This is a genomic window from Stenotrophomonas maltophilia group sp. RNC7, from assembly GCF_030910085.1.
In the GTDB taxonomy this organism is placed as follows: domain Bacteria; phylum Pseudomonadota; class Gammaproteobacteria; order Xanthomonadales; family Xanthomonadaceae; genus Stenotrophomonas; species Stenotrophomonas sepilia.
Window position 1 is genome coordinate 1 of the sequence record NZ_JAVFVN010000296.1, and the last position, 56,088, is coordinate 56,088.

At 66.2% G+C, this 56,088-nt stretch carries 54 protein-coding genes (1 of these 54 only partly in view); 12 read left to right on the top strand and 42 right to left on the bottom strand.

Features of this window, described 5'->3' with window-relative positions:
• Nucleotides 1–353 precede the first annotated feature (353 nt).
• From RCF13_RS04575 to RCF13_RS04695, 25 genes are all read right to left on the bottom strand, one after another.
• Nucleotides 354–2,144 (bottom strand): acyl-CoA dehydrogenase C-terminal domain-containing protein, encoded by a 1,791-nt coding sequence (locus tag RCF13_RS04575; RefSeq protein WP_231352219.1) that lies wholly within the window; start codon nt 2,142–2,144, stop codon nt 354–356.
• Nucleotides 2,145–2,208: 64 nt separating this feature from the next.
• Complete coding sequence (locus RCF13_RS04580) at nt 2,209–2,685, bottom strand: LEA type 2 family protein (RefSeq protein WP_072169136.1); 477 nt, start codon at nt 2,683–2,685, stop codon at nt 2,209–2,211.
• A gap of 142 nt (nt 2,686–2,827) precedes the next feature.
• Nucleotides 2,828–3,379, bottom strand: a complete 552-nt coding sequence (locus tag RCF13_RS04585; protein ID WP_005417806.1) for a lipocalin family protein — start codon at nt 3,377–3,379, stop codon at nt 2,828–2,830.
• Nucleotides 3,380–3,797: 418 nt separating this feature from the next.
• Complete coding sequence (locus RCF13_RS04590; protein WP_026069911.1) at nt 3,798–4,043, bottom strand: DUF2274 domain-containing protein; 246 nt, start codon at nt 4,041–4,043, stop codon at nt 3,798–3,800.
• Nucleotides 4,040–5,329, bottom strand: coding sequence for a TrbI/VirB10 family protein (locus RCF13_RS04595; protein ID WP_075077240.1), 1,290 nt, complete (start codon nt 5,327–5,329; stop codon nt 4,040–4,042). The genes RCF13_RS04590 and RCF13_RS04595 overlap by 4 nt, the downstream gene beginning before the upstream one ends.
• Before the next feature lie 2 nt (nt 5,330–5,331).
• Nucleotides 5,332–6,294: a P-type conjugative transfer protein TrbG gene (trbG, locus tag RCF13_RS04600; protein ID WP_180834226.1), complete on the bottom strand. Its 963-nt coding sequence runs from the start codon at nt 6,292–6,294 to the stop codon at nt 5,332–5,334.
• Between the two features lie 176 nt (nt 6,295–6,470).
• Nucleotides 6,471–7,172, bottom strand: a complete 702-nt coding sequence (gene trbF / locus RCF13_RS04605) for a conjugal transfer protein TrbF (protein ID WP_180834224.1) — start codon at nt 7,170–7,172, stop codon at nt 6,471–6,473.
• An 18-nt stretch (nt 7,173–7,190) separates the two neighbouring features.
• On the bottom strand, nt 7,191–8,564 hold the full coding sequence (gene trbL / locus RCF13_RS04610) for a P-type conjugative transfer protein TrbL (protein WP_014646149.1): 1,374 nt from the start codon (nt 8,562–8,564) through the stop codon (nt 7,191–7,193).
• Nucleotides 8,561–8,851 carry a hypothetical protein gene (locus tag RCF13_RS04615; RefSeq protein WP_180834222.1) on the bottom strand — a complete coding sequence of 97 codons (291 nt, stop codon included), beginning with the start codon at nt 8,849–8,851 and terminating at the stop codon, nt 8,561–8,563. Before RCF13_RS04615 ends, trbL begins: the two co-directional genes overlap by 4 nt.
• Nucleotides 8,852–8,863: 12 nt before the next feature.
• Nucleotides 8,864–9,592, bottom strand: coding sequence for a P-type conjugative transfer protein TrbJ (gene trbJ, locus RCF13_RS04620; RefSeq protein WP_180834221.1), 729 nt, complete (start codon nt 9,590–9,592; stop codon nt 8,864–8,866).
• Nucleotides 9,589–12,051: a conjugal transfer protein TrbE gene (trbE, locus tag RCF13_RS04625; RefSeq protein ID WP_180834220.1), complete on the bottom strand. Its 2,463-nt coding sequence runs from the start codon at nt 12,049–12,051 to the stop codon at nt 9,589–9,591. The genes trbJ and trbE overlap by 4 nt, the downstream gene beginning before the upstream one ends.
• Before the next feature lie 12 nt (nt 12,052–12,063).
• Complete coding sequence (locus RCF13_RS04630) at nt 12,064–12,348, bottom strand: VirB3 family type IV secretion system protein (protein WP_014646145.1); 285 nt, start codon at nt 12,346–12,348, stop codon at nt 12,064–12,066.
• Nucleotides 12,345–12,728: a TrbC/VirB2 family protein gene (locus RCF13_RS04635; RefSeq protein ID WP_014646144.1), complete on the bottom strand. Its 384-nt coding sequence runs from the start codon at nt 12,726–12,728 to the stop codon at nt 12,345–12,347. Before RCF13_RS04635 ends, RCF13_RS04630 begins: the two co-directional genes overlap by 4 nt.
• Complete coding sequence (trbB, locus tag RCF13_RS04640) at nt 12,725–13,777, bottom strand: P-type conjugative transfer ATPase TrbB (protein WP_180834219.1); 1,053 nt, start codon at nt 13,775–13,777, stop codon at nt 12,725–12,727. The genes RCF13_RS04635 and trbB overlap by 4 nt, the downstream gene beginning before the upstream one ends.
• Nucleotides 13,774–14,238, bottom strand: coding sequence for a ribbon-helix-helix protein, CopG family (locus RCF13_RS04645; RefSeq protein ID WP_014646142.1), 465 nt, complete (start codon nt 14,236–14,238; stop codon nt 13,774–13,776). The genes trbB and RCF13_RS04645 overlap by 4 nt, the downstream gene beginning before the upstream one ends.
• Complete coding sequence (locus RCF13_RS04650) at nt 14,235–16,235, bottom strand: conjugal transfer protein TraG (protein WP_180834218.1); 2,001 nt, start codon at nt 16,233–16,235, stop codon at nt 14,235–14,237. Before RCF13_RS04650 ends, RCF13_RS04645 begins: the two co-directional genes overlap by 4 nt.
• Before the next feature lie 235 nt (nt 16,236–16,470).
• On the bottom strand, nt 16,471–16,737 hold the full coding sequence (locus RCF13_RS04655; protein WP_014646140.1) for an EexN family lipoprotein: 267 nt from the start codon (nt 16,735–16,737) through the stop codon (nt 16,471–16,473).
• A complete protein-coding gene (locus RCF13_RS04660) occupies nt 16,734–17,678 on the bottom strand; it encodes a LysR family transcriptional regulator (protein WP_014646139.1) in 945 nt (314 codons plus the stop codon). The genes RCF13_RS04655 and RCF13_RS04660 overlap by 4 nt, the downstream gene beginning before the upstream one ends.
• Before the next feature lie 9 nt (nt 17,679–17,687).
• The gene (locus tag RCF13_RS04665; protein WP_034010246.1) at nt 17,688–18,023 is read right to left on the bottom strand and encodes a putative quinol monooxygenase; all 336 of its coding nucleotides are present in this window, start codon (nt 18,021–18,023) and stop codon (nt 17,688–17,690) included.
• Between the two features lie 67 nt (nt 18,024–18,090).
• Entirely contained in the window at nt 18,091–18,594 is a 504-nt protein-coding gene (locus RCF13_RS04670; RefSeq protein WP_019184026.1) for a Slp family lipoprotein, read from the bottom strand.
• 165 nt (nt 18,595–18,759) lie between these two features.
• A complete protein-coding gene (locus tag RCF13_RS04675; protein WP_099589019.1) occupies nt 18,760–19,455 on the bottom strand; it encodes a hypothetical protein in 696 nt (231 codons plus the stop codon).
• A gap of 180 nt (nt 19,456–19,635) precedes the next feature.
• Nucleotides 19,636–20,442: a MipA/OmpV family protein gene (locus tag RCF13_RS04680; protein WP_019184024.1), complete on the bottom strand. Its 807-nt coding sequence runs from the start codon at nt 20,440–20,442 to the stop codon at nt 19,636–19,638.
• Between the two features lie 101 nt (nt 20,443–20,543).
• On the bottom strand, nt 20,544–20,831 hold the full coding sequence (locus RCF13_RS04685) for an EF-hand domain-containing protein (protein ID WP_034010244.1): 288 nt from the start codon (nt 20,829–20,831) through the stop codon (nt 20,544–20,546).
• Nucleotides 20,832–20,980: 149 nt separating this feature from the next.
• Nucleotides 20,981–22,288, bottom strand: coding sequence for an ATP-binding protein (locus RCF13_RS04690; protein ID WP_071228739.1), 1,308 nt, complete (start codon nt 22,286–22,288; stop codon nt 20,981–20,983).
• A complete protein-coding gene (locus tag RCF13_RS04695) occupies nt 22,285–23,004 on the bottom strand; it encodes a response regulator (protein ID WP_014646135.1) in 720 nt (239 codons plus the stop codon). The genes RCF13_RS04690 and RCF13_RS04695 overlap by 4 nt, the downstream gene beginning before the upstream one ends.
• A gap of 437 nt (nt 23,005–23,441) precedes the next feature.
• Between RCF13_RS04695 and RCF13_RS04700 the strand changes: the two genes are divergently transcribed.
• Genes RCF13_RS04700 through RCF13_RS04715 form a run of 4 tightly spaced genes read left to right on the top strand, consistent with a single transcriptional unit; the run spans nt 23,442 to nt 31,996 of the window.
• Nucleotides 23,442–24,452: an efflux RND transporter periplasmic adaptor subunit gene (locus RCF13_RS04700; protein WP_180834217.1), complete on the top strand. Its 1,011-nt coding sequence runs from the start codon at nt 23,442–23,444 to the stop codon at nt 24,450–24,452.
• Nucleotides 24,453–24,461: 9 nt separating this feature from the next.
• Nucleotides 24,462–27,503, top strand: a complete 3,042-nt coding sequence (locus RCF13_RS04705; protein ID WP_180834216.1) for an efflux RND transporter permease subunit — start codon at nt 24,462–24,464, stop codon at nt 27,501–27,503.
• 3 nt (nt 27,504–27,506) lie between these two features.
• On the top strand, nt 27,507–30,575 hold the full coding sequence (locus tag RCF13_RS04710) for an efflux RND transporter permease subunit (RefSeq protein WP_019184021.1): 3,069 nt from the start codon (nt 27,507–27,509) through the stop codon (nt 30,573–30,575).
• Nucleotides 30,572–31,996, top strand: coding sequence for an efflux transporter outer membrane subunit (locus RCF13_RS04715; protein WP_071228744.1), 1,425 nt, complete (start codon nt 30,572–30,574; stop codon nt 31,994–31,996). The genes RCF13_RS04710 and RCF13_RS04715 overlap by 4 nt, the downstream gene beginning before the upstream one ends.
• 75 nt (nt 31,997–32,071) lie before the next feature.
• On the opposite strand, the gene RCF13_RS04720 is transcribed toward RCF13_RS04715, so the two are convergent.
• The 4 genes from RCF13_RS04720 to RCF13_RS04735 all read right to left on the bottom strand — a co-directional run bounded on the left by RCF13_RS04720 (nt 32,072) and on the right by RCF13_RS04735 (nt 35,822).
• Nucleotides 32,072–33,208, bottom strand: a complete 1,137-nt coding sequence (locus RCF13_RS04720) for a DUF1501 domain-containing protein (RefSeq protein WP_180834215.1) — start codon at nt 33,206–33,208, stop codon at nt 32,072–32,074.
• A 2-nt stretch (nt 33,209–33,210) separates the two neighbouring features.
• The gene (locus tag RCF13_RS04725; protein ID WP_180834214.1) at nt 33,211–34,599 is read right to left on the bottom strand and encodes a DUF1800 domain-containing protein; all 1,389 of its coding nucleotides are present in this window, start codon (nt 34,597–34,599) and stop codon (nt 33,211–33,213) included.
• A 76-nt stretch (nt 34,600–34,675) separates the two neighbouring features.
• Nucleotides 34,676–35,101 carry a hypothetical protein gene (locus RCF13_RS04730; protein WP_071228745.1) on the bottom strand — a complete coding sequence of 142 codons (426 nt, stop codon included), beginning with the start codon at nt 35,099–35,101 and terminating at the stop codon, nt 34,676–34,678.
• A 148-nt stretch (nt 35,102–35,249) separates the two neighbouring features.
• Nucleotides 35,250–35,822: a PE-PGRS family protein gene (locus tag RCF13_RS04735; protein ID WP_014646127.1), complete on the bottom strand. Its 573-nt coding sequence runs from the start codon at nt 35,820–35,822 to the stop codon at nt 35,250–35,252.
• 132 nt (nt 35,823–35,954) lie between these two features.
• On the opposite strand from RCF13_RS04735, the gene RCF13_RS04740 reads away from it, so the two are divergent.
• Complete coding sequence (locus RCF13_RS04740) at nt 35,955–36,644, top strand: response regulator transcription factor (RefSeq protein ID WP_014646126.1); 690 nt, start codon at nt 35,955–35,957, stop codon at nt 36,642–36,644.
• On the top strand, nt 36,641–37,528 hold the full coding sequence (locus RCF13_RS04745; RefSeq protein WP_014646125.1) for a HAMP domain-containing sensor histidine kinase: 888 nt from the start codon (nt 36,641–36,643) through the stop codon (nt 37,526–37,528). The genes RCF13_RS04740 and RCF13_RS04745 overlap by 4 nt, the downstream gene beginning before the upstream one ends.
• 335 nt (nt 37,529–37,863) lie before the next feature.
• Here the strand turns inward: RCF13_RS04745 and RCF13_RS04750 are convergent, their stop codons facing one another.
• From RCF13_RS04750 to RCF13_RS04790, 9 genes are all read right to left on the bottom strand, one after another.
• Nucleotides 37,864–39,846: a relaxase/mobilization nuclease and DUF3363 domain-containing protein gene (locus tag RCF13_RS04750; protein ID WP_014646124.1), complete on the bottom strand. Its 1,983-nt coding sequence runs from the start codon at nt 39,844–39,846 to the stop codon at nt 37,864–37,866.
• Nucleotides 39,847–40,294: 448 nt separating this feature from the next.
• On the bottom strand, nt 40,295–40,894 hold the full coding sequence (locus RCF13_RS04755) for a S26 family signal peptidase (RefSeq protein WP_033946771.1): 600 nt from the start codon (nt 40,892–40,894) through the stop codon (nt 40,295–40,297).
• On the bottom strand, nt 40,891–41,403 hold the full coding sequence (locus RCF13_RS04760) for a DUF2840 domain-containing protein (RefSeq protein WP_033946769.1): 513 nt from the start codon (nt 41,401–41,403) through the stop codon (nt 40,891–40,893). Before RCF13_RS04760 ends, RCF13_RS04755 begins: the two co-directional genes overlap by 4 nt.
• Entirely contained in the window at nt 41,400–41,663 is a 264-nt protein-coding gene (locus RCF13_RS04765) for a hypothetical protein (RefSeq protein ID WP_033946790.1), read from the bottom strand. The genes RCF13_RS04760 and RCF13_RS04765 overlap by 4 nt, the downstream gene beginning before the upstream one ends.
• Nucleotides 41,660–42,298: a ParA family partition ATPase gene (gene parA / locus RCF13_RS04770; protein WP_033946767.1), complete on the bottom strand. Its 639-nt coding sequence runs from the start codon at nt 42,296–42,298 to the stop codon at nt 41,660–41,662. The genes RCF13_RS04765 and parA overlap by 4 nt, the downstream gene beginning before the upstream one ends.
• 241 nt (nt 42,299–42,539) lie before the next feature.
• Entirely contained in the window at nt 42,540–43,397 is an 858-nt protein-coding gene (locus RCF13_RS04775; RefSeq protein ID WP_170959908.1) for a replication initiator protein A, read from the bottom strand.
• A gap of 26 nt (nt 43,398–43,423) precedes the next feature.
• Entirely contained in the window at nt 43,424–43,708 is a 285-nt protein-coding gene (locus RCF13_RS04780; protein ID WP_026069907.1) for a helix-turn-helix domain-containing protein, read from the bottom strand.
• Between the two features lie 75 nt (nt 43,709–43,783).
• Nucleotides 43,784–44,581 (bottom strand): DUF2285 domain-containing protein, encoded by a 798-nt coding sequence (locus RCF13_RS04785; protein ID WP_033946763.1) that lies wholly within the window; start codon nt 44,579–44,581, stop codon nt 43,784–43,786.
• 337 nt (nt 44,582–44,918) lie between these two features.
• Entirely contained in the window at nt 44,919–45,269 is a 351-nt protein-coding gene (locus RCF13_RS04790) for a DUF2958 domain-containing protein (protein WP_033946761.1), read from the bottom strand.
• 317 nt (nt 45,270–45,586) lie between these two features.
• Between RCF13_RS04790 and RCF13_RS04795 the strand changes: the two genes are divergently transcribed.
• Nucleotides 45,587–45,880, top strand: a complete 294-nt coding sequence (locus RCF13_RS04795) for a helix-turn-helix transcriptional regulator (protein WP_071540644.1) — start codon at nt 45,587–45,589, stop codon at nt 45,878–45,880.
• A 70-nt stretch (nt 45,881–45,950) separates the two neighbouring features.
• On the opposite strand, the gene RCF13_RS04800 is transcribed toward RCF13_RS04795, so the two are convergent.
• From RCF13_RS04800 to RCF13_RS04815, 4 genes are all read right to left on the bottom strand, one after another.
• A complete protein-coding gene (locus tag RCF13_RS04800) occupies nt 45,951–46,265 on the bottom strand; it encodes a DUF736 domain-containing protein (protein ID WP_033946760.1) in 315 nt (104 codons plus the stop codon).
• A gap of 757 nt (nt 46,266–47,022) precedes the next feature.
• The gene (locus RCF13_RS04805; RefSeq protein WP_033948218.1) at nt 47,023–47,232 is read right to left on the bottom strand and encodes a hypothetical protein; all 210 of its coding nucleotides are present in this window, start codon (nt 47,230–47,232) and stop codon (nt 47,023–47,025) included.
• Between the two features lie 63 nt (nt 47,233–47,295).
• Complete coding sequence (locus RCF13_RS04810; protein WP_033948217.1) at nt 47,296–49,344, bottom strand: ParB/RepB/Spo0J family partition protein; 2,049 nt, start codon at nt 49,342–49,344, stop codon at nt 47,296–47,298.
• Nucleotides 49,345–49,423: 79 nt separating this feature from the next.
• Nucleotides 49,424–50,251 (bottom strand): DUF932 domain-containing protein, encoded by an 828-nt coding sequence (locus tag RCF13_RS04815; RefSeq protein ID WP_033948216.1) that lies wholly within the window; start codon nt 50,249–50,251, stop codon nt 49,424–49,426.
• 673 nt (nt 50,252–50,924) lie between these two features.
• On the opposite strand from RCF13_RS04815, the gene RCF13_RS04820 reads away from it, so the two are divergent.
• From RCF13_RS04820 to RCF13_RS04840, 5 genes are all read left to right on the top strand, one after another.
• A complete protein-coding gene (locus RCF13_RS04820) occupies nt 50,925–51,065 on the top strand; it encodes a hypothetical protein (protein ID WP_021156356.1) in 141 nt (46 codons plus the stop codon).
• A 266-nt stretch (nt 51,066–51,331) separates the two neighbouring features.
• Complete coding sequence (locus RCF13_RS04825) at nt 51,332–52,456, top strand: ATP-binding protein (RefSeq protein ID WP_023980278.1); 1,125 nt, start codon at nt 51,332–51,334, stop codon at nt 52,454–52,456.
• A complete protein-coding gene (locus RCF13_RS04830; protein WP_033948212.1) occupies nt 52,453–54,678 on the top strand; it encodes a S8 family peptidase in 2,226 nt (741 codons plus the stop codon). The genes RCF13_RS04825 and RCF13_RS04830 overlap by 4 nt, the downstream gene beginning before the upstream one ends.
• Before the next feature lie 54 nt (nt 54,679–54,732).
• Nucleotides 54,733–55,512: an RNA polymerase subunit sigma-24 gene (locus RCF13_RS04835; RefSeq protein WP_033948211.1), complete on the top strand. Its 780-nt coding sequence runs from the start codon at nt 54,733–54,735 to the stop codon at nt 55,510–55,512.
• A protein-coding gene (locus tag RCF13_RS04840) for a hypothetical protein (RefSeq protein WP_023082436.1) crosses the window boundary here: on the top strand, nt 55,509–56,088 show its 5' portion. It continues 14 nt past the right edge of the window; the window shows 580 of its 594 coding nt (coding positions 1–580); its start codon is at nt 55,509–55,511; its stop codon lies beyond the right edge, outside the window. The genes RCF13_RS04835 and RCF13_RS04840 overlap by 4 nt, the downstream gene beginning before the upstream one ends.

Genomic DNA, 56,088 nt, shown 5'->3' on the forward strand with positions numbered 1-56,088 from the left:
GGTCCGAGCGACTCGGCCAACTCCACGGCTTGGTGCTTGAACTCATCGGTGTAGCTACGACGGGTGATACGGGACATAAGGGACCTCCAAGTGCGATCAAAGTATCGCTTCTTGGCGTCCGCTGACGGGGGGCCAGATCAGATCTACGCAGTTCGCGGGGAACTGTCAGAGGCGGGGCGGTGTGGGGTGGCAGGACCGTTGGCGCCATGGATGGCGCCATCGAGCCCCATGGATGGGTTTACGGTGTGTCCTGCCAGGCCACACCGCCCCGCCATCCACCGGGATGCAGCTGTTGCTGTTGCGGTTGCCGGCCAGCGGCCGGCACTACCGCGGGTGCCGGGCGGCAGCCCGGCTCAGACGCCGAATCGCTCGTCGTCCATCGCCATCAGCGGGGCGGCGCCGGACTGGATCGCGGCGGCGTGGCTGAGGGTGCGCGGCAGCACGCGGGCGAAGTAGAACCGCGCGGTCTCGCGCTTGCCCTGGGCGAAGGCGGCGCCGTGCGCGCTGGCATCGGCGGCGGCCACGCTGCGGGCCCACCAGTAGGCCAGCACCACGTAACCCGAATAGAACAGGTAGTCGTAGCTGGCCGCGCCCAGTTCGTCCGGACTGGCGGCCGCGCGCTGGAGCACGTCCATCGTCAGCTTGCCCCATTCGGCGGCCTTGGCGCGCAGCGGGCCAATGAACTCGGCCAGCGCTTCGTTGCCCTCGTGTTCCTTGGCGAAGGCTTCGATCTCGGCCAGCATCAGCTTCAGGCCGGCGCCCTGGCTGGACGCGGTCTTGCGGCCGATCAGGTCCAGCGCCTGGATGCCGGTGGTGCCTTCATACAGCGTGGTGATTCGGGCATCGCGGGCCAGCTGTTCCATGCCGTGTTCGCGGATGTAGCCGTGGCCACCGAAGCACTGCAGGGCGTTGTAGGTGTTCTCGATGCCCCATTCGGTCTGGCAGGCCTTCGAGATCGGGGTCAGGAAGCTCACCAGGGTGTCGGCGCGCTCGCGCTCAGCGGCATCCTCGGCATGGTGGGCAACGTCGATGAGGGTGGCGGCGTGCAGCGCCAGCAGGCGGCTGCCTTCGACCAGCGACTTCACCGTCAGCAGCATGCGGCGCACATCCGGGTGGACCAGGATCGGGTCGGCCGGCTTGTCCGGGAACCTGGCACCACTCAGGGCGCGCGACTGCAGGCGCTCACGGCTGTACTTCAGCGCGTTCTGGTAGGCGCGCTCGGACAGGCCGATGCCCTGCAGGCCGACCCCCAGGCGCGCGGTGTTCATCATGGTGAACATCGCCTGCAGGCCTTTGTGCGGCTGGCCGACCAGGTAGCCCTGCGCGCCATCGAAGTTCATCACGCAGGTGACCGACCCCTTGATGCCCATCTTGTGCTCGATCGAGCCGCAGCGCAGTGCGTTGCGCTCGCCGACGTTGCCGTCGCGGTCGACCTTGAACTTCGGGGTGACGAACAGCGAGATGCCCTTGGCACCCGGAGGAGCGTCGGGCAGCTTGGCCAGCACCAGGTGCACGATGTTCCCGGTCAGGTCATGCTCGCCGGCGGTGATGAAGATCTTGGTGCCGGTGATCGAATAGCTCCCATCGGCGTTCGGCTCGGCCTTGGTCTTGAGCAGGCCGAGGTCGGTACCGCAGTGCGGTTCGGTCAGGCACATGGTGCCGGTCCAGCGGCCCTCGATCAGCGGCTTGAGGAAAGCCTCGTGCTGCCAGGCCTCGCCGTGCTGCTTCAACGCTTCGATCGCGCCGTGCGAGAGCAGCGGGAAGTTGCCCCACGCCAGGTTGGCGGCGTTGATCATTTCGTTCAGCGGCACGCCCAGGGTGTGCGGCAGGCCCTGGCCGCCCAGCTCCGGCGAGGCGGTCAGGCCGGTCCAGCCGCCATCGACGAACTGGTCGTAGGCCTGCTTGAAGCCGGGCGGGGTGGTCACTTCACCGGTGGCCTGGTCGAGCACGCAGCCGATCTCGTCGCCGACGCTGTTGAGCGGGGCCAGCACGGTGGCGCTGAAGCGGCCGGCTTCCTCCAGCACGGCATCGACCACGTCGGCGGTGGCGTCGGTGAAGCCCAGGCGGGCGAACAGGGGTTCGACCTTGAGCACGTCGTGCAGGGCGAAACGGAGGTCGGAAAGCGGGGCGGTGTAGCTGCTCATCGGTACGTCTCGATTTGATCAGGGCAGGGGAGAGCGGCGCCGGGCGCCGCCACGAAAGGCGGGTTCAGCGCAGCACGCCGGGCAGGCCGGGGGCCTGGTTGAGGGTGCTGCGGCTGCTGATGTCAAAGCTGCGCTGCTTCTTCTCCTGCGGCGTGGCCGCCACCGTTCCCTTCAGGCCATAGGCCAGGGTGCGGTTGCTGGCCAGCGCATCGGCCACCACCAGGCGCGCGGCCGAGCTGGGCACGAGGTCGACATTGATGACGTCGGCGGAGGTGCCGCCGATGGAGATGCCGGGCTTGGCCTGCAGGGTGCCGGCTTCGTTGTCGCCGACGGTCAGCGCCAGCGAGACGTCATCGAAGGTCATCGGCATCGAGCTGAAGTTCTGCAGGCGCAGGGCCACGGTCCAGTTGCCGTCGGCACGCACGGTGAGCTGCTGCAGGCTGGCCGCCGGTTCCGAAACACGCTTGACGATGCCGTTGTTGCAGGCAACAAGGGCGAGGGTGCACAGGACAATCAAGGCGATACGGAAACGGTGGAGCATGGGCGCAAGTCCTCTGGAGGGGTGCGTTTGAATAAGCATACTATGGCGTATGGTCGTTTGGATCGCCTGTGGCGACCCGTCGCAGAGGGTAGCGCGTGAAGATGGTGGCCGGGCGTGCGCGGCGCCGCGGTTGCAACGCGGTTCAATCGGCGGGCGTATCGCGAAGCGGGGCCATCAGGCGCAGCGGGCGCAGGTCGTAGCCCATGGCCTCGGCCTTTTCTTTCAGCGCTTCGAAGCGTGCGCGATCCATTTCCGGCAGGCGCGAGAGGATCCACAGGTACTTCCGGTCCGGTTCACCGACCAGCGCCCACTGATAGTCCGGATCCAGCGCCAGCACCCAGTAGTCGGCCCAGACCAGCGGGACCCAGCTCAGCCAGTCCGGCGCGAAGCGCACCTGCAACTGGCCGGGATGGCCGGCCACCGCGCGAGCCACGCCTTCGGCGACCACGCGCTCACCGTCGCCGTTGCGGCAGGCGTTGGTGACACTGATGCGGCCATCGCTGCGCAGTCCGTAGTTGGCGGTGATCTCGCCCACGCACTGCTTCTGGAACGAGACCGGAAGATGCGCAATCTCGTGCCACTGGCCGGCGTAGCGATCGATGTCCAGGCGCTCGACCGCGCGCACAGGTTCAGTGGCGATCACCGGGAAAGCGGCCAGCAGCAGGCAGGCGAACAGGGCGGGGCGCAGAGGCATCGTCAGGCTCCAGGCAGGAGTCTGGAGCGTAGGTGCCGCCGCGCATGCCGGTGTAAATGTTTCGTCAATCGGGCGTGTGCGCAGGCGCCGCATCCGCCACTCGTGCAGTGCGCGAAGCACGGACAAAAAAGGGCCTGTGTCAAGCCCTCGGCGAAAATCGCCAAGAGTCCGAAAGCTTAAACAAGACAGGGAGTTAGCTCTACTTCGGGCCGCTTTGCGGGGCGGCGGCCATATGGACTAGGAGCCACATGGGAGCGTCGCGGTAGAGGGCCAAGTCGTGCTGCATCGGGGACGATCACCGGCAGACGGCGGGCTTGCCGCACGATCATAGCCCACTCTGTCGCCATCCTCCAGAACGAAGAACGCGCAGCGTTGGGCTGCGCATTCGAGGGATGGCCGCCGGCGAGACCGTGCATCGTCAGCCCGGCTTCGCTGGCACCGTCCTGCTCACGCTTCCCTTCCTGAATCCCCGGTCCCCCGCGATGAAGGCTTCGAGCATGTGCGGGATCAGCGTCACGGCATCGACTGCTTCGCCATAGGTCTGCGCATGCAGCGCGGCGTAGCGGTCGAGGTCGGCTTTCAGGCTGGCCGGGCAAGGAAAGGTCAGCTTGATGTTCTCGGTCTTCGGCAGCGGTCCCAACCGCAGCTTCCTGGTCGTGCTCATCGTGAAGTCCCTCGGTTGAAGAACAGGGGCTGGTAGGGGCGCAGCGCCAAGTCCCGACTCACGACCAGACGCACCGGCAGACCGGGGCGCGCGCTCAACGTCGGTTGGATGTTCATGTTGCGCCGGGTCATCTCCTGGCCGACCTGGTTGATGCTGTCCTGCGCGCTGTCGCGGCCGGCGATGACGATGCGGTTGCCGTCCTGGCGGTTCTCCGGCGCGGCCAGCTCGGCGCCGACGCCCAGCAGCGTCGTCAGCGCCGCCCCGGCGAAGATCCGATCCCAATGCCAATCGACTTCATCCTCCAGCCCGGCATAGCCGGCCGGATCGGTGCCGACCAGGTTGTCGAGCGTCACCGACGACGTATCGGGCAGAATGATCCGGTTCCAGACGACTTGAACCCGGCTCTGTCCGTAGCTCACCTGGCTGTTGTAGCGACCGAGGATGCGCGAGCCCTGCGGGATCAGCAGGAACTTGCCGGTGGCCGTGTCATAGACCGGCTCCGTCACCGTGGCGATGACATCGCCCGGCAAGTCCGACTTGATGCCCGTCACCAGCGCGCCGGCGATGACCGTCCCGGCCATGACCTGATACGGGGAGGCTGGCAATTGCAGGTTGCCGGAATTACGGGTTTGCGTGGAACCGCCTTGCAGGAACGCCTCCTTCTGTTCCTGCCGGTTCTGTACTGCGGTCGGGTCGGCAGGCTGGGCTGCCGTCGAGGCCGGCCCAGCGGCCATCGGATCGAACGCCGCTTTGGCGGCGAAGCCCGGCGCCGCGGTGGCCTGTGACTGCGCCACCGGCGCGGCGCGCTGCGTACCCGAGCGGAAGAACACCGATGACGCCGCCGCTTCCTCGGCTTCCTTCAACCTGGCCAGGCGCTCGGCCTCTGCCGGATCGTGGCCGGGCGGCGCGTAGCCTGGTGTCGGTTGCTGCGCATTGACGATGGCCGGCCCGAGGTCGCCCGGCAGCGGCGGCCCCAGCTCCGGCACCGGGGGCGGCGCGGCCGGCGGCAGCTTGGAGTAGTCGGTCGGAAGCCGCTCCAGCCCTTCGGAGCGCGAAACGCGATCGACGTTGTAAAGCTCGGTCTGTTCGCTGGCGCCGCGTCGCTGCGGTTGCAGCGACCACATCAGCGCGCCCAGCACGGCGACCGACAGCCCGCCGGCCAGGATCGCCAGCATGCGACGATTCAAGCGCGTGACCGGACGCGGCTGGGCGCGCAGCGCTACCGCCTCGGGCGCTGCCTTGGCCGCCTGCGGTGCGACCGGCTCGGGGGTGTCGTCCTGGCGCATCATCAGTTCCTCCGCGCCACGCCGTCGGTGCGCTCGATGCGCACCACGTCGCCCTTGTCGCCGCCCAGGCGCAGTTCGGCCGCGCCGAACAGCCGGTCCACGATGTAGTACGGCGAGCGGAAGCGGTAGTTCACCAACTGCCCATCGCCCTGCACGCCGATGACGAACAGCGGCGGCAGTTCGCCCTGGGCGATGCCGGCAGGGAACTGGATGTAGACCTTCTCGCCGTCATCGAAGGCACGCAGCGGCTTCCATGACGGATTGCTGCCGCTGATCGCGTAGCGGAAGCGGATGCGCTCCAGCGATAGGCCCGTATCAACCGGCGCCGCCACCTGCGCGGCCTGCGCCTGGCGCTGCAAAGCCAGCATCCGGTCCTTCGGGTAGTCCCACGACACCGACGCCATCCAAGCGCGCTCTGTCGAGGTCAGCTCCAGCAGGTAGGTGCGCCGATTGGTGGTGATGACCAGATTGGTCTTGAGGCCCGAGCGGACAGGCTTGACCAGCACGTTGACGCGCAGCTCGTCGCCGGCACCGCTGGACGTGTCGCCGACGATCCAGCGCACGGTGTCGCCGGCGGCGACCGTCACCAGTTCTTCGCCGGGCTGGAGCGAAACCACGGTCACGCGCCCCGGCGCGGCATAGACCTGATACAGCGCGCCATCGGTGAAGGGCCAGACCTGGATGGCATTGACGTAGCCCTCGCGCGTGGGCGCGACCCGCGCCTCGGTATTGGCCTTGGACACGCGCACGGTTTCGTCGGCCGGCTCCGGCGCGGGCTGGGCTTCGTCACCTTCCGGCAGCGGCTTCAACTGCTCCGGCAGCGCCAGCGGTTCGAGGACGGCGACCACCTCCACCGGCGAGGGTGGATCGGGCACGAGCTGCGCCTGCACTGGCTCATCGAGTGGGATCACGGGCGGCGGCTTGCGCTGTGTGGCGCAGCCCGCCAAGGCCGCCACCAGCGTCAACAGGCAAACGTGGCGAAGTGTTCGATCGTCTATCCGCAGATTCGGGGCGAACAAGGGCCATACCGATACGACGCCATCCCGCAGACGCTGCTGATACGCCTCCTGAGACATCCGCCACCGCTCATCGGGGGGAAGATCATCCTGACGCGAAACGGGATCATGCGATTGGAGAGTGTTCATGGTTTCGTTCCTTCCGAGGGATCGAGTTCGCGGCTCCACGACAGGCCGTTGACGTAGATGCCCAGCGGGTTCTTGCGCAGGCGTTCCTCGGTGCGTGGGGTTTGCAGGACGATGGAGATGACGGCGTTCCAGCGCTCGGTCCCGGCCGGCGCGCCGTTGGCGAAGCGTTGCTCGGTCCAGCGCACGTTGAACGACGTGTCGCTGGCGCGCACGACGCTGGTGATCTGCACCGTGACCGACTCCTTGCCGACGCGCGCGAAGGGATCGTTCTTGCTGGCGTAGTCGTTGAGCATGGCGGCGCCCCGGTCGGTCGCGTAGTCGTAGGCGTCCAGCCAGTTCTGCCGGACCACGATCGGGTCGATGGACAGCGAGCGCACCAACGTCACGAAGCGCGCCAGGTGATGCGCGATCTGCGCATCCGTGGGCTTGTACGGCGTGGCCGCCTCGCCTACGGCGCGCACGTGCTCCTTGTCCACCTCCACCACGTAGGGCGTGACGATGGACTGCGCCGAGCGCCAGACCAGGCCGCCGGCCATCAGCAGCGTCAGCACCAGCAGGCCGAAGGCCATGAGGCGCCAGTTCTTGGCCTGCACGCGGGGCGCGCCGATACGCTCGTCCCACACCTGCGCGGCAGATTGATACGGCGTGGCAGGCTGCGGCGTGTCGGCATAGCGCACCTGCGGTCGTTTGAATCGCATGGGTGTTCTCCTTGAAGGTCAGGAATCGGAATCGCGCAGGCTCGGGCCTTGCCCGGAGCCGCCGCCGTCGCCGCCGCGCAGCGCATGGGCGGCGGTGGTCGCGGCGTGGGTGAGCTGCTGGCGGCGGTGCAGCCGCTTGGCCCAGGCCGGTTGCTGCCCGGTGTTGGACGTGGCTTCGCCGCCGGACTGGCCGCCGCCGGACGCGGCGCCTGCGCCTTCATCGGCCGGCGGCCCGTTCCAGCCGGCGCGGAAAGGCGCAGCCATGCGTTGCCCGATGGCGGAAGCGCGGGATGCGGCACCGCGCCCGGCCGCCTGCGCGCCCGTCTTGGCGACGTTGCCCAGGCCGGCCGCAGCGCCCTTGGCCCCGCCGCCGGCAGCGGCGGACCCGGCCCGGAACGCTGACCGGGCACCACCGGCCGTCGATGTCGCGGCGCGCGCACCGCTGCCGGCCAGCTTGGCGGCAGCAGGCGCCATGCGCGCCCCGGCGGCCACCGCCCCGCCCACGCCGGTTGCGGCAGCACCGATGGCGACGGCCGTGCCGGCAGCGCCGACAGCGGCACCGGCCATCGCCCCCGCACCGAGCTGCGGTGCACCGGACACCAGGCCGGTGGCGATGCCGGGGCCGAAGATGCCCAGCGCCAGCAGCGTCAGCGAGGCCAGCATGATGACCAGCGCGTGGTCGATGGATGGCTCGTCGGGATGCACCTGGAACTCGGCGAACAGGCCCGAGCCGATGCCGACGATCACGGCTAGCACCAGCACCTTGATGCCGGCCGACACCACGTTGCCCAGCACCTTCTCGGCGAGAAAGCTGGTCTTGTTCCACAAGGCGAACGGCACCAGCACGAAGCCGGCGAGCGTGGTCAGCTTGAACTCGATCAGCGTGATGAAAAGCTGGATCGCCAGCACGAAGAAGCACAGGACCACCACCAGCCAGGCCAGGAACATCACCGTGATGGCGTCAAGGTTCACGAACACCTCGGGGAAACCAGCCATCTCGCCGACCTGCTCCAGGATCGGCGTGCCTGCGTCGATGCCGGTCTTCGCCAGCCGGCCCGGTTGCAGGAAGTTCTCCATGCTCAAGGTCGAGCCGGTGGCCGTCAGGCCCAGGCCGGCGAAGGACCGGAAGACGATGCCTGCCAGCCAGTTGAAGTTGCCGATGATGTAGGCGAAGGCACCGACGTAGAGCACCTTGCGCAGCAGCTTGGCGATCACGTCCTCGCCTTGGCCGGTGGCGTGGCTCATGGCCCAGTAGAGGCCGGCGATGGTCATGTCGATGACGATCAGCGTGGCCGTCAGGAACGCCACCTCGCCCTGCAACAGCCCGAACCCGGAGTCGATGTAGCGCGAGAACGTATCCAGAAAGCGGTCGATGATCGTCACGTCGTTCATGGCGTTTCATCTCCAATCGGCTCATCGAAGGTTGGGGGAATGGGCGGCAGCTCCTCCAGCGTTCGGTACTCGTCCGGCCCGGTTTGGCCGGCGAAGAAGCGCCGGCGGAAGGCTTCTGCGGCGGCCAGGCAAGCGTCCTCGCCGATGGCCTGCCGGTCGGCCGCGCATTGCGCGCGCAGTGCCTTGAGCCGCACGGGATCGGCGGCCAGGGCATCGGCGCGGTTGTCGGCCGAGTGCTGGCCGCAGGCTGTCAGCAGCACGGCCAGCAGGAGGCAAGCGCATCGCATGGCCGTCTCCCGTCAGTTGCGGTAGAAATCCACGCGCTGCGGCGTGTACGGCGTGCCGGTGCCGAGGAAGCGCCGGCGCACTTCGCGGGCGCGCTCGGTGGCCGCCGCCTGCCGCGCCAGTTCGAGCGAGGTCGCGCGGTCCTGGGTGATCTGGAGCTGTTGCGCCTGGATCGACTGCTTGGCCTGCAAGGCCAGGAGCTGATTGGTCGCCTGCGCGGCCTGCAAGGCGCCGGTGGCGGACTGGCTCTGGCTCACGAGGTCGGCCAGCGTGGATTCGTCCTCGCGCAGGTTCTGCGATACCTGCGCCTGCATGCGCATCGCAGTATGCAGACCGTCGAGCGTGTGCTTCCAACGCTCCTGCGCATCCCGATACATCTGGTCGCCGCTGACGGTGGCGGCGTATTGCTCCGGGTACAGACGTGCGAACTCGCGGTCGAGGTTCTGCACGTCGTAGGCCAGTCCCTGCGCCTCGGCGATCAGCCGCTCGGTCGTCGCCAGCGTCGAGCGCAGCCGGTTGACGATGTTGAAGTCCAGGCTCGCCAGGTTGCGTGCCTGGTTGATGAGCATCTGTGCTTCGTTCTGGAGCTGCTGGACCTGGTTGTTGATCTGCTCCAGCGTGCGGATCGCGGTCAGCGTGTTCTGCACCAAGTTCGTGGGATCAACCACGACCCATTGCGCCTGCGCGGTGGACACGGTGCAAAGCATGGCCGCGATGGCGGTGGCGATAAGACGCTTCTTCATGGCAGGTTCTCCTGTGGTGGTGGGGAAAGGACGGAAGGGGCCAATGGCGCGGCGCCGGGGAACTCGGCCAGCAGGTCGGCGGCCCAATCGAGGCCGCGATGGCGCAGCCACGCGCCGGCAAAACCGGGCACGCCGGCTTGCGCCAGCACGCGGTCGATGTCGCGCTGGTCCTGCGGGGTCGAAGCGCCCGCGAACGCGAGCGCGGCCGGCCCCAGGTCGAGGTCGAACAGGCGATTGCCCAGGCGCGACTGGTAGTAGTAGTCGCGCTTGGGCTCGGCGGTGGCAACGATCTCGATCTGCCGGCTGTTGAGGCCAAAGCCCTCGTAGATCGTCCGTATCTGCGGCTCGGTGGCCTGCGGGTTCGGCAGGAAGATTCGGCTGGCGCAGCTTTCGATGATCGCCGGCGCGATAGTCGAGTCCTTGATGTCGGCCAGCGACTGGGTGGCGAAGATGACGCTGACGTTCTTCTTGCGCAGCGTCTTGAGCCACTGGCGGATGCGCGCCGCGAAGGCCGGTTCATCGAGGAACAGCCAGGCTTCATCGAGGATCAGCAGCGTGGGTGCGCCGTCGAACCGTTCATCGAAGCGGGCGAACAGATAGCGCAGCACCGCTTGCACGGCGGCCGGGCTGTGCATCAGCTCCTCCATCTCGAAGCCCTGCACGTCGGCGCTGCCCAGCCGGTCGAGGTCGGCGTCCAGCAGCTTGCCGTGGGCGCCGCCGAGCACGTAGGGCGAGAGTGCCTGACGCAGCGCGTTGGATTGCAGCAGCACGGAGAGCCCCGTCATCGTGCGCTGCTCCGGCGGCGCACCGGCGAGGCTCCCCAGCGCCGACCAGATGGCGGCCTTCTCGTCCGGGCCGACGGTGACGCCTTCGTGCAGCAGGCGGCCTTCCACCCACTCGGCCGCCCAGGTGCGATAGCCCTCGCTGTCGATACGGGCCAAGGGCTGGAACGCGATGCCGCCATCGGCACCGAGGTCGTAGTGCTCGCCGCCCAGGCCCAACACCGTCGCCCGCATGGACCGCCCCATGTCGAAGGCAAAGATGCGCGAGCTGAAGTAGCGCCGGAACTGCATCGCCAGGACGGCAAGCAGGACCGACTTGCCCATGCCGGTCGGGCCAGCGACCAGCGTATGCCCCACGTCGCCGATGTGCGTCACCAGCCGGAACGGCGTCGCGCCATCGGTGCGCGTCACGATCAGCGGCGGGCCGTCGAGATGGTCGTTCTTCTCCGGCCCGGCCCATACCGCCGACAGCGGCATCATGTGTGCAAGATTCAGCGTCGAGACGATGGGCTGGCGCACGTTGGCGTAGGCGTGGCCGGGGATGGACGACAGCCAGGCGTCCACGGCATTGAGGGTTTCGGGGATGGTGACGAAGCCTCGGCCCTGGATGGCGCGCTCCACCATCCGCTGCTTCTCGTCGGCCACGGCCGGATCGGCGTCGAGCACCGTCACCGTGGCGGTGAGATAGCCGAAGGCGACCTGATCGCTGCCCAGTTCCTGTAAGGCGGCATCGGCATCGGCCGCCTTGTTGCTGGCGTCGGTATCCACCAGCGGCGATTCCTGCTGGAAGATGGTTTCGCGCAGCAGCGCGATGACGTTCTTGCGCTTGGCGAACCACTGGCGGCGCAGCCGGCCGAGTTCCTTTTCCGCTTCGGCCTTGTCCATGCACAGGAAGCGCGTGCTCCAGCGGTAGGCGAACCCCAGGTGATTGAGGTCGTCCAGCAGTCCCGGCCAGGTCGAGGTCGGAAAGCCCCGCACCGTCACCACGCGCAGGTGCTGGTCGCCCAGCGTGGGCGCCAGGCCGCCGGCCAGCATGGAGTCGGCCAGCAGCGCGTCGAGATAGAACGGCACCTCGGGCACCGCGACCCGATAGCGCCGGGTGGATACCGTGCCATGCAGGTAGGTCAGCGTCTGACTGTCATCGAGCCAGGCGACTTCCGGCATCACGCCATCGAGCAGATCGAACACGCGATCGGTTTCCGCTACGAAGGCGTCGAGCCGGCCGCGCCAGTCCACGCCATCGCCGGGCGTGTTCTCATAGAGCAGCCTGGCGGCACGGGCGCGCGATTCCTCCGGTGGCAGGAACGCGAGCGTCAGGTGATAGGCGCTCTCGAAATGGTGGGTCGATTCCTCGAACGCCGCGCGGCGTTCCTCATCGACCAGCCAGGACAGCGGCTCGGGAAAGTCGGAGTGCGGGTAATCCGCCGCCGGCTGGCGCTCGGCCTCGATGAACAAGGCCCAGCCCGAACCCAGCCGGCGCAGCGCGTTGTTCAGCCGCGCCGACGTGGCGATCAGCTCGCCTTGCGTGGCGCTGTCCAGGTCCGGTCCACGAAAGCGCGCCGTGCGCTGGAACGAGCCATCTTTGTTCAAGACGACGCCAGGCGCGACCAGCCCAGCCCACGGAAGCCAGTCGGCCAGCAGCGCGGGGCGCTGGCGGTATTCGGCAAGGTTCAGCATGGCGGCGTCCCCTCACACGTCCAGCAGCGGGCGGTGCTTGATGTGCCGGGCGAAGACCTGCATGAACTGCGGATCGACGCGCGCGCCCCACACGGCCAGCGAGTGGCCGACGATCCAGAGCACGACGCCGGGAATCCACAGTTGCAGGCCCAGCCCGACGGCAGCGGCCAGCGTGCCGTTGGCGATCGCCACGGTGCGCGGTGCGCCGCCCAGCAGGATCGGCTCGGTCAGCGAGCGATGCAGCGGCACCTCGAAGCCGAGCGCGAAGCCCGGCGTGCCTTCATCGGCGGCACTCATACGACGGCCCCGCCGGAGAACGAAAAGAAGGACAGGAAGAACGAGGATGCGGCGAACGCGATGGACAGGCCGAACACGATCTGGATCAGCTTGCGGAAGCCGCCCGACGTGTCGCCGAAGGCCAGCGCGAGGCCGGTCGCGATGATGATGATGACGGCCACGATGCGCGCGACCGGCCCCTGGATCGACTCCAGGATGGATTGCAGCGGCCCTTCCCAGGGCATCGAGGAACCGGCAGCCTGCGCGGTGCCGGCCGTCATCAGCATGATGGCGGCCAGCAGCAGGCCGCGATGGGCCGGCCGGGCCAGGCGCCGGAGGCGTGCAAGGATGGGAACCGGATTTACGGAAAGGCGGAAAGCAGGAACGTGCATCTGCGTCATGGCAGTTCTCCAAGTGGGTCGAGGGACGGGGAAGGCGCAGCGGCGGCGGCTGCGAGGGAAACCGGCGGCAGCTCGGGAAACGGCGTTTCCAGCGCGTCCGCCAGTTGGTAGCCGGCGGCGTCGAAGCCGACGACGCAGGCGATGCTTTCGACGTGGCGCTTGCGGCCACGCCCGGCGATGTGGATCACGACGTTGACCGCCTCGGCGATCAACGCACGCGGCGGGTTCACCGCCACTTCGAGAATCAGTTGTTCCAGGCGCAGCAGCGCGCCCAGCGCGGAACCGGCGTGGATGGTGGCGATACCACCGGGGTGGCCGGTGCCCCACACCTTCACCAAGTCCAGGGCTTCGCCGCCGCGCACCTCGCCGACGATTACGCGGTCGGGGCGCAGGCGCATCGTGGCGCGCACCAATTCCTGCATCGACACGACGCCGGCGCGGGTGCGCAGCGGCACGTGGTCGCGGGCCGCGCATTGCAGTTCGATGGTGTCTTCGAGCACCAGCACGCGGTCGCCGGTGGCGGCGATCTCGGCCAACAAGGCATTGGCGAGCGTGGTCTTGCCCGTACTGGTGCCGCCCGCGATCAGCACGTTCTGCCGTTCGCGTACCGCCCGCCGTAGGAATTCGGCCTGTGGCGCGGACAGAATGCCGTCGACCACGTAGCGATCCAGGCCGATGATGCTCACGGCCCGCTTGCGCAGCGCGAAGGCCGGGCCGGGCGCGGCCGGCGGCAGAATGCCCTCGAAGCGTTCGCCGGTTTCCGGCAACTCGGCGGTCAGCAGCGGCTGGCCGCGATGCACTTCCGCACCGACATGCGCGGCCACCAGGCGGATGATGCGTTCGCCATCGGCCTCGGACAGTTCGACGCCCAGCGGGGCGCGGCCCGACGACAGCCGATCCACCCATAGGGTGCGGTCGGGGTTGAGCATGATTTCCACCACGTCGGGGTCTTCCAGCGCGGTGGCGATCAGCGGCCCCATTGCCGTGCGCAGCATCTGGATGCGGCGATCCAGAGCAGCGGCGGTGGATGACTTCGGTGCGGCGCTCATGACGCACGCTCCCGCGCCTCGGCCAGCGCCGCCGCATCCTCCATCCGCACCGGGTCAGGGTGCAGTTCTTCCACCACGTCGCGCACCAAGCTGCGGCCGCGCAGCAGGTGGCGGCCAAGCTGTTCCACGAACTGCTCGAAGCGCGCCTTGCCCTGCGCGCGGGCCGCGTCCTGATGGGCTTCGGGAATCGGCGTGCTGACGGTCAGGAAGTAGCGGATGAACAGCGCCAGCGTTTCGATTTCGATGTTCTGGTCGCGCTCCAGGCGTTCGGCCTGGCGCGACAGGCGATCCAGCCGCCTGGCGATGGCCGCCTCGCGCTGGTCGCCGGCATCCGGCGATAGCCAGGACGCCAGGGCGGCGGCAACGATGCTGGATTTCGAGACGCCTTTCTTGGCGGCCAGTTCTTCGAGGCGCTTGGCATGTTCGGGCTGGATGAACAGGTTGAGGCGGTACTGGCTCATAGTTCGATTCCGTCGTTGGGATTCAGCGATGCCAGCCGGGCCGTGCGCTGCATGGCCGGGTCGAGCTGGCCGGGAAGCGGCAGCGGCAGGTCGTCGTCGTCATCGAGCAGCGCCAGGTCGTTGCCTGCGTGCTGCGGCTCGGGGCTGTATTCGGCGACTTCGGATAGCTCGGGCTGGCGACGTGGGCCGCCGTCGTCGGCGGTGCCCAGGCCATCGGCGGATGTCGTTGCAGGGGCGTCGGGCACGGCAGGAATCGCCAGGCCGCTCCAGTCATCCGGCCGCGAGGGCGGCGCATCGGCGTACTGCCCGGCTGCGAGCGCCGGCGGCGGCAGCACGCGCCGCTTGAAATTGGCGTCGGCGTAGTAGCGCAGCTTGTTCGCCTTGATGGGCGCCACGCTGGACACCATCACCACGGCCTCGTCGGGCGGAAGCTGCATCACTTCGCCCGGCGTCAGCAGCGGGCGAGCCGTCTCCTGGCGCGACACCATCAGGTGGCCCAGCCACGGCGCGAGCCGGTGGCCGGCGTAGTTGCGCTGCGCACGCAGTTCGGTGGCGGTGCCCAGCGTCTCGGAGATCCGCTTGGCGGTGCGCTCGTCGTTGGTCGCAAACGTCACGCGCACATGGCAGTTGTCGAGGATGGAATGGTTCTGGCCGTAGGCTTTGTCGATCTGGTTGAGCGACTGCGCGATGAGGAAGCTGCGGATGCCGTAGCCCGCCATGAAGGCCAGCGCCGTCTCGAAGAAATCGAGCCTGCCCAGCGCCGGGAACTCGTCGAGCATCAGCAGCAGCTTGTGGCGGCGCTCGATGCCGTCGCTGCCGTCGAGCGATTCCGTTAGGCGCCGGCCGATCTGGTTGAGGATCAGGCGAATGAGCGGCTTGGTGCGGCTGATGTCCGAAGGCGGCACTACGAGATACAGCGAGACGGGGTGCTCGGATGCGATCAGGTCGGCGATGCGCCAGTCGCAGCGTGACGTGACTTCGGCCACCGTGGGATCGCGGTACAGGCCGAGGAACGACATGGCCGTGGATAGCACGCCCGAGCGTTCGTTGTCCGACTTGTTGAGCACTTCGCGGGCGGCGGACGCGACGACGGGGTGCGGTCCATCGCCGAGGTGCCGCGTGGTCATCATCCGGTGCAGCGTCAGCTCGAACGGGCATGCGGGGTCGGAGAGGAAGTTGGCGACGCCGCGCAGCGTCTTGTCCTCGCCCGCGTACAGCACATGCAGGATGGCGCCAACCAACAGCGCGTGCGAGGTCTTTTCCCAATGGTTGCGCTTCTCCAGCGCGCCTTCGGGGTCGACGAGAATGTCCACAATGTTCTGTACGTCGCGCACTTCATGCGCGCCGCGCCGCACTTCCAGCAGCGGGTTGTACGCAGCCGACTTCGCATCGGTGGGGTTGAACAGCAGGCAGTGCGAAAAGCGCGAGCGCCAGCCCGCGGTGATCTGCCAGTTCTCGCCCTTGATGTCGTGGATGACGGCGGACGCGGGCCAGGACAGCAGCGTCGGCACCACCAGGCCGACGCCTTTGCCCGAACGCGTGGGCGCGAAGGTCAGGACGTGTTCCGGGCCTTCATGTCGCAGATACTCATTGCGATACTTGCCGAGGAAGACGCCGGCCGGCTGCGTCAGCCCAGCTTTGCGAATGTCATCCGCTTCGGCCCAGCGCGCCGAACCATAGGTCGTGACCAGCTTGGCCTGCCGCGAGCGCCACACCGACATGGCGATGGCCACCACCACGGCCAGCAGGCCGCTGCCGCCCGCGATGGCCCCGCCGATGTCGAAGACATGCGGCGCGTAGGCATCGAAGAAGAACCACCACTCGAACAGCCGCCAGGGGTGATAGACCGGCGTGCCGAAGAAATCGAACCAGGGCGAGCCAAGGCGTAGTTGATAGCCCAGGGCGGCGGCTGTCCATTGTGTGGCCCCCCACACACCGGCGATCACGATGCCGAAGACGGCGGCGATCTGCCCGAACAACACGCCCTGACCTTGCATGACTGGCCTCCGATTTCCCCTGCGCTGATTCCTCGTTCAAGCGCGGCACAAGGACGTGCCGCATGAAGTGAGGATCAGTGCCGGGTCGGTGCCGGTCAAAGACCGTTATCGGGAGAAAGATCGAGTAATTGGAAAGAATTGGGGCTGCATCGAACCAAAGAAAAACGCCGCAAGCGAAGGCGCGTTGCGGCGTGTCGAGCGAGAAAACGAAGTTTTCGTGGCGGAGCGCCCACGGTCAGAACTTCGGCGGACTCTCCGGCGGCGTGTAGGGCGTATTGCCGTCGCCATAGAACCGCTTGCGCGTGGCTTCGGCGACTCGATTGCACAGCACGTCGCCCAGCTTGGGGCGATCCGTCTTGCATTGCTGGCGCAGTTCCTTCAGCCGCACGGGATCGGATGCCAGTTCTTCAACGCTGGGCGCGTCCGTCTTCTCTGGCGTGTCAGTGGGGCCGCAGGCCGTCAGCACCGCAGCAGCCAGCAGGAACGGAATGGTCTTCTTCATGGTTCGGATTCCTCCGGGACATCGGGTTCATCGCCTGGCGTCGGCCTGGCGGCCTCGGGCGAGTCGATGGCCTGCACGCGCTCGATGAAGCGAGCCAGCGTCTCCGATGGTTCGGCATCCAGGCGCAGCAGATAGGTGGTGAGCACGGGCGAACATCCCGCCAGCGCCCGTGCGACCACGCCTTGTTCGCGGCTGGCCGTGATGTGCGCTGCGCCCGTCAGCCCTAGGGCGAACCCGGCCGATACCAAGGCCATCATCAGGTCGCAGGACGCCACCCGCTCGGCCACCAGCGGTTCCATGTCCACGCGGCGCAGCAGGCGATCCACTTGTCGCGCGTGGCCTTCGCACGCCACCGGGTCGCAGAGCACCAGTGGGAAGCGCAGCACTTCTTCCAACGGAATCCGCTTGTACCTGAGCAGGTCGTGCCGGGCCGGCACGGCCACCATCAGCGGATCGTTCCAGACAGGCATCGCTACGATGCCGTCACCTGCTTCGTCGGCGCGAGCGAACCCCACGTCGTACAGGTCGTCGTGCAGGCCCTTGATCTGCTGCGACAGCGGCACCTCGGTCAGGCGGATTTCGACTTCGGGTTCTTCCTGCCTGCACAGCGCCAGCAAGGCCGGCAGACGCGACGGCGTAATGCCGTCGGACAGGGCGATGCGCAACTGGCCGTGGAAGCCATTGGCCGCGGCCTTCGCACTGTCGCGCGCCTGCTGCAAAGCAGTGAACACGCGCGGCACGTGATCCAGGAACAGTTTGCCCGCACGGGTCAGTCGCGTGCTGCGCGTGGTGCGGGCGAACAGCGCCACGCCCAGTTCTTCCTCCAGCTCCTTGATGGCGCGTGACAATGGCGACTGCTCGATGTGCAGGCGCTCAGCTGCACGGGCGAAGTGCAATTCTTCGGCGACAGCCAGGAAGCAACGAAGATGGCGAAGCTCCATAACGTTCGCTCATTCCAACCAGGTAATTGGCTGAAAATCCACGGATTCACAGCATGCTCGCACGCGCGCCACTCCATCCAAGAAGTACGGCGTATGCTCGTGTCGGAACAGTGCCTCGGCATCGACCCAACGCTCCAGCAGGAAAAATCGGTTTTCCGATAGGCTTCCTCGGGCAATGCGATAGTCCAGACATCCTGGATCTTGAATGGCGGCCTCGCGTAATGCCTGCAGCACGTCACGCATTTCCTCTATGCGATCACTCGATGCCTTCAATGCGATGATCAATTCAACAACCGGCATGTCATCCTCATTGGAATTCAGCGGCATCGTCTCGTAGGCATACATGCTTGCCACCTTCGACAGTTGATGGAATCAAAGGCCATTTTGATGTCTTGGCGCTTTCCCTTACCGTCTACCACCACCAACCGCGGTAACCCCAGACAGGACCGTAGTAGGGATATGGATAGACCACGCGCGCTTCCTTCGTTTCGGGCCACAGATAAATCACGCTGGCATTGACTCTGGGCAATGTGTAGTCGTACTCGCCGATCTTGGTCGTGGTAGTACCTTCGATCGTGCCCACGACGGTGACCTCGCGTCCCGGGGCGAACACGACTGGATCGTAGAAGTCCGCGTGACAGGCGACGAAGCGTCCGCCTGCCGCATCCGGTGTGCTGCGGTTCGGGCGAGCATGGCTGTCGAGAGGTCGAGAGATCAGTTGCACGCAGGTCGAGTCCGGTCCTGGCTTGGTTTCGACGATGCTGCCACCCCAGCGCACTTGCGCAACGGCCTGCGCGCCGGCCGCCACATCGTGCGGGCTAACTTGGGTGAATGTGCCTTGCAGCGGCTTGGGCGCGGTGGCACAGGCGGTAAGGGCGATGCAGGCAGCAAGGGAAAGCAGGATACGAATTTCCATGAAGCTCTCCGATGGAGCAAAGGACGAGAATTGCAGGGACGGCCGTGATGGGGCCAATAGGACCCGAAACTCGCGCAATTTCTTCCCAAGGGCGGTAAGGTGGGCGCCGCTACGGAGGCGGCCAGAGGGAGGAGAATCCGCCCCGCAGCGGCACCCAGACAAGCATCAGCGGCAGGACACCACCTCACCCGAGGCGTTGGTGCAGCTGCCGGTGTGGGTGAGCGTGCCGTTGCTGACTTCGGTCGAACCGGAGTAGCTGTTGCCATTGCGACCAGTCATCTCAGTGCTGCGGCTGCCGGAATAGCTTCCATCGTCGGTCTTGGCGAAGTTGCTGCTGCGACTAGCACTGCCCCCATTGGCACCTTCGACCGAGGCGTTGTAGTTGTAGCCGGCATTGCCTGCGCCATCCCGGTAACCGTTGGCCGTGCGGCTCGCACGCCCGCCATTCGCCCCTTGGACGGAGGCGGTCGCGCTCCTCCCGGCGCTGCCATCGGCATTGCGATAGGCATTGGCCTGATAATGGGCGCTCCCGCCATAGATGGTGCCGGCGCTGCCGGAGCGACTGGCGCTGCGATTGCCGTTTCCGTCGGCGCTGAAGTTACGGGTACGAGCATAGACGGCCGAGGGGTGTGTTGGCGTCGAGACGATGACCGGCGCGGGTTTCCTCACAACGACGGCTGTGGCGGGCGGTGCTGGCACCGCGACTACGACTGGCGCCGGTTTCCGTACTACGACGGTCGCTGCCGGCGGCGCGGGCGGCGGGACTACGACAACCGCAGCGTGCGCGCTGCTGATGTCCGCGAAGGGGATGGCGACGGCGGCCAGGACGGCCAGTTTCGAAATGATTTTCAGTAAATACATGGTGGGACTCCTGTGCTATGGGATAGGGGAAATGGCGGCGCGGGGACGCCGCGCTTGAAGGTGCCGGCGGTGGGAATCGCACGCTCTGCCAAGGATGCTCACCGACCATGCGTCAACATCCGCATACACTTCCCACGCGCCGGCGTAAGTAGGAGTGGCCGGTCTTGCTCCGATCTACCGTCAGAATCGACGTGCCAGGAATGCAGACATGCTGCGCTGGGTCTCGTCCTCGACCAGCGGACTGGCGCGCGCTTCGGACTGCAGCCTCGCGATCCGCAGGCCCGCGCCGAGGATCCATTTGGGAGATACCGCGTAACTGATCCCCGCCTGCATCGCGATTTCCTGAAGGCCACCGGAAGGCTCGTATTGCGCGAGTTCGGTACTGCCAAGCGGGACACCGAAGTAGGTCCGCATGTTTTCGTCATCTGCCCAGGTCGCCGACGGTCCGAAGGTGATACGCAGCCTGGGATTCAGGGTAATAACGCGCTCCAGACGGAGCGTCGCGATCATTCCTTGTTCGCTGTCGCCCAGCGCCTTGGCTCCGGTCAGCGTGGCCGATACCTGCTCATAGTTCCATTGCGCGAACACCAATGCGGCGCTGCCTCGCTCGATGTCTTCCACACCCGCTTCTCGCTGGCGATTGTCGGCTTCGCGAGGCTCGTTGGCTTGGGTGGAAAATCCTGCGCCGAAACGCCAGCCGCCATCGGTTTTCCATGCTGCGCCGGCTTGAAGTGGCGATCCGCCAAACGGGTTTCCCACGTAGAACGCACTTCCCGAGAAGCGCAGGCTCAGGACAGGAAGAGGAATGGTTCGCTGGTCATCGCTTCCCGGCGCATCCGGGATTGACGCCGCGCCCAGGCCGATCAGACCATGCATCTTGTGATCGTCGTCCGACGACCATGCATCTTGCGCACGCGCGTTGATCGGCTTGGCTGAAAGGAAGAGAGATGCGAGCGCAAGCACCGCACCCGTGAACTGCTTTGGCATCGGGCGATTCCTCGCGAAGGAAGAGAGCCCCGTTCACCGGCCCGGGAGAGACCGGGAGATGGGTGTGCCGGTGAACGGGGAGGAAACTGGCTATGCGAGGCTTAGTTGCCCCTGCCGGCCGCGGCCGCTTGCTGGGCGAATGCGCGGAGCTGATCCAGGGTCACGTAACCGTTTCCGGCGGCGTCGATCTTGGAGAAGTTCTTGGCGATCCGAGGCATGCCCCTCTCGGCCTCGGCTTGGGTCAGCTTGCCGTCCTGATCGGTGTCGGCCTGCTTGAACCGCGCTTCCAGCTGCTCGGCGGCCTTGGCACGATCAGCGCCGCCGAACTGCGGCGCGGCCAGGGCCAATCCAGGCAGCACCAGCAAGGAAGTCAGAATGAGGGATCGCATTTGGCAGTACTCCTATTGGGTTGATGGAATCAGGCGGAGTAGATCCGGCCTGATGAATCCATGCTAGGAAGTGCTGCTGCGAGATGTGTTGCGCTCGGTAAGGCAGATGTTTCATTTCCTTACAGAGGTTTGGCGCGTACAGATGACCTTCAGTTCGGCGATGCCTGAACGGGCAGCACGATGGTCGCATGCAGGCCGCCTTCAGGCGGACTTTCCAGGCGCAGATCCCCGCCATGAATCCTTGCCAGGCGGTCCACGATCGCCAGACCCAGACCCGTGCCTCCGTTGTTCGAGCGTGCATCGTCGGCACGCGTGAATGGCCGCGTCAGGTACTCCACCTGGTCCGGCGGAATGCCGGGGCCAGCGTCACGAACACGGATGCTCACACATCCATCGCCGACCTGCGTGTCTACGGCCAGCCCTGTCTTGCCGTAGCGCACGGCATTTTCCATCAGGTTGGCGATGGCACGTTGCAATGCCAGCGGCCGCAAGCACATCGTAGGAAGGACAGGGTCCAGATTCAGAGCGAAAGTGTCCCCACGCTCGCCGAATTCCGCGGCAAGCTGCTGTACGAGGATGTTGACGTCGAGTATGGACGGTGCCTCGTCACCCTCGGTTCGGCCGAAGTCCAGGAACTGGCCGAGGATTGCATCGATCTGCTGGATGTAGCCGCTGGCGGTGTGCTCGTCCAGCTGGTCCATGGCCAGCAACAGGCGCAGCTTGGTCAACGGCGTTCGGATGTCGTGCGAGATGCCGGCCAACATCAGCGTACGCATGCCTTCGTTGCGTTCCAGGTTCTCGGCCATGCGATTGAACTGCCTCGTGACCGCTGCCAGTTCGCTGGGTCCGTCTTCGGGCAGTCTACCGGGCGCCCGGCCGCTACCCAGGGCATGGGTTGCGCGTTGCAGCTGCCGTAGCGGGCGATTGATTCTTCGCTGGATGAGCCAGGCAGCCAGCAACATCAGGCCGACGATCAGCCCCGAAGTGGCCACGGCGACGGTCATGGCCCGGTCGCGCAGCTGCACATGAAGCGGTAACGATAGCCAGTAGGCCTGATCACCCACCTGCATCCGTACATGGGCAGCGCCCAGGTGCGTGATCGCCGGCCGGCTGCCTGGCGGCAGTTGTCTCTCCAGGCGCCGGGCAAAATCGGTCAGCCAAATGCCGCCGCTCTCCTCCCCGTGAGAAGCATTCCCCTCAATGGCGGGGCTGATCTTCATGGCGCCTTCGGCGTTGATCCGCCGGATCACATCGTCGCGCTCGCCAGGAGGCAGTGCCGCGAGGATGACGCGTTGGGTGTTGATCTGCGAGGCGACAAGCGTCGCCAGCCCTTCGCTGCGGGGCTTCTGCAGGAGTTGGTAGAAGGTCGCGAACACCGAGAACTCCAGCGCCAGCGCCAGAACCATCAGCAGCAGAAAATTACGCGCCAGTAGCGACCTGGGCCAGGGCAGTTTCATTCGGAGGCCTGGGCAACGAACATGTAGCCTACGCCCCATACCGTGCGGATGTAGCGTGGTGATGACGGGTCGTCCTCGATCTTGCGTCGTAGACGCAGGACCTGCACATCCAGGCTGCGATCGAGCGAGTCGTACTCGCGCCCCTTCAGCTTCTCCAGCAGATGCTCGCGGCTCAAGGGGCGCCCGGCATTGGTCGCCATAATGCGCAAGAGCTGAAATTCCGAACTGGAGAGCGCCAGTACCTCACCATGGCGTGTCACCTCCATCCGAGTCAGATTGAGAATGAAGGGCCCGAAGTGGATGACGTTGCCACCGGCCCAGCGGCCATCGCAGTTCACCATGGACTGCCGGCGCAGGATCGAATGCAGCCGTGCAATCAGCTCGCGCGGGTCGAAAGGTTTCGCCAGATAGTCGTCAGCGCCCATTTCAAGGCCCAGGATCCTGTCCACCGCCGCCCCGCGTGCGGTCAGCATCAGGATGGGAACGGTGCTTCCCTCCGCGCGCAGGCGACGGCAAATCGACAAGCCGTCCTCGCCAGGCATCATCAGGTCCAGGATCAGTACGTCGAAGGGTTCACGCCGTAGTCGTTCGTCGAGTCGGTCGGCGGAAGCCAGAATCTGTACGTCGAAGCGATGCTCGCCCAGATAGCGGCGCAGCATGTCGCGCAATTCCAGGTCATCGTCGACGACCAGTATTCGGTGCGGTGCATCTTCCACGGAGTCTGCCATTCACGAAGGGTTAGACAAATTCTTCGCGCAAGAGGCGTTGCCTTGCAACCGCAACCGCACCGTCAGGGCATGATGAATCTCGGAAATAGCCCTTTTGTTTCAGCCACTTGTCCATGACGGTCGACCAAGGCTGTAACCGAATGTAACAACATGTGCGCAGTTTGAAGCCGATTGGGCAGGCGGCGTTCGTACCATGCCGCCCCGACGAGGAAGGTTCGTAACGGCCCCGCATCGATCCATGCCGATCGGGGCTCGGCCCTTCCTTCTCTCCCTTCCTTGCTTCCGTGTGGCCTATTCCAGTGAAAGTCCGACGTTGGCGCCCTGTGGCGCTGCTTACCCTTTTGCTCGTTGTGATCGTTCTCGTAGCCAGCTTACTAGTTAGACATCGTCAAGCAGGCCAAGGCGACGAGAATGTATCGCGGGTCGTGCGGACCACAGCGATCGCCGTACGCGACGTGCCTGTATTTCTGAACGCGGTCGGTACCGTCACGCCATCGACCACGGTCATCGTGCGTGCCCAAGTACAAGGCACGTTGGCCTCGATCAACTTCAGGGAAGGACAAGTGGTCGCCCGCGGCGATCTGCTGGCTACGATCGATGATCGTGCGTTGCGGGCGCAGTTGCAGACGGCGGAAGGCGCGCTGCTGCGAGATCGCGCACAACTCGCCAACGCGCGCCGCGACCTGGATCGCACGCGGGCGCTGGTCGACATTGGCTCCGCCTCGCGCCAGCAGCTCGACACGCAAGAGACTGCGGTCCAGCAGGCCGAGGGCATAGTCAAGGCGGACTCGGGCTCGGTGGACAACCTGCGCGTACAGCTGAGCTATACCCGGATCACCGCGCCCATCGACGGTGTGGTGGGCCTGCGGGCGGTGGATCTTGGCAATCTTGTGCAACCCGGTGATGCCAACGGCGTTGCCACGCTGACGAGCGTATCGCCGACGACGGTGAAGTTCGCGCTATCGATCGACCAGATGTCCCGTGTACTCAACGCACGGCGACAAGGTCCTGTACGGGTTGATGCGTTGGGCCGGGACGGCGGCGACGTGCTTGCCGAGGGCAGCCTGGAGGCCATCGACAACCGCGTGGACGCCGCAACAGGAACGGTGATGTTGCGCGCCCAGTTCAACGATGCCGCGCACCGATTGTTTCCCAACCAATTCGTCAGCGCGCGGGTCCATCTGCAGACACTGGAAAACGCCATGGTCGTGCCGCTTTCGGCGATCCGGTACGGCAACCAGGGTGCCTATGTCTTCATGATCAAAGACGACAAGGCGCATCTGCAGAACGTAACGATGGGGCCGACCCTGGACAGCCAAAGCGTGGTGGTCGCCGACGCGCTCAAGCCCGGCATGCAGATCGCAGTCGACGGCATCGACGCGCTGGAGGACGGTGTTGCGGTGCGCGTGGTCGCGCCGGCGCAAGCCGGGCGTTGAACCTACGCCATGAATCTCTCCAGCACCTTCATCCGCCGGCCGGTGGCCACCGCACTGCTGATGGTCGGCGTACTGCTTGCCGGTCTTATCGGCTATCGCAGCTTGCCGATCTCGGCACTGCCAGAAGTCGACTATCCCACCCTGCAGGTCTACACCGAGTATCCCGGCGCTGGACCCGACGTAACCGCGAACACCCTTACCGCACCGCTCGAGCGCCAGCTGGGACAGATCGCGGGACTGGAGCGTATGCGGTCGAGCAGTGCCAATGGTGCCTCGGTCATTACGTTGCAATTCGGCCTGTCCACCTCGCTGGAGGAAGTGGAGCAGGAAGTGCAGGCCGCGATCAACGCGGCGCGGGCACGCCTGCCCGACGACCTGCCTTATCCCCCGGTCTACAGCAAGGTCAACCCAGCCGACACGGCGGTGCTGACGCTCGCCATGACGTCCGACGTGCTGCCGCTGACGCAGGTGCAGGCGTTGGCCGAGACGCGCATCTCGCAGAAGATCTCGCAGATGTCCGGTGTCGGGCTGGTAACGGTCAGCGGCGGCCACCGTCCCGCAGTCCGCGTTACGGTCGATACACGCCAGCTCGCCAGCCACGGGCTGACGCTGGCAGACGTCGAGGCGGCCCTGACCGCCGCCAACGTCAACCTTCCCAAGGGCACCATAGACGGTCCGACGGTCGCCTACGCGATCGGCGCCAACGACCAGTTGGTCGGACCGGAAGAATATGCATCGTTGGTGCTGGCCTGGCACGATGGTGCGCCGCTGTATCTGCGCGAAGTGGCGCAGATCGCCACCGGAGCGGAAGACACGCGACAGGCGGCCTACGCGAACGACACGCCGGCGATCCTGATCAGCATCCAGCGCCAACCCGGTGCCAACGTGATCAGGACCGTCGACGGCATTCGCGCCGCGCTGCCGAGCCTGTCGGCCGCCCTGCCCAGCTCGGTCCGTCTGCAGATACTGAGCGACCGAACCGAGACGATCCGCGCATCGGTTCACGACGTGCAGGTCGAACTGCTGATTGCGATCGTGCTGGTGGTAGCGGTGATCTGGGTATTCCTGCGCAACTGGCCAGCGACGATCATCCCGGGCATCACCGTCCCATTGTCCCTGCTTGGCACGGTGGCGATCATCTATGGGCTGGGGTTCAGCCTCAACAATCTGACCCTGATGGCGTTGACCGTGGCCACTGGCTTCCTGGTCGACGATGCCATCGTGATGATCGAAAACATCAGCCGGCACATGGCGATGGGCAAGTCGCGCATGCAGGCCGCTTTGGAAGGTGCCGGACAGGTCGGCTTCACCATCGTATCGCTGTCGGCAGCCTTGATCGCGGTAATGATCCCGCTGTTGTTCATGGGCGACGTGGTTGGCCGCCTGTTCCGCGAGTTTGCAGTGACCCTCTCGGTGGCCATCGTGGTGTCGGCAGGCGTGACCCTGACGCTGGTACCGATGCTGTGCGCGCGCGTGCTCAAGCCGGAGGCCGAGCACGACGAGGCAGGGTTCTTCGTGCGCCTGGAGCGTGGCTATGCACGATTGCTGGATCGCCTGATGCAGCGCCGTGCGGCGGTCATGCTTGCCGTGGCCGGCGCGACGGTGCTGACCCTGGCGCTGTTGTGGGCGCTGCCGAAGGGCCTGTTCCCGGTGCAGGACACCGGCATGCTGCAGGGCGCGCTGCAAGTCGATGCGCACAGTGCGTTCTCGCGCATCCAAGAGCGCGAGCAGGCCGCAGCGCGGCTGGTGGCTGCCGATTCGGCCGTGGAGAACGTCTCCATCAGCGCCGGCGTGAGCCAGACCAACACCGCGCTCGGGACCGTGCCAATGCTCGTGCGCCTGAAGGCGGGAAAGGACACCAGCGCCACAGTCATCAAACGCCTCGCCGACAAGGCGCAGCGCGCCGGTATGGTGCTGCACCTGCGCCCGGTCCAAGACCTGACACTCGATACCCAGTCCTCGTCCATGCCCTATGCGGCAGGCCTAGAGTCCACCGATCGTGGCCTGCTGGCCGAGTGGACGTCGAAGCTGATGGCCGCCATGCGAGCCGATCCAGCGTTCTCTGCGGTGGACAGCCAGGCAGCCCGCCGGGGCCTGCAGGCACGTTTGGACGTGGATCGGGTCGCGGCTTCGCGCCTGGGCGTGAACATGCGCAGTATCGATGACACACTGTACGCAGCGTTTGGTCAGAATCAGGTCTCGACCATCTATACCGACCTGAGCCAGTACCACGTCGTACTGGCCGCCAAGGGCGGCCTGCAGGACATACGGGACGTGCTGCAGCGCATCCACGTACCCGGCACCAATGGCACCCCTGTCTTGCTGGCCGCGCTGGCCACGATCGACGCGGGGGACGCGCCGGTATCATTCGAGCGTCAGGGGCAGTTCCCTTACGCCGATATCGGTTTCGATCTGGCCGATGGCGTCACCCTCGGCGACGCGGTGAAGCGGCTGGACTCCATTGCCAAGGACATCGGCCTGCCGGCTGCGGTCACGCTGCATCTGGAAGGCGCGGCCGGCAGCCTGGGCGGCGCCATGTCCGGCCAAGCCATTCTGATGCTGGCGGCGGTGCTGGTGGTGTATCTGGTGCTGGGCATGCTCTATGAGAGCTTCATCCACCCGTTGACGATCCTGTCCACCTTGCCCTCGGCAGTGTTGGGTGCGCTGGCGGCGCTGATGTTGAGCGGCAGCCAGTTCGACGTGATCGGAACCATCGGCGTGGTGCTGCTGGTCGGCATGGTCATGAAGAACGCGATCATGATGATCGATTTCGCGCTGGAGCTGGAGCGTGACCACAGCCTGGACGGTACCGAGGCGATCAAGCGCGCCTGCGAGCAGCGCTTCCGGCCGATCCTGATGACCACGCTGGCCGCATTGCTGGGCGCCGTTCCGCTGGCGTTCGGCAGCGGCATGGGCGCGGAGCTGCGCCACCCGCTGGGCCTGGCCATCATCGGTGGGCTGATCGTGAGCCAGTTGCTGACACTGTTCTCCACGCCGGTGATCTACCTGTTGCTGCGTCCGGCCGAGCAGGCCCTGGCCAAGCGGATCTAAGCCATGGCGATCGATCTGTCCGGTCCGTTCGTGCGTCGGCCGGTGGCCACCACTCTGATCGCCGTCGGCATCATGCTGCTGGGCCTGCTGGCCTTTCGCATGCTGCCGGTGGCTTCGCTGCCGCAGGTGGAATTCCCCACCATCGCCGTTACCGCCAACCTTCCCGGTGCCGATCCGGATACCGTCGCCAGTTCGTTGGCCACGCCACTGGAGCGCCAGTTCAGCGCCATCGCCGGGATCACCGACATGACGTCGGTCAGCTATAGCGGCTCGGTGCGCATCGTGATCCAGTTCGACCTGGCCCGCGACGTGGACGGCGCCGCACGCGACGTGCAGGCCGCCATCAACGCCGCGATGAGCCGCCTGCCCAGCGACATGGACGGCGTGCCGACCTATCGCAAGGTCAACCCCGCCGAAGCGCCAATCATGGCGCTGGCGCTGACCTCGCAGACCGATGACAGTGCCGCGCTGTACGACGCAGCATCCACGTTGCTGCAGCAGAAGCTGCTTCAGACCGAAGGCGTGGGCGATGTGCAGGTCGGTGGCGGCGCGCTGCCGGCCGTGCGTGTGGAGCTGGACGGGCAGCGGCTGAGCCAGTACGGGATCGGTCTGGACCAGATCCGGCAGTTGCTGAACGGTGCCAATGCGCGTCGCGCCAAGGGATCGGTGCAGGTCGGCGACGCCGAGTACGCGCTGGCCGCCAACGACGATCTGCTGCAGGCGGCCGCCTACCGGGACCTGGTGGTGCGCGACAACGCCGGCGCGGTGGTCCGGCTGTCCGACCTGGGCTCGGTCACCGATTCGACGCAGAACGTCCGCAGCTTCGGCTTGATGAACGGGCGGCCGGGCGTGGCACTGATCATCAGCAAGCGCCCCGGCGCCAACGTGGTCGAGACCGTGGACCGGGTCCGCGCGCAGCTGCCGGAATTGCAGGCCGCCGTGCCCGCCACCATGAAGCTGGACGTGATGCTGGACCGGACCCAGACCATCCGCGCCTCGCTGCACGAGGTGGAGCTGACGCTGGTGGTGTCGATCCTGCTGGTGATCGCGGTGACAGCGGTCTTCTTCCGCGACTGGCGCGCCACCCTGGTGCCGGCGGTCGCGGTGCCGCTGTCGCTGCTGGGTACCTTCGCAGTGATGTGGGCGCTGGGCTACAGCATGAACATCCTCTCGCTGATGGCGCTGATCGTCGCGGCCGGATTCGTTGTGGACGACGCCATCGTGGTGGTGGAGAACATCATGCGCCACCAGCAGATGGGCAAGAGCCGCGTGCAGGCGGCGCTGGACGGCGCGCGCGAGGTTGGTTTCACCGTGTTCTCAATCAGCGTCTCGCTGGTGGCGGTGTTCATTCCGCTGCTGCTGATGTCTGGCCTGGTCGGACGCCTCTTCCGCGAGTTCTCGGTCACGCTTGCGGCCGCGGTGCTGGTATCGATGGTCATCTCGCTCACCGTCACCCCGATGATGAGCCGCATGCTGTTGCGTCCGGCGGACGACGCGCGGCACCCCGATGGGCAGGGCGCTTCCCCCGATGGCTTCTATGGACGCACACTGCGCTGGACGCTGCAGCGCCCGCGGCTGATGGCCTGGGCTACCGCTGCGGTCGTCGGCCTGGGACTGGTCGTGTTCGCGGTCATGCCCAAGGGCTTCTTCCCGCAGCAGGACACGGGCTTGCTGCTGGGCCAGGTCTATGGGCCGCAGAACATCTCCTTCGGGCAGATGCGCGATCGCTTCAGCGAAGTGGTACGCATGTTGCGCGGCAATCCGTCCGTCGACCAGGTGATCGGCGTCCTCGGGGCTACCGGCAGCAGCGCCTCCAACGCCGGCGCGCTCTACGTCACGCTCAAGCCGCTGCACGATCCGCGCCAGGACAGCGCGGATGTGGTCATCGACCAGTTGCGCAAGACCTTCGCCAATGAGGCCGGCGTGCAAGTGACGCTGCAGGCCGTGCAGGACATCGGCGTCGGCGGGCGGCAGTCGGCCGGGCAATATCAGTTCACCTTGTCGGCCGACAACCGCGCGGCCCTGGATGTGGCCGCTGCGCGGGTCGAACAGGCCATGCGCAAGGTTTCGTTAATCACCGACGTCAGCTCCGACCTGATGGACGGCAGCGTCGAGGCGCAGATCGAGATCGACCGGCCCGCTGCCGCGCGGCTCGGCGTATCGGCGCAGGCCATCGATCAGGCGCTCTACGATAGCTTCGGCCAGCGCCTAGTTTCCACGATCTACCGGGAAATGAACCAGTACCACGTGGTCATGGGGCTGGACCCGTCGCAGGCTGGCAACCCCGCGACGCTGGACCAGATCTACGTCACGCCTGGTCACGGCAGCGAGCTGGTGCCACTGTCGGCAATAGCGCGCTGGAGCGTGCAGAAGACCAGCCTGTCACAGTCCCACCAAGGCCAATTCCCCGCCGTCACGCTGTCCTACAACCTCAGTCCCGGCGCTTCGCTGGGACCGGCGCAACGCGCGATACGGCAGGCGGTCGATGCGCTGCACCTGGACCCAGGCATCGCCGCGGCGCCTGCAGGCAATGCCAAGGCCTTCGCCGACACGGTCAAGACGATGCCGTTGCTGATTGTCACCGCGCTGCTGGCCGTATACATCGTGCTGGGCATGCTCTACGAGAGCCTGCGTCATCCGCTGACCATCCTCTCCACCTTGCCCTCTGCCGGCATCGGTGCGCTGATCGCGCTGGCGGCGGGGGGCTTCGAGTTCAGCATCATCGCGCTGATCGGCGTGATCCTGCTGATCGGCATCGTCAAGAAGAACGCGATCTTGATGATCGATTTCGCATTGCAGGTCGAGCGCGCCGAGGGACTGTCTCCGCAGGAGGCGATCCTGCGTGCCAGTCTGGTGCGGCTCCGCCCCATCATGATGACCACGCTTGCGGCAATCCTGGGAGCAGTCCCCCTGGTCATCGGTTCCGGCTACGGCTCCGAGTTCCGGCAACCACTGGGCGTGGCGATCATCGGCGGGCTGATGCTCAGCCAGGTGCTGACGCTCTATTCGACACCGGCGATCTATGTGCTCATGGATCGATTCGGCACCCTCCACCGCAGGACCCCACCATGACACGCATTTCCCGATCTCGCAGGCGCCTGCTCGCCAGCGCGCTACTGCCTCTGGCGCTGGCGGCCTGCACCGTGGGCCACGACTATGTCCGGCCCGACCTGCCCGTCCCCGAACGGTTCGAGGAGGGCGGCATGGTGTGGACGCGTGCCGACCCGGAACCGACTGAATGGTACGGCGAGGCCTGGTGGCAGGCCTGGCACGATCCCGACCTCAATGAGCTGCAAGAGCGCGCGCAACAGGCCAACCTGTCCATTGCGGCAGCGGACGCCGCGTGGCGCCAGGCTCAGGCGGCAATCGGCGAGGTCCGTGCGGCCGGGAGGCCGCAGGTCGGCATGGGCGTTTCGCAAAGCCGCAGCGAGAACACGGCGGCTGCGCAGGGGCTGGGCGAGGGACAGGTGCGCCAGCAAGCTACTGCACAGGGTACCGTGAGCTGGGAGCTGGACCTGTGGGGAGCCGTGCGCAGGCGCGCCGAAGCCCAAAGTGCGCAGGCCGAGGCCTCGGCGCAGGATCTGCATGCGCAACGGCTGAGCATCGCCGCGACCGTGGCCAGCACCTATCTGTCGTTGCGCCAGACCGAAGTGCAGATGGCGCTACTGGAGAATCAGGTCGATGCCAACGGCCGACTGCTGGAGATGACCGAACGGGCGAATGAGCTTGGCACCGCCTCGCCCAACGACGTGGTGGAGACGCGCAACGCACTGGACAGCAGCATCATGGGACTGGAAGCGGCCTCGGCCACGCGCGCCCGGTGCCTGCATGCGCTGGCCGCGCTCACCGGGCAGGCACCGTCATCGTTCGTGCTGGCTCCCAGGCCCGAATACGGGTTCGAGGCACCGGCGCCCCCGGCGGTGATGCCGGCCGAACTGCTGCGGCGCCGCCCCGACGTGATGGCGGCCGAGGCACGGGTCAAGGCTGCCAATGCGCAGGTGGGAGCCGCGCAGGCCGCGTATTTCCCGAGCCTGGGGTTGTCGGCCAACGGTGGCTATGTCGGCGGCAGCGTCGACGATCTGCTCGATGCGCCGCTGCGAACCTGGTCGCTCGGCGCGCAACTGCTGGGCACGGTGTTCGACGGTGGTGCGCGTCGATCGCAAACGGCGCAGGCGCGCGCCGGCTACGAGGCTACCGTTGCCCAGTACCGTCAGAGCGTGCTGGGCGCACTACAGGAAACCGAGGATGCGCTGTCGGACTATGGTTATCAGCAACGCCAGGCCGCATACGCGGCGCGTGCGACCTTCGACCGCCAGGAAGTCTGGCAGCGCAAGCAACGCGAGCAGATGCTGGGCACGGCGAGCGAGCGCGACGTGCTGGTGGAGACGTTGAGCATGCTCGATGCGCAACAGACCGCGCTGAGCGCGCAAGGCGCATTGGCCCAGGATGCGGTGGCGCTTTTCAAGGCGGTTGGTGGCGGCTGGCAGGAGTAGCAAAGTAGTCGAGGGATTTTCCAGCAACGCCCGCCGATCGGCATCTTCGGCGACCTGGACTCGACGGTTCGAGTGCTAAACCAGCAACCCATCCATCGGGCGCACCTTGCCGCTATCCGGGAACACCGCCGTGTCCAGTGTTCTCATGTCCAGCCGCAGGTGCCCGGCAAGCACGCCCTTGAACAAGGCCCTCATGTCCGTCGTCACGCGCACGTCCCGACCTTCGTTGAGATCGCCCGGAGCCAGTCCAGGCCACTGCCCGGCAATATGCCCCCCGCGAACCGCCCCGCCGGCCAGCAAGGCCAGCCCTCCCGTTCCATGGTCGGTCCCCCCGCTGCCGTTGACTTTGGCGGTCCGGCCAAACTCGCTCACCACGACCACCACCGTGCGGTCCCAGATCGGCTGCGCGGCCTCGTGGAAGGCCCGCAGTCCCACGTCGAGCTCGGACAGCTTGTTCTTCAGGATCGCGGCTTCGTTGGCGTGGGTGTCCCAGCCGGAATCCTCCACGAACCCGATTCGCGGTCCGTCGGCCTTGGCCATGAAGCGCCCCGCCGCCGTGGTGGCGGCCACCATGCGCGCTGCGCGGCCGCCCACGCCGGCGACTGTTCCCTGGGTGGCCATTGCCCGGGAAAAACTGGCGGATAGCGCCGCGTCATGCGAATAGAGGGGCTCGAGCCGCTGCAACAGGATCGGATTGACGTCCTCCGGCAGGGGCGGCGACCAGGTCGCGGCGTCCCCCGGGCCACGCATGATCAGCGGCATCACGCTGCCGATGGCCAATGCCTCGCCATCGGCCATTGCGCCGGCACAGCGGTTGAGCCAGCCGGTCCCGGCGCCACTGGGGCGACCGGTGCCATTCTCCAGGCAGTTCTGGGCGTCGAAATGCGAACGCTCCTGATACGGAGGGGCCACCGCCACCACCGGCAGCAGCTGCTTGCGCCGATAAAGATCGTGCGCGAAGGACAGCGACGGATGCAGCGCGAAGCTGCCATCCAGCGCCGGTGCATCGTCGGGAACCAGGCTGCCGCGCAGGCTGCGGTATTGGGGATCGTCGCGGGGAATCAGCGTATGCAGTCCATCCAGTCCTCCGCGCAAAAGCACGACCAGCAGCCGGGTATCGCCCGCTGTCCGGGCCTGGCCCTGCCACGGCCACAGGGTCAACGTGGTCACCGCGCCGGCAGCGCCCAGGAACATGCGTCGGGTCAGCGTCATGGTCAGATCCTCCACTGGAAGGCGGGGCTGGCGAACAGGAGGGCGAGGCCGTCACGCGGCGACTCGGCCCGGCGCAGGGCGGACCGCGTTTCTTCGTCCAGCGTGTCGGCGAAGATGGCGCGGGCGGTACCTTCCGGATCGAGCCGATCCTCCGGTACGGCCTCGGCCAGCGCCTGCGCACTCTGGATCCGCTTCCAGAGCGCATCCGGACCGTTCCACTGTGCGGCCTCGTCGGCGAAGCCGGCGGGCGAGCGCGGGGTGAACGGCGGTTGTCCCATCCTGTCCAGCAAGGTGTACAGGGCCTGCGGGCGGGAGCTGTCCAGCACGCCGCCGGCGCGCACAGCCGACAGCAGATAGTCGTCGGGCGTCTTGAACTTGCGTGCCGACTCGCCCCAGGCGGCCGGATGGCGGATCAACGCGGCATATACCTGCGCCAGGTCGCCGCCGGAAGCGAGCCAGGTTCTTGCCATCGCCTCCACCAGCGCCTGCGGCGGCTCGTCGCTGACCAGGTGGCGGGCGATCTTCCACGACACGTGCCGTGCGGTGGCGGGATGGACCGCAAGATCGGCCAGGACGGCCTGGCCCTGCGCCAGTCCGTCCTCGGCGTAGCGCTTGCCCATCACCACGCGCGATCCGCCTTCATGGGCGTTGGCGCGGAACATGAAGGCACGCACCGGCGCGCCGCGCTCGAAGTCCTGCGGCGCCGGCACGCTCCATCCGGTGATGGCCTTGGCCAGCTCGGTCACGTCCGCCTGCGAATACCCGCCTTGCACCCCCAGCGTGTGCAGTTCGAGGATCTCGCGGGCCAGGTTCTCGTTGAGCCCGAGTTCCCGCTCCGGATTCCGCCGATGTGCGCGGACTGCCAGTTTCGAGTCCGCCCCGGCCGATCGCGTGTTGTCCAGGAATCGCAGCATCGCCGGATGGGTTTCCGCCGCCAGCAGCATGTCGGCGAATCGCCCCAGCACGTGCGGGCGGATCGCTTCGCGCTCCATCGGCGCGGCATAGGGCGCCGCCACGCGCTTGTCCACGGACACGGCGAAATGGTTCGACCAGAACCGCACCATGCGCTCCATGAAGCTGGTTGGGCTGGCCACGGCAACCTGGTGGCGCAGCAGCAGTTCGCGCAATTGCGCCTGTCGCTGGCGCCTGGCCAGCGGCATCGCGCTCCCGGCCGTGCCGCGCTGCCTGGATTCGCGCCGGGCTTGCTGCAGGGCGATGTCCTGGCGCAGGTATTCCAGGCTGTCGGGCAATCCGGCCAACGCCGGCTCCGAAGCCGGCATGCGCAACTGCGCCAGGACCCATTCCTGCGGGTCGGTGATCGAATCGATCTCGCCGGGCCGGGCGCCCAGGCCAAAGCGATTGGCCGCGCTGACGGCGTGCTGACGGTTCATGCGTGACGACCTTCAGTGCTCATGTGATGAGACATCGTTCGAGGTGGCGTCCGACAAGCGGGTCCGGGACGCACGTTCAACGGCAACGGTCGAACCGATCCGGCGATGCCCCCGGCCCGCCGCGCCAGCCCGGCGGGTTTTCCCAGTTGGTGCCCCGGCCACCGGCCGGACCTGGCGGGTTGTTGTCGATATCCATCCAGCAGCGGCGGCCCTGGTTCCACAAGCCGTATCGCGGATGCCAATAGCCCCAGCGCGGGCTGTAGTAATAACCGCCGCTGACGAGCTTGAACTCGTAACGCACGCCGTCGCGCCGGTAGAAACGCTGGTTGGGCGAAGCGCCCGGACCGCCACGCCAGCCCGGCGGGTTTTCCCAGTTGGTGCCGGGGCCGCCGGCGGGGCCGGGCGGATTGTTGTCCCAATCCCGGTGCTGGGCGGCAGCACAGCCGGTAACGGCCAGTGTGGAGAGCAGCATCGGGGCGATCCAGCGAATGACAGTGTGCATTGCATGCTCCTTCTTGCTCGATGTGGAAGACACGCCAGGGACAACGCCTTGCTGGATGCCGCGCTGACGTGTCAAGTGATCACATTTGGGTAACAGCCAGCTACGTGATCGCCCCAGTCAGACGACCGGGGCGCCGCGCGTCTGGCTATCAAGGCCGCTTGATGCCATAGCCATGGGCCTGGCCTTTGCCTCGTACGGCGGCCTTGCCCTTGACGGAACCATCTCCGATGGCCACGCCCCGTCCGGCCACCGAACCGGTGCCCGATTTGCGGTGGATCCGGCCATCTTCGCCCCGGTAATACACCGTCCCCGTTCCGCTGGCCTGACCTTTGCCGATGGCCGCCCCTGTTCCCGTGGCCGTGCCGCTTCCGATGGCACCGCTGACAGGGGTGTTCCCATGCGTGGGCCGGACGGCGCCATCCCCTTCGACCCGCCCATGGCCGGCGACCAGTGCCTTTCCGTCCACCTCGCCTGCGCCCACCGCGACGCCACGGCCATCCACGGTTCCGGTACCCGATTTGCGATGGATAAGTCCATCTTCGCCGCGGTAGTAGACCGTGCCGGTCCCGCTGGCCTCCCCTTGGCCGACAGCGAGGCCTTGTCCATTCGCCGAGCCTTGGCCTGCCGCCATCCCGTTGCCGCTGACGCCGGTATCCTGGGCGGCCCACGCCGGTGGAACGGCCAAAACCAGCATCAGGATCACCGTATTCTGCTTCTTCATCGTCGTATCTCCATGACTGTCCCGGATCGGACACCGCCAGTCTCGAGAGCGATATCGGAAGGAATCCGGAAAGCCGGCTGGATGCGCTGCGGCCGGTTGGTTTAGGTTTAGCCGGCACCGCAGAGGCACCCCATGCAGCAGAGCCCCCGCATCCTGGTCGTCGACGACGAACCCAACCTGCGCCGCGCCGTGGAAGTCGCACTGCGCTTGCGCGGGTTCGAGGTCGACACGGCCGCCAACGGTCGGGAGGCGTTGGCGCGCATCGCACAGCGCCGCCCGGACGCCATCGTGCTGGACCTGGCCATGCCCGACATCGATGGCCTGGCGCTTCTCCCGCTCATCCGCAAACGCACACAGGTGCCGGTCCTGATGCTCACGGCAAGCACCGAACTGGGGGACAAGATCGTGGCGCTGGAGGGCGGGGCCGACGATTACCTCACCAAGCCCTTTGCCATGGACGAACTCAAGGCGCGGCTGGTGGCGCACCTTCGGCGCGGAGCGGGATCGAGCGACCTGCTGGCGTATGCGGATCTGCGTGTCGATCCACTCAGGCGCCGCGCATGGAAGTCGGATTCGCCATTGGCCCTGTCCGCGCGTGAGTTCGATCTGCTGGTCGGCCTGATGCGCGAGCAGGGGCGGGTCTTCCGCAAGAGCCAGTTGCTGGAGTCGGTCTGGGGAGTGGACGCCGAAGTCGGTACGGAAACGGTGGATCGATTCGTGTCCTTGCTGCGTGCGAAGCTGGAGGCCGATGGAAGCCCGCGTCTGGTCCAGACCGTGCGCGGCGTGGGCTACACACTGCGCATCGAGGAGAAAATCGGATGAAGCGCTCCACGCGAACGGCTTGGATTTCGGCCGCGGTGTGCTGCGTGCTGGCGTTGGCGATCCTGCTGATGGCCTTGCTGGTCTATCCGCGCGTGGGTCCGGGCGTGCTGAAGCGCTATTGGGCAGTGTCGGCCATCAGCCTGGTGCTGTCGGCGCTGGTCGGATACCTGATCGCGCAACTGGCCCAGGCCACGGTCGCACGCGACGCCCAGGCAAAGGAGTCAAGGTTGCGAAGCCATCTGGCCGAGGCCGGGCACGAGTTGCGAACGCCATTGGCGGTGATGTCCGCCTCGCTCGACAACCTGCGGCACGCCATCCGCCCTGGCGATACCAGCGCCTATACCCAGCTCGATGGCCTGCAGCAGGAGGTCAAAAGGATGAGCGCCCTGGTCGCCGACGTGTTGCTGCTGGCTCGGCTGGATGTCATGCGTCGCCCATCGAACGAATGGATCGCGCTCGTGCCGACGCTGGAAGAACTCGCGGCCGAGGTCAGGCAACTGGAACCGGATCGCGTGATCGCCGTACAGGCGGCTCCCGGACTTCGTGTTTGCATGGACCCGACCATGCTGCGCGAGATCATCCGCAACCTGCTGGACAATGCGCGCAAGTACGCTCCCGGATCGCCCATCGACCTGCGGGCGACCGCAGACAACGGCATGGTCCTGATCCAGGTCGGCGACCACGGCCCCGGCATGGACGAGGAAGACCGCATCCTGGCCTTCGAGCGCCACTACCGCGGCAGTACGTCGGTCGGGAAACCGGGCAGCGGGCTCGGGCTGGCCATCGTCCAGGCGGCGGTGTCGAAGCACGGCGGCTCGGTTGATCTGGACAGCCAGCCGGGCCGAGGCACTTACGTCCGTGTTCGCGTCCCCATGAATCAATGAAATTCATCCTGCAGGCTTGCCCGCCCACCCTTCATAACTCCAATGACAGATTCAACTCGAAAGCCGGGCGCAGCTAGGACGGAAGCGCAATGGTTCAGGGTCACGCCGCGGCACTATTTACGCCAGCCTGTGACCCAATTACCTACCTGATGCGAGTACCGTCGATCGCCAGAAGGTCTGGCAGGGCAAGGAGCGCGGACAGGTATTGGGAATAGTGAGCGAACGAGACCCGCCGATAGAGAAGTCGAGCATACCGCGCTCACAGGTGCATTGGCCGCAGGATGCGGTGGCGCTTTTCAAGGCGGTTGGTGGGGCTTTGCTTATGAGCAACAGTTCTATCCGATGCCAGGCCAGCGCTGAGGCCCAAACTCCCAGGACACCCCGCCACCGCGCACCGTCGCGGCGAGTTGCTGCCCCAGCCGCTGTTCGATCACCGGCCGCCACGGTACCAGGCTGAACCCCATGCCATCATCGAGCATCGCGTAGCGACCGCTGGCGAGCATGACCGAGCGACGGTAGATGCCGGCCACGCGCTGACCGTCGGCGATGGGCCTATGCTCCAGTCCGGTGTCGGCGGCAATGTCTTTCGTGGCTTGCGCCAATTCCCGATTGCGCAGCGTAGCCAACAGATTCCGGGTGAGGATCACGCGCTGGCCGCGCTTCTCGGCCAGCCCCCGTTCGGCCAGGAAGTCGGCACGCTGCTGCATCGCCTGCTTGGCCTCGCCACCAAAGCCCAGGTCGCCCAAGCCTCGGCCGCCGTTAATCAACTGCTGATCCAGCCAAGTGGCGCCGATGACGCGGGCCTGCCGCTCGATGGGTAGGTGCGATTTCAGCTCCACCGCCACACCGCCCAGGCGCTGCGCGTCGTAGCGGCGGCCACGCTCGGCCAGGTCGTCCGGCACCTTCCATAGCCCGTCGGCCACGCGCTCCACGATGCCGGCCCGGCGCAGGGCTTCCAGTCGGCGGACATGGGCCGCAACGACTTCCTGCGGGTCACGACCGGGCTTGGCTCGGCCTTGCTCAATCGCCAGGTGATGATCGGTGCGATACAGCCCATCGCTCGCCAGCGCGGCGATGTTCCTGTCGGCGGCGCGCACGTCGGCCGATCCCTTCACCTCCACCACGGCGCCGGTCGGATAGTTCGCCAGCTCGTCGCGGGCGTTCAGCGCGACGTAGTGGGCCTTGCCGTCCACGCCGTCGATGACCAGATAGCCGCGGTCGTGCAGTTCGTCGGCCAGCCCCTTGGCTGCTACGCGGCCGAAGATGGTGCGGCCGTCATCGCCCGGCTCGAACACCGCCAGCTCGCGCGGCTGTCCGCTCATGGCGCGCTGCATCGTGCGGATGATGTCGCCACGCTCGCCCAGGGCGCGCAAGGTCTTCTCGGCATCGGTATGGATGGCCCAGGAGCCCGGCTGCGCCTCGTCGGCCAAGCCCAGGCGCTGCAAGCGCTGCAGGCGGCCGATCAGCAGCAGGCGCTGGCGCTGCAAGCGGGGTTCGTTGAGCCGTTCGACATGCACCAGGCCATCGTCGCTGGCCTCGCGCTTCAAGGTGCGATCCAGGCTCGTCCACCGCTCCTGTTCCACCTCGCGCCCCAAGGTCTGCTGGATCTCCAGCTCGGTGCGCGGCCCCAGCCATTCGGTCGCCAGCTCGGCGGCGCGGTGGCGGAAGCCATCGGCGATGTAGTCGCCCGCGATGATGAGGTCTTTGCCGGTGTCGTCGCGCCCGCGCACGATCAGGTGGGTGTGCGGGTTGTCGGTGTTCCAGTGATCGACCGCCACCCAATCCAGCCGCGTGCCCAGGTCGGCTTCCATGCGATCCACCAGATGCCGGGTGTAGGTGCGCAGGTCGTCCAGTTCGGCCCCGTCCTCCGGCGAGACGATGAAGCGGAAATGGTGGCGGTCATCGGCGCAGCGTTCCTTGAAGGCATCGAGGTCAGCTTCGTCGGCCTGTGGCCCGTAGGCCCGGCCCGGTTCGCCATCGCGACCCGCGCCGTCGCGCTCGATGTAGCGCAGGTGCTTGGCGAGCGACTGTGGGCTGGCCCGTTGGTGATTGACCAGCAAGGTTTTGATGGTCACGCGCCGCGACATGGGCGTCAGCTTCGCGCCGGCGAAGCGCGCCGCCGTATGGCCGCGCCCCAGGCGTGAGCCGGGACGCTGGCCGGTGGCAGCCGCCCCAGGACGGCGCACCGCCGACTTGCCGCTGCTGGCTTTTCCGGCCTGCTTGAGCACCTTGGAAACGAAGCTCTGCCCCTGGCCCTTACCCCGGTTCTTCGGGGCGCTGGGGCGCACGCGGAAATCGTCGTCGCGGCGGTCGGTCATCGCCGTTCTCCCTGCAAGCTCCGGCGTGTCCGGTCGTGCGAAGCACGCGGACATGCCTGCATTGGCGCGGGCCTCACGCCCCACGCGGCACGGCGGCGAAGCCGCTGCGTGCCGCGCCACCCCCATGTGCAGACAGGCTTTCGACGCGGCCCGGTGCCGCGTCCTTTTGTCTTGCCTTCCGCCGTTGCCCCGCGCTGTCGCTCCGGGCGTCGGCGGCCCGGTAGCGCAGCTGCACACGCAGCCCGCGCACCGGCGAACGCGCCGATGGCCGCAGGCCGGGCGCGTTTGAGGCAAGACGCCTGCACGTTGGACGGCTGCGCCATATGTTGCGCGAGGCGCGGCGCGAATGCGGCCGCGCTGCATGCGCGACGACACGGCAGCAGCCACTGGAACGACATGCCCGATGGCACGATGAGAGGCACGGCAACGTGCAGTGAATCGGCGGCCATCATGGGCGTGTCTCCAGCCAGACCGGATGCGCGACGCCGATCACGGCGGATGCGCTGACCGGGCCGAAATAGCGGCTGTCGAACGACGCCGGATTGGTCACGCTCAACAGGAACAGCTCGCCCGGTTCGAGGCGGCGGCAAAGCTGCAAGGATGGCAGCGGCCGGCCCCGCCGGTCGGCAGGCAGCGCGGCGGCCGCAGGCACACCGTCGATGCGTACCTGCCCGGCGACGATGCAAACGTGTTGCGGTGCGACTGCGCCCACACGTTTGAGCAGCGGAACGCGCGTCGGTAGGTAGCCGCGCTGCGCAGCCAGCATGGCTGCCCTGTCGGGCAGCGGCACCAGCACGATGCTGTCCACGGACAGCGGACGTGGCAGCGAGGCGGTGCGCGGGTCGAACGGTTCGATGCGATACCAACCAACCGCCACGCTGTCGGACGGGTTGTAGGTCAGACGCGGCAGCGGCGACACGAAAGCCGCCCAGGCCAGCGCAGCGAGGCCGACGGCAGCAAAGCCCGCCAGCACGATGCGAGCGCGTCGGCGCGAGCGAGGATGCGGCGCGGCTTCGTGCGTGCATGTGGTGTTGAATTGGGTCGTCATGGCAGCGCCCTTCCAGCCAGCCAGGCGGCGTGCCGCTCGGCGGTGTATTCGGGCAGCGCCAGGCGGGCCGCCAGACGGTTGCCCAGCGTGCGCCAGTACGCGGGCGACACGTCGATGGCGGCGATGCCTTGCCCTTCGATGCCGTTGATGCGTTCCAGCACGGCACGCACCGCGTTTTCGCCTTCGGCGTGCAGCAGCAGGCGTGCGCCTGGTCGCACGCCGGGAATGCGCTGCATGTCGTCCAGCGGCGTGGCGGCTTGCATCACCATGAGCTGCCAGCGGATCGTGCCGTAGTCGTTTGCTTCCCAGCGCACGCGGCAGAACATTGCACGCGGCAGGAACACCGCGCAGCGCCGCCAGCGGTCGAGCCGCAGCGTGCGCGCCGGTTCGCCGAAACGCAGGTAGAGCTTGAAGCGCGGTTCGATGTAGGCGAGCGATACGCGGGTCAGTGGCACAGTAGCCGGTGCAAGCGTCGCCGCGTGAGCGGCAGGCGAAGCGGATGCGTTCATGGCGTGTTCTCCCTGCGGTGTTCTGGAAACTCGCGCTCCAGCAGTCCGCGCAGCAGTTCGGCCACGGTCACGCCCTGGCCGAAAGCGGCGATCTTGATGCACGCGCGCAGCGCAGGCGTCACGTCGAGGGTCAAGCGTGCGGTGTAGATGTCGCCCTTGTTGAGTGCATCGGCGTCGCCCTCGCGAATCCACGCCTCGGCGTGCGGATTCGCGGGCGGACGTGCGCCGATGCCGACGCGCTTGCTGCGCGGGCTGCTCATGTCGGCCACCGCAGCAGTTCATCGGCGAGCTCGGCGATCTCGCGTGCGGCGGCGCTGTCGGGCGCCGTCTCGCGGGCGAGCCGGCCAGCGGCCACGCTGTCGGCGAAGACGATGCGCTGGCGCACTTCGCTGCGCAGCGCCGGCAGCGGCTGTTCGGCCAGCGATTGCCGTGCTTCCCTGCCGATGATGGTGGTGCTGACGCGCCGATTGATGACGAAGGCCGCGCGCAGCGCAGGCCGGAACACCTGTGCCTCGCGGATCAGCGCCACCATCTCGGCGCTGGCCCACAGGTCATATGGGCTGGGCTGCACGGGAATCAGCACGCGCTCGGCCGCCAGAAGTGCAGAACGCGCCAACGCGGCGATGCGCGGCGGGCCGTCGATGATGACGTGATCGGCGCGGCGGGCTAGCTCCGGCGCTTCCTGATGCAGCGTCTCGCGGGCAAGGCCTACGGCGCTGAACAGGCGCGGCAAGCCCTGCTGACTTCTGCGCTGCGTCCAGTCCAGGGAGGAACCCTGCGGGTCGGCATCCAGCAGGATGACCGACTGGCCGCGCAGCGCCAGTTCGCCCGCGATGTGGGTGGCGAGCGTGGTTTTGCCGACGCCCCCTTTCTGGTTGAGAAACGCGAAGATCATGGCACAGCCCTCCCTGCTGGAAAGCCGGCCTGGCCGTGCCGTTTCGTGGTTGTCCACCGAAACGGCGCGCTTCTACTAAAAGTTAGAGATTTATAGTTAGGTAAGTTAGAGGGGACGCAAACCCGCGCCGTTACTGGCTTTGCGGCGTTTTCGTACTCCTGATAGCACGAGGGTCGTACTCCCGATAGCACGATACCCTGTACTCCTGATAGCACGAGGCCATTCACAGGTTTTCCCGCAGTTATCCCCGTGCCGTGGACAGCACGGGCCGGAAGGTCAGCAGTTCCAGCCTTTCGCCCGGCATCGGCTCGATGCCCAGGACGTAGCCGGGCAGCGACTGCCGCGCGACCAGCACGCGCAGGTCGTAGGCGAAGTCCGAGAAGCGCGCTGCGCTGCCGGACTTGCGGTGCAGGTGCCGGAAGTCGAATTGCCAGCCGTGTTCCTGCCGCCCGCCGTGCTTGCGCACCAGGCGGTACAGCCAGCGTTCGATGCCGCCCTTTAAGCGGAAATAGGCCGGGTCGATGGTCAGCACCAGAGCGGCATCGAGCACGCCGGCATAGAACCAGTCGGGCAGGATCAGCTCGATGCCCAGCGGCGTGCCGCTGGCGTCGGCCAGCTCGCGCCATTCGTTCACCCACGAAAAGCGGTGCAGGCGTCGCCCGGTGGTTTCGCGGATGGAAGTCGCCACGCTGGTCGATTGCAGCCGGTCGAGCGCGGCTTTCAGGCGCTGGTAGTCGTTGAGGGACGTGCCGCGCCCGATGAAGCGCAGGATTTCGTATGGGGTGGCGTGTATCCAGCGCGACGGGCGAATGCCTGCGTCGCGCGCTTCCACGATCTGCGAGGCCGCCCAAATCAAAATGTCGGCGTCCCATATCGTGGCGATGCCATGCTCGGCCGTGCCTTCCACGCGGATGGTGATGTTCCCGCTGCGGAAGTCGATCGGCGCCGTACGCCGCGACTTCGCCAGCGAGAAGAACGGAAAGGCCATCAAGTCCTGGCTGTCGCGCGGCGCCATGCCGTCGCCCGGCAGCGCGCGGAACAGGTCGAGCTGTTCCCGCTGCTGCGATCGCTGCCCCGATGGCAGCGATGGGCTGGACATGACGATGGCCACCGGCGAGCCGACGATCAGCGGCCATCGCGATAGTCGCCTGCATGGCGCTCGGCGTATTCTGGGTCGGACGTGGCCTCGTAGCTGCGCTGGTCGGCCCAGGCATCGAGGTCGGCCACCGCGTACATGACGCGGCGGCCGAACTTGCGAAACTTTGGCCCGCCGCCGATCACGCGCTGTTTCTCCAGCGTGCGCGGCGACAGGCGCAGGTATTCGGCGGCTTCGTCGTTGGTCAGGTAGCGTTGGGGCTGCACGGGCGCAGCGACAGCAGCGGCGGCAGGCCGCAAGGGAGCGGGTCGCATGGGATGTACCTCCATCAAGCCCGGCCGCACCACGCGGCCGGATAGAGGCACTTTCAAGAAAGCAAGGCTTCCTGCTCAGGGACGTTTTGCAGGGGATGCAGAACGTCCCTCCCTGAGCGGCGGAAGCTGTGCAAGGCGACGATAGCCGCCGCGCATCAGTGCATCGCCCCGCCGTACCAGCCGGCGAACGCGGGCGCGCAAGGCGCTGTCGGCGTACCAGTCGTCGGCGACGGCATCGACGCCGAACAGCCCTTCGGCCACGTCGCGCAGAGACGCGCCCGCGAGGGTGCCGTCGAGCGCCTGGAGCGTGTTCAACTCCAGCAACGCAGCGGGTGCCGGCCGCGACCGCGCCGTTCCCGCTGGCGCTGCATCGCCAGCGGCGGCCAGCTTGTCCAGTTCGGCCGCCAGCGCCTGATAGCGTCCGCAGGATGCGGCACAGGCGCGGATGCCATAGGCGTAGGCCATGCCATCGCTCAGGTCGGGTGCCAGCGCGAAGCGCAGGCAGCAGCCCGGCCAACATGTCAGCAGCACCAGGCGCTTGCCATCGTGGATCAGATGCTTCTGGCCGGGAATGCGCCAGAACGCGAAGGCCACCGCATCGGGTGGCGGGTCGGCATCCGGGTAGAGCTGCACCACCGCATCGTGATCGGGGAACCAGGCCGGATGCGCGTCGCGCGCATCCAGGGCGGGATCTTCCAGCAGGCGCAATCCCCAGCGCGCGGCGGCCTCTGGCCGGCGGCGCCGGCGCAGCCAGTCGCGGCGGTAGTCGGGGTGACGGCGCAGGTATTCCCACGCCAGCGCGGGGCCGTCGAGGTGCAGCGTGTAGAGATACGCGGCGGTCGGATACCAGTGTTCGGCGCTCGGGTCAGCCATGACGCGGCCTCCTGTCATTCAGCAGGAACGTCGCCACGGATTCCGCCGTGCGAGAGCTATCGAGTCGCCATCAAGTCGTCATCAAAATCGGGGTAGGCTGTAACTGCTGGTGTCAAGACTGATTCGCTACAAGGCATTGCGGAAATCGTCTCAATGCGACGGCTGCGCCGCCACAAGAATGGTGCGCAGCATGGAGCACCGTGCAGCAGCCCGCGCCAAAGATCATGACTGTTTGCAACAGAAGCGCACCGCTTCGGTGCAAGAGTGCGGATTCAGACCGCGCAGGTTTTGGGTAAGACTGAAATAGTCAGAATGCGCCGTCGTTGGCTGGGACTGCTCAGTCGGTGATCGAGCCGTTTTCCTCGGCCAGTCGCAGGTACTCCGACAGCAGCCGCACGGGCTGGAAGTAGCGATCGCGCATCACCGGCTGCTTGCGCGGCCCGACGATGGACGCCAGATCGGACAGCTTCACATGGCCCAGGCCGGGCATGCCTATTCCCAGGTCGATCAGCCCCCATGCCGTATCGCCATCGGCCGGGTCGAGCGCGGCCAGCAGCCAGGTGGCGTGCGCGTCAGGGGTGAACAGTCGCACCGCCGGCATCGGGTCGATGCTTCGGCCAGCGGCGCGTGCCGCGCCGACGGCAAGCAGTTGCGCCCGCTGTTCAGCGGTGACGAGCGGCTGAGTCATGGCCCGAATTCCCACGCATCCGAGGATGCACGGATACGATTTTCCACCGAAGCGCGGAACCGCCGAAGCGGATGCGTGCTTTGGCGGGAAAGCACGAAGGCGCAAGCCATCGAATCCGTACATGTACGGAAACGCAGAAGCGGAATTACGCAGGCCAGGAAAGACAAAGATGCGGTTCCCCGATTCTGTCGGAATCCGCCCACGCGGATTTCCGTAAAAGCACGAAAGCGGTTCGGCCAACAGGAATGAACACTTTAGATTGTAGCCCTATTGGGCGCAATGGGCTGTCATCTTGGTTTTTACGGGGAACCAAGTTGGTGACAGCGAAACACTCATTGGCGACGGCAATACGGACGGTCAGGAAGGCGCGCGGCATGAGCCAGGAAGCGTTCTCCGACGTGTCCAGCCGCACCTACATGAGTTCGCTGGAGCGCGACCTGAAAAGCCCGACCATGCACAAGCTGACCGAGCTGTGCGAGGTCATGGACGTGCATCCGCTCACGTTGCTGACGCTGGCCTATGCCGGCGATAGCACGCGCAAGGCCGATCAGCTTCTGGCGCAGGTGCGCCAGGAGCTTGAGGCGGTGTTGAAGGAACGCGACACGCCGTAGGCGGATGCGTGACGTGCTGCGCCAGCAGCACGGCGCCCCGCCGCAATGGGCGGGGCGCGGTGGGCAGCCGTCAGGCCGCCTTGGGCTTGTTGCGCGACCAGATCAGGTCGTGCGTGCCGTCCTCGTTCTCGATCAGGCGGGCATAGACCGTCGCCGGGAACGAAGGATCGTCGAGGGATACGGACACGTAGGGCCGCCCGGCTTCGCTGGTCTTCTTCCACGCCGCGCCGATGTCGCGGCCGGCCGCCTGAAGGCGGAAGTCGGGGGCGTTCTCGGTGTCGCCCTTGTCGTTGGGAATCAGCTTGACCTTGACGTTCAGGGTCAGGGTGCGGAGCTGGCCGGTGAAGCCGTCTTTCTCTGCGGTGAAGGTGCCGATGTTAGCCATGATGTTTCTCCTTTCGGGTTGAACAAGGTCGCGCCAGTGCGTCCTTGTTGTGAACCGGCCGGCGGGGGATGGGCGGGTCGCACCGCTTGCGGTCGCAACGCAGTGGAGAACCTGGAAGCGAAAAGAATTTGTCCCGCGAGGAATGCGCGCAGCGCAGGGGAAATTGTTTTCGCTGGAAGGTTGCGGCCATGAAGCCCAAGGCGCAGCCGTTGCCTCGCCAGGATTCACGACAAGCCAAGGACGCACAGGCCGCCCGCTCCCGAATGGAGCCGTGGTCGACTCGGCATCCCCGCGTGACGGCTTCACCGGCTTGCGCCCTGACGCGGGCAAGGCCAACCTCCGACGACGAGCGAGAACGCTCCTTGCCGCAGATTGCGACGACGTGGTTGAGGCGTGGCGTGGATGCTCCATAGCGAAGCCGGGGGGCGTGTCGGTAAACCGTCCTTCGTGACGTACAGGCGCGAACCGCCAGCGTCGAGGACGGCACGCTTTGGCACAACCTGCCGCAGCAAGCCGGGGCGTAGCCCCACAAGCCCCGCCCATTGCGGCGGGGCGCCATCGAAACCTTGCCCGCGCCAGCGGGCGCCGATCGCCGTACCGCGTGCAAGGCACTTGCACGTCCGCCACGTCGCCGCCTGGTCGAAGGCGGCGACGTGGCGATTTTGCTTTGGACGCTGGAACCGGGCGCGGCCACCGCCGCGCCCGGATTTTCGACCACCGGCCCCAAGGCGGAACGGCTTGGGGCCGGTGCGGCTCGTTATTCCTTGGTTTCGATAATCCACCACATGGCACGCGGCAAGGCGCGGCCCGTGATGGGATGCAAGTCGGTCAGGTCGGCGCAGGCTGTCCAGCCGGGGAGCGGACGGTAGCCGCGCACGTCGCCTTCGCCGTGCCAGCGGCGAGCGCGTACCGTGCCGGGCGCATAGATCGCCGCCATGCGCGGGCGGCTGGTGGTGGTGCGGTTCATGGGGGCTTCTCCTTCAAGCGAAGCGCCCCGGTCGAGTGCCGGGGCGCTTGCCTTCGGCGCGGGTCAAGCGGCCAGCGCCTCGGCGGGTTCATCCGCCATTGCCTCGGCATCCTCCGGGGCGTTCTGCGCCTGCGTTTCCTGCGGCGCAGCTTCCGGGCCTTCGGCCTTGAAGATGGCGGGCATCCAGCCCGTACCATCGGCCAGCCGTTCGGCTTCGCTGGCAATGTCGGCCTTCTTCAACTTTGCCAGCCGGACAGCGTGCGACGGTGCGAACTCGCCCACGGCTTCTAGAATCGCGGCCTTCGGCACATGCTGGAAATACCCGTCTGCGGTGGGCTGCCACCATGCGGCCATATCCAGCCCCACGGCCTGCGCCAGTTCCGCGCCCGGCTGGTGCGTCGTAGCGCGAGGCGTCACCACGTCCACCGTGGAAGCCACGCACACGGCCAGCAGTCGCACCAGTTCGCCTTGCTTCATCGCCAGCAGCGCGGCGAACAGTTCGGCGCTGTCCTGCGGCAGCGCTTCGCCCGCGACCTGCTGCAGTTCGCGCAGCGCCACGGCGGCAGGCGATTCCGGCCAGTCCGGGGCCATGCCTTCCAGCCGGTCTTGCACGGTGAGGCGCACGCCCAGCGGCAAGTCGTGGCCGTAGTGGCTGTCCTGCAAGACGGCCTGCACCATGCCATGCACCAGCGCGGCCAGCGCGATTTGCGGATGCCGGGCCACTTCGATTTGCAGCGCGGCGGTACGGTGCGCGCTCAACCGCTGCGCCAGCCGGTCGGACAGGCTCGCGGCCTTGGGCTGCTCGGCGTCCTCGCCTTCGTCGTCGTTCCCGGCGTCGCCTTCCACACCGCCGAAACCCTGCCGCAAGCGTTCCAGCGTGCGCAGCGCCTTGGCTTCGGCCTCGCGCAGCAGCCCGCGATGAATCACGGCTTCGCCCTGGCGGTCGAGGGTGACGATGGCACCGGCCACGGCGCGCACGTCCGGGGCGTAGCCCTGCAAGGCTTCCTCCACGGCTTGCAGTTCCCCGGCGACCTGTTCGCGGCGCGGTTCCAGCGCTTCGGTCTTGTCCTCGTCCTCGGCGTCGTAGGCTTCTTCCAGTTCGGCGTCGATCTTGTCGAGGCGGGTTTGCAGCGATGCGATGCGGCGTGCTTCGCGGGCGCTCGGTTCGCGGCGCTGCCGCGGTGCGTTCTGGAACGCCTGCCGCTCGGCGTAGCTCATGTGCGGCACGGCTTCGACCCATGCCCAACCCTCGGCGCGCACGTCCCCGGCCAGCGCATCCAGCTTGTCGCGCACCAGCGTTTCCAGCAGCACGGCGTCGGTCAGGTAGGTTCCGGCATCGCCTTCCGCGAACAGGTCGCGGCGGATGCCGCCGCCCGCCGCCGTGTAGGCGTCCAGCCCGGCGAAGCGCACCAGCGGGTGCGTGGCGTCGATTTCGCGTTCGGTCAGGCGTTCGCGCAGCGCGGACGCGCCACGCTGCCATTCGGGCGCACCGTAGAACGCGGCTTCCTGCGCGGCGTGGTCGTCGGTGATGGTCAGGGCCATCAACTGTTCCAGCGTGACGGCTGCGGCCCGGTAGTCGGCCAGCAGGCGCGACGAGACGTTGGCCAGCTTCAAGCGGCGCTGCACCACCAGCGGGGACACGCCGAAGTCGGCGGCAATGTCCTCGATGGGCCGGCCTTCCTTGACCAGCGCGGCGAACGCCTCGAACTGGTCGGCCGGGTGCATCTGCTCGCGCAGCAGGTTTTCCGCGAGGCTGACGGTACGGGCCGAAGCGTCGGGCACCAGCAGGCAAGGCACCTCAAAGTCGGCGGCAATGCGCTTCTTCTTCGCCAGCAGCTTCAACGCGGTCAGTCGGCGGTCGCCGGCCACCACTTCGTATTGCTCGCCATCGGCGGACAGGATGACGACGAGGTTTTGCAGCAGACCGATGCGGGCGATGCTCGCGGCCAGTTCGGGAATGGACAGGCGCGGGGTCTTGCGTGCATTGCGCTTGGAGCGGCGCGGCAGCAACTGCGAGAGCGGAACCAAAATCAGGTTCTTGGTCGGGTCGGCCACTTCCAGCGGCGCGGCGGTTTCGATGGCACGGGTTTCGATTTGGGTAACGGCGTTCATGGTGATAACTCCTTGCGGCTAGGGATGCAGCAGCGAGAGAAGCGGCAAGGGCTGCTGCCTGCCCCTGCCGCGTGGGGATTCAGGCTTTCAACTGGCGCATGCCATCGGCCAGCAGCCAAAGCGCACGGTTGAGGCGGATGTTTTGGTCGATGCCCTGCACCGGGCGGGTTTGCTGGCGGCGTCCGTTGGCGCTGCGTCCGCGCAGGCCGCCTTGGGTCAGGTTCTCTTGCGTGCGGTTGAATACGCTCCACAAGTCCGGGCGGCGGTCATCAAAGCGGCGCGGCATCAGGATTTGCGATTCCGTGATGGGCGCGGGCTTGTCGGGGTCGTCGTACTTGAGGGCCAGCGCGGCGCGGGCGAACACTTCGGATTCGCCATCGTTCAAGGTGATGGCGCGCATGGCATCGCGGGATTCCTGCACGCGGTCGAAGCCGCGCAAGACTTCGTAAGCGCCTTCGATGACGGAACCTGCCACGTCGCCTTTGTGAGGCACTCGCACATCGGCCACGGTGTCACCGCAGACAAGGCCATTGCTGCACACGAACCGGAACATTCCGGCCAACATCTGATAGCTGCTGGTGCCGTCATGCGAGTTCAGCAGCACGATTTCGTTAGCCTCCGCGCCGTTGATCTGGCTGGCGTGGCGCAGGCGCAGCATGTGTTTGGTGTAGTCGCGGCGATCGTCGTGCCGCACGCGGGTCTGTGCTGCCATGAAGGGTTCAAACCCTTCCTTGCGCAGTTCCGCCAGCACGGCGGCGGTCGGGATATAGGCGTACCGCTCGGAACGGCTTTCGTGCGGGGCGTCCGCGAAGATGGACGGCGCGACCGTGCGGATTTGATCGTCGGACAGCGGGTAATCGCTGCGCAGCGACGGGGAACGGGAAGCGAATCGGGATGCGAGTTGCATGGTCTTTCTCCTGACGAAAAGGGTTTGCTGTTCAAACCGCACACCGGATTCCTAGATTCGGAGCCCAGCCTTTCGACTGTTCGGTGCGGTCGGCACGAGGAACCCGGTTGGCCCTGTTGCCACCGTCTTTCCTGAGTTCATCGCCCGCGGCCAAAGGAGCGCGCGGACGGGGGCCGTCAAGGAAGCAAGCGCAGGGTTGGTGCGGCCCGCAGGCGCAGCCGAGGACACGGCCCTGCGCGCCTTGACGGCACACGGGAGCGGGCTACGGTCGCGGGTAAGGTGATGAAGTCAGGGGAGATGGCTGGACAAGGCAACGGCCATCCCTGGTGTGCCAACCGCACGCAAGCGAAGCGCGCAGGCCCGAAGCTGGAAGCCGGGCCGAAGGCGTCAGCCGAGCGGAGCGAGGGAACGATGGAAGCCAGATAGGGGCGAGACTCGCGCAGCGAGGCTCGATGCGCTACGCGCACGACAGCGCGACCGGCCATTGCTCAGATGGCCGGGGACGCCCGAACGCAAAGTGGCCTTTACGATGACGCTATGCCCGAGACAGAACACGCCGATTCCAACGATCCCCTGGAACACATGTTCCAGCGCTCGGAGGCCTTGCACGAACGGTTCAACGAACTGCTCGACGGCGCCGATTTCGACGGCTCCCCGTGCATCTGGCCTGGAGGTGCTGCGTAACTCGAACGGCCTGAGGACCATGATCGCCATGATGATGGCCATCCTCAGCGGCGATGAAGCCATCACCATTCCGATGGGCAAGGCCCAGCCGGCGTTCGCCGACTGCCCGCCGGACTTGCTCAAGCCCTGATGGCCGGTCATACGACACCCCGCCCGACCAGGCGCGCATAGGCGCTCAGGCGCTTCTCAGCGTGGAATTGCAGATCACGCTAGACGGCAAACCTGCCAGTCGACGACGGCGCTGTGACCGCTACTGCCGCAGCCTCTCTTACCACTTGACCTCGCTTTATGAGATAATTACTTTAGTCCATTGAAGAATTTTTATTTTTCAATATAAATCAATTAGTTATCGAGGTTGCGGGCGAAATGAGAGAAGAGCATTCAGATTTAGCCCAGATGGTCCGCCTGGCTTTGGCCGAGCAGAGTGAGGATGTGCGCCTGTTCACGGCGCGGCTAGTCCGCAAGTACCGAGGGACGGCGCCCGACTTGGCCGAGCAGCTCGAACTGTTCCTGAAGTCGAAGCCAGTACGCAGTGTCTCTCCCATGCGCAAGCTGTCGCCTCAGCCGCCAACGGCCCACGCCTTGCCGGTTGACGACGAATCCCGTCTCTCTCTCCTGAAGGTGTTCAAGGACGAACCGACGACAGATGCGCCGCTGCTGTCCGGCGATGTCGAGGATTCACTGGGGCAACTCATCGCCGAGCGCCGGCAGAGCGATCGACTTCAGGCCATGGGGCTGACGCCGACCCGCTCGGCCATCTTTGTGGGGCCGCCCGGGGTCGGCAAGACACTCACGGCCCGCTGGCTGGCCGCGCAATTGAAGGTGCCGCTGTACGTGCTCGACCTGACAGCCGTGATGAGCAGCCTGCTAGGCAAGAGCGGCACCAACCTGCGGGCGGCCATCGATTTCGCCAAACGCGAGCCTTGCGTGCTGCTGCTGGACGAAATCGACGCTATCGCCAAGCGACGCAGCGATGACAGCGACGTAGGCGAACTCAAGCGCCTGGTCACGGTGATCCTGCAAGAAGTCGACGAATGGCCTGCCAGCAGTGTATTGCTGGCGGCCACCAACCACCCGGAACTGATCGATCCCGCGCTGTGGCGACGCTTCGACCTGGTAGTCCAGTTCAAGACGCCCGATGAACAGGCAGTCAAGGAAGCCATCAAGCGATTCCTGGGGCCGGACTACGCCCTTTTTGCCCGTTGGATCGACATCCTGGTGTTTGCATTCGCCGGCCATTCGTTCAGCGACATCGAGCGCGACGTGCAGCGCTTCCGGCGTGCCGTGGCGCTGGGCACGACCACCGACGCTGATCTGGTCGAAGACTTCATGAAGGCGCGTGCTTTGGCGCTCGATAGGCAGGGCCGCATCGACCTGGCAGTGATGCTGGCCAAGCAGACCCGCCTGTCCCAGCACACTGTTTCCGACATCACCGGGGTGAGCCGGGACACGATCCGAAAGTACACCAATGAGACGTCTGCGGTACGAAAGGCCGCACAACGGAGAAAGGCTGACGCATGAGCCAAACCAATTTCCTGATCGGTCGTGGCGAGCTGCTGACCCATGACATCGTCGGTCCGAAGCGCATGCCAGGCAAGGCCGAGGTCTACACGTTCGCGCAGGCGAGGGAGCGAATGGTTCCTCAGTTCCGCAGTGCAAGCAAGGCGCTGGACGAGCTATCTGCTGACGCTTGCCCGGGCGACTTCGCGGTAGCCCGGCTGATGATGAATCCCAGCTTCATTGCGCGCTCGTATTTTCCGACAGGACTACTGCGTAGTACGGGACTGGAGTCCATCGGGAGCCGTACCGTCAAGGTCAAGCCGCAGGCCTGGACCCGCAAGGGGCAGCCGCATGAAACCACAACGACCGAACTGTTTGTCGCCGGCAAGCGCCAGGCTTTCCGCAACCTCTCCCGATGGACGCAAACCATTGAGGCGGAATCCGACGAGGGCGAAGATCTTGCCCACATCGAACAGTTTGCCGCCTTTGCGCCAGCAGAGCGAATCGTGGGCCTCGGCGGCCCGAAGGATCGCTTTTTCGAAGTAGGCCTACATCTGCTACCGGATGAAGACCCGGGCCTAATCCAGAAGGCTTTCGTGAAGTTCGCGCAGCAGGAAGGCGTGAAGGTCCACAGTGAAGTCGATTTCATCGCCGGCAATCTGTGGTTCGTGCCGGTCGAGGGCAAGCCGCGCGACATTGAGCGGTTGGCCAGCTTCGCCTTCGTGCGGGTGATCCGTCCCGTGCCAAAGCTGCGTGGTATCCGTCCCTTGCAACGCAGTGGTGGGCCCTCAGTGGGATGCAGCCTCCCCACCGAACAGGCCCTTTCATCCGAACCTCGTGTCGCCATCCTGGACGGTGGCCTGCCTAAGCACCATCCGATCGGCCCCTGGCTGCGCTCGTACCGCAAGCTCGACGAAGACGCCGACGATGATCCGGACGGCCCGGAGCATGGCTTGGGCGTGACCTCCGCCGTGCTGTTCGGTCCGATCCAGCCCAACGGTACGGTCGGCAGGCCGTTCGCCCCGGTGGACCATCTGCGCGTGCTGGACCAGGAGGCGGGCGGCGAAGATCCATTGGAGTTGTATCGCACACTCGGTCTCATCGAGCAGGTTCTGCTGTCGAGGTCCTACGAGTTCATCAACCTGAGCCTGGGCCCAGATCTCGAAGTGGAGGACCGGGAAGTCCACGCTTGGACGTCCGTTATCGACGAGTTGCTCAGCGACGGCGATACGCTCATGACGGTGGCCGTTGGCAATAACGGAGACCGGGACCGCGAGCTCGGCTACAACCGCGTGCAGGTTCCATCGGATTGCGTGAATGCGCTCGCGGTCGGCGCGGCCGACGACACCGATGCTGGCTGGGCACGCGCGCCCTACAGCGCGATCGGGCCGGGCCGCAGCCCTGGGGTTATCAAGCCAGACCTGATGGCGTTCGGTGGCAACCCAGCAGCCAAATACTTTCATGTGTTGGCGCCGAACGTGAAGCCGGTGCTGACGCCGCAGTTGGGTACCAGCTTCGCGGCTCCGTACCTGCTGCGTAGCGCGGTCGGCGTACGCGCGATCCTGGGCGGAGATCTGACGCCACTCGCCATCAAGGCCCTTCTGGTTCACGCGGCCGATCCTGGCGAGCATGATCCGGTCGAAGTGGGTTGGGGCAAGATTCCTGAGGACACCCTCGACATTATCACCTGCCCGGATGGTGTGGCCCGCGTGGTCTACCAGGGCGAGCTCAAGCCCAGTAAGTACTTGCGTGCCAGCCTGCCGCTGCCCAAGGAAGGACTGCTCGGCAATGTGCGTCTGAAGGCGACGTTCTGCTATGCCTCACCCACCGATCCGCAGGATGCCGCGGCCTACACCAAGGCCGGCCTCGAAGTCGTCTTCCGGCCCAACGACGAGAAGATCAAGGATGGCAAGAGCAACGCGGATACCAAGGGCTTCTTCGACTTGAAGAAGTTCGCCACCGAGCAGGAGCGGCGTTCGGATCAGGGCAAATGGGAAACTGTGCTGCACGGAGCCAAGACCTTCCGCGGCTCCAGCCTCAAGAACCCCGTTTTCGACATTCACTACAACGCCCGCGACGGCGGCGGCCGGGCCACCACTGGTGCCGAGAAGATCCGCTATGCACTGATCCTCTCGGTCGAGGCCCCGAAGCATGCTGATCTCTACAACGACATCTTGCGTGCCTATGCCAAAACCCTCGTGCCGATCCAGCCGCAGGTGTCCTTGCCGATTCGTGTTCGGTGACGGTGGAAAAGAGAACGCATGTATAGAGCGGGCTGACGGGCAAGGAGAAGATCGATGCCGAAACCCTTGAGAAGCAAGGATAAAAACGGGGAGCCGTTCGCGCGCCCCCCGGAGATCGACGCCTGTTTGCAGAGGCTGGAGTCGATCGATGCCGCGACACGCCTGCAGGCCTTCACCGTCGCGTCGAGGAAGAGCGACGGCTATGTGCCGTCGGAAGCACTGACATATTTCCTGCGGCGCGCCCATGCGACAGGCGCAAAGGACGAGTTCAAGCAGCTTTTCGGACTGCTCATGAAGCGCGTCGGGCAGTCTCTGTTTGCATCGATCCCGGACTCTCGTATGGCCGGGGCACAAGACATCCGAGAAGAGGTCATGAGCCGATTCGCTGAGCGAATTGCCAAGGACTGCAGCGGCCGCTTCGCTATGCTGGATTTCTTTGAAGTGCGGTTCGACCTAGCATTCGCCCGGTTCCGCAAGACCGTGCTGAGGCAGATTGGTCCGGCCTCGGTCCTTACAGTGCCGTTGTCCACGGATGACAATGAGGGTCAGGACATTTCACCGGAAGTCGAGGCAGCAGCGGCCGACTTCCTCGGAGGCGACCCTCAAAAAATTGACGACCCGGCTTTCCGGTTGGAGTTGGACGCTGCGATTGACGCATTACCAGACGATCAGAGGCGGGTCGTTGGCTTGCTACGGCAAGGCTTCCAGATCGACTCGAAGGACCCGAACATCATGACTATCGCGAAGATGCTCCAGTGCGATGAGAGAACCGTGCGCAATCGCCGCGACCGTGCCTACAAGACCCTCAGGTCTGTTCTGCAGGAGGACGCATGAGTACGTCAAAGCCTTTCGCTGCAGACGAGGAATCTGTGCTGATGGCGTTCTCCATGGAGCCCAACCATGGCCGGGAAACGCTTGAACGCTACATTAGGGAGTACCCGCAGCATGCGACCGCGCTGATCGACTGTTCGATCGATCTGCTTTATGAGGCGCCAGAAGGCGATGTTCCGGCGACCGAAGTGCCGGACAGCGCGATTGATAAGGCCTGGCAGCGATTCGAGCGGGCTGTCCAGCAGCCCGATGCGGAGGTTGCGAATCCGTTCACCAAGCTCAATACGAGCAGCTTCAAGTCGCTCGCACGCAGCCTGGACGTCAGTAACCTCTTCCTCATGCGGGTGCGCGATCGGGCCATTCGTACAGCCACCATTCCTGCCCGATTCGTCGAGAAGCTTGCGTCAGAACTGGGTGTCACCGTTCAATCTGTGAACGCATACCTGCAGGGGCCACCGGGCATGGTTTCCGGACACGCTTTTCGGTCAAATGTGAAGCCGAGTGTGGGCGAGCAGATCACGTTCGACCAAGCTGTCGCGACTTCACAACTCACGCCGGAGCAGCAGGCGACGCTAAAGG

Coding starts and splice junctions, on each gene's coding strand:
- RCF13_RS04790 (WP_033946761.1), bottom strand. CDS start 45,269: ATGACTCAGCCGCTCGTCACCGCTGAACAGCGGGCGCAACTGCTTGCC.
- RCF13_RS04685 (WP_034010244.1), bottom strand. CDS start 20,831: ATGCGATCCCTCATTCTGACTTCCTTGCTGGTGCTGCCTGGATTGGCC.
- RCF13_RS04585 (WP_005417806.1), bottom strand. CDS start 3,379: ATGCCTCTGCGCCCCGCCCTGTTCGCCTGCCTGCTGCTGGCCGCTTTC.
- RCF13_RS04670 (WP_019184026.1), bottom strand. CDS start 18,594: ATGGAAATTCGTATCCTGCTTTCCCTTGCTGCCTGCATCGCCCTTACC.
- RCF13_RS04765 (WP_033946790.1), bottom strand. CDS start 41,663: ATGAGCAGCCCGCGCAGCAAGCGCGTCGGCATCGGCGCACGTCCGCCC.
- RCF13_RS04835 (WP_033948211.1), top strand. CDS start 54,733: ATGCCGAAACCCTTGAGAAGCAAGGATAAAAACGGGGAGCCGTTCGCG.
- RCF13_RS04780 (WP_026069907.1), bottom strand. CDS start 43,708: ATGCGACCCGCTCCCTTGCGGCCTGCCGCCGCTGCTGTCGCTGCGCCC.
- trbF (WP_180834224.1), bottom strand. CDS start 7,172: ATGCGATTCAAACGACCGCAGGTGCGCTATGCCGACACGCCGCAGCCT.
- RCF13_RS04715 (WP_071228744.1), top strand. CDS start 30,572: ATGACACGCATTTCCCGATCTCGCAGGCGCCTGCTCGCCAGCGCGCTA.
- RCF13_RS04660 (WP_014646139.1), bottom strand. CDS start 17,678: ATGGAGCTTCGCCATCTTCGTTGCTTCCTGGCTGTCGCCGAAGAATTG.
- RCF13_RS04730 (WP_071228745.1), bottom strand. CDS start 35,101: ATGCACACTGTCATTCGCTGGATCGCCCCGATGCTGCTCTCCACACTG.
- trbE (WP_180834220.1), bottom strand. CDS start 12,051: ATGCTGAACCTTGCCGAATACCGCCAGCGCCCCGCGCTGCTGGCCGAC.
- trbB (WP_180834219.1), bottom strand. CDS start 13,777: ATGAGCGCCGCACCGAAGTCATCCACCGCCGCTGCTCTGGATCGCCGC.
- RCF13_RS04745 (WP_014646125.1), top strand. CDS start 36,641: ATGAAGCGCTCCACGCGAACGGCTTGGATTTCGGCCGCGGTGTGCTGC.
- RCF13_RS04645 (WP_014646142.1), bottom strand. CDS start 14,238: ATGAGCCAGTACCGCCTCAACCTGTTCATCCAGCCCGAACATGCCAAG.
- RCF13_RS04650 (WP_180834218.1), bottom strand. CDS start 16,235: ATGCAAGGTCAGGGCGTGTTGTTCGGGCAGATCGCCGCCGTCTTCGGC.
- RCF13_RS04800 (WP_033946760.1), bottom strand. CDS start 46,265: ATGGCTAACATCGGCACCTTCACCGCAGAGAAAGACGGCTTCACCGGC.
- RCF13_RS04760 (WP_033946769.1), bottom strand. CDS start 41,403: ATGAACGCATCCGCTTCGCCTGCCGCTCACGCGGCGACGCTTGCACCG.
- RCF13_RS04805 (WP_033948218.1), bottom strand. CDS start 47,232: ATGAACCGCACCACCACCAGCCGCCCGCGCATGGCGGCGATCTATGCG.
- trbJ (WP_180834221.1), bottom strand. CDS start 9,592: ATGAAGAAGCGTCTTATCGCCACCGCCATCGCGGCCATGCTTTGCACC.
- RCF13_RS04710 (WP_019184021.1), top strand. CDS start 27,507: ATGGCGATCGATCTGTCCGGTCCGTTCGTGCGTCGGCCGGTGGCCACC.
- RCF13_RS04635 (WP_014646144.1), bottom strand. CDS start 12,728: ATGACGCAGATGCACGTTCCTGCTTTCCGCCTTTCCGTAAATCCGGTT.
- RCF13_RS04665 (WP_034010246.1), bottom strand. CDS start 18,023: ATGTATGCCTACGAGACGATGCCGCTGAATTCCAATGAGGATGACATG.
- RCF13_RS04595 (WP_075077240.1), bottom strand. CDS start 5,329: ATGCGCCAGGACGACACCCCCGAGCCGGTCGCACCGCAGGCGGCCAAG.
- RCF13_RS04680 (WP_019184024.1), bottom strand. CDS start 20,442: ATGCCAAAGCAGTTCACGGGTGCGGTGCTTGCGCTCGCATCTCTCTTC.
- RCF13_RS04785 (WP_033946763.1), bottom strand. CDS start 44,581: ATGGCTGACCCGAGCGCCGAACACTGGTATCCGACCGCCGCGTATCTC.
- RCF13_RS04720 (WP_180834215.1), bottom strand. CDS start 33,208: ATGACGCTGACCCGACGCATGTTCCTGGGCGCTGCCGGCGCGGTGACC.
- RCF13_RS04705 (WP_180834216.1), top strand. CDS start 24,462: ATGAATCTCTCCAGCACCTTCATCCGCCGGCCGGTGGCCACCGCACTG.
- RCF13_RS04590 (WP_026069911.1), bottom strand. CDS start 4,043: ATGAGCACGACCAGGAAGCTGCGGTTGGGACCGCTGCCGAAGACCGAG.
- RCF13_RS04755 (WP_033946771.1), bottom strand. CDS start 40,894: ATGACGACCCAATTCAACACCACATGCACGCACGAAGCCGCGCCGCAT.
- RCF13_RS04630 (WP_014646145.1), bottom strand. CDS start 12,348: ATGAGTGCCGCCGATGAAGGCACGCCGGGCTTCGCGCTCGGCTTCGAG.
- RCF13_RS04775 (WP_170959908.1), bottom strand. CDS start 43,397: ATGTCCAGCCCATCGCTGCCATCGGGGCAGCGATCGCAGCAGCGGGAA.
- RCF13_RS04580 (WP_072169136.1), bottom strand. CDS start 2,685: ATGCTCCACCGTTTCCGTATCGCCTTGATTGTCCTGTGCACCCTCGCC.
- RCF13_RS04815 (WP_033948216.1), bottom strand. CDS start 50,251: ATGCAACTCGCATCCCGATTCGCTTCCCGTTCCCCGTCGCTGCGCAGC.
- RCF13_RS04740 (WP_014646126.1), top strand. CDS start 35,955: ATGCAGCAGAGCCCCCGCATCCTGGTCGTCGACGACGAACCCAACCTG.
- RCF13_RS04575 (WP_231352219.1), bottom strand. CDS start 2,144: ATGAGCAGCTACACCGCCCCGCTTTCCGACCTCCGTTTCGCCCTGCAC.
- RCF13_RS04825 (WP_023980278.1), top strand. CDS start 51,332: ATGGTCCGCCTGGCTTTGGCCGAGCAGAGTGAGGATGTGCGCCTGTTC.
- RCF13_RS04810 (WP_033948217.1), bottom strand. CDS start 49,344: ATGAACGCCGTTACCCAAATCGAAACCCGTGCCATCGAAACCGCCGCG.
- RCF13_RS04735 (WP_014646127.1), bottom strand. CDS start 35,822: ATGAAGAAGCAGAATACGGTGATCCTGATGCTGGTTTTGGCCGTTCCA.
- RCF13_RS04675 (WP_099589019.1), bottom strand. CDS start 19,455: ATGTATTTACTGAAAATCATTTCGAAACTGGCCGTCCTGGCCGCCGTC.
- RCF13_RS04750 (WP_014646124.1), bottom strand. CDS start 39,846: ATGACCGACCGCCGCGACGACGATTTCCGCGTGCGCCCCAGCGCCCCG.
- RCF13_RS04725 (WP_180834214.1), bottom strand. CDS start 34,599: ATGAACCGTCAGCACGCCGTCAGCGCGGCCAATCGCTTTGGCCTGGGC.
- RCF13_RS04830 (WP_033948212.1), top strand. CDS start 52,453: ATGAGCCAAACCAATTTCCTGATCGGTCGTGGCGAGCTGCTGACCCAT.
- RCF13_RS04690 (WP_071228739.1), bottom strand. CDS start 22,288: ATGAAACTGCCCTGGCCCAGGTCGCTACTGGCGCGTAATTTTCTGCTG.
- trbL (WP_014646149.1), bottom strand. CDS start 8,564: ATGAACGACGTGACGATCATCGACCGCTTTCTGGATACGTTCTCGCGC.
- RCF13_RS04655 (WP_014646140.1), bottom strand. CDS start 16,737: ATGAAGAAGACCATTCCGTTCCTGCTGGCTGCTGCGGTGCTGACGGCC.
- RCF13_RS04615 (WP_180834222.1), bottom strand. CDS start 8,851: ATGCGATGCGCTTGCCTCCTGCTGGCCGTGCTGCTGACAGCCTGCGGC.
- parA (WP_033946767.1), bottom strand. CDS start 42,298: ATGATCTTCGCGTTTCTCAACCAGAAAGGGGGCGTCGGCAAAACCACG.